Origin of the sequence: Vibrio harveyi, assembly GCF_030060435.1 — a bacterium.
In the GTDB taxonomy this organism is placed as follows: Bacteria; Pseudomonadota; Gammaproteobacteria; order Enterobacterales; family Vibrionaceae; genus Vibrio; species Vibrio harveyi.
In genome coordinates this window covers 57,672-113,783 of sequence record NZ_CP125877.1, presented here as the reverse complement: position 1 = coordinate 113,783, position 56,112 = coordinate 57,672, and the positions used below count along the sequence as shown (strand labels likewise).

The 56,112-nt window shown below is 42.9% G+C and carries 65 protein-coding genes (2 of these 65 running past the window's edge); 11 read left to right on the top strand and 54 right to left on the bottom strand.

The genetic code is table 11. The features are described from left to right. The 14 genes from QMY49_RS27015 to QMY49_RS26950 all read right to left on the bottom strand — a co-directional run. On the bottom strand, positions 1 to 213 hold the start of the coding sequence (locus QMY49_RS27015; protein WP_140259107.1) for a ParB/RepB/Spo0J family partition protein. 978 nt of this gene lie to the left of the window's left edge; 213 of the gene's 1,191 nt are visible here — the first part of the coding sequence; it begins with the start codon at positions 211 to 213; the stop codon falls past the left edge of the window. 1 nt (position 214) lies between these two features. After that, positions 215 to 997, bottom strand: a complete 783-nt coding sequence (locus QMY49_RS27010) for a ParA family protein (RefSeq protein ID WP_283316927.1) — start codon at positions 995 to 997, stop codon at positions 215 to 217. Positions 998 to 1,211: 214 nt separating this feature from the next. Continuing rightward, a complete protein-coding gene (locus tag QMY49_RS27005) occupies positions 1,212 to 1,829 on the bottom strand; it encodes a hypothetical protein (protein WP_053309140.1) in 618 nt (205 codons plus the stop codon). Positions 1,830 to 1,842: 13 nt separating this feature from the next. Beyond that, positions 1,843 to 2,007, bottom strand: a complete 165-nt coding sequence (locus tag QMY49_RS27000) for a ribosome modulation factor (protein WP_164496845.1) — start codon at positions 2,005 to 2,007, stop codon at positions 1,843 to 1,845. A gap of 25 nt (positions 2,008 to 2,032) precedes the next feature. Continuing rightward, a complete protein-coding gene (locus QMY49_RS26995; protein ID WP_053309139.1) occupies positions 2,033 to 2,404 on the bottom strand; it encodes a hypothetical protein in 372 nt (123 codons plus the stop codon). 17 nt (positions 2,405 to 2,421) lie between these two features. Next, positions 2,422 to 3,045, bottom strand: a complete 624-nt coding sequence (locus QMY49_RS26990; protein ID WP_053309138.1) for a hypothetical protein — start codon at positions 3,043 to 3,045, stop codon at positions 2,422 to 2,424. Beyond that, positions 3,042 to 3,365 (bottom strand): hypothetical protein, encoded by a 324-nt coding sequence (locus QMY49_RS26985; RefSeq protein WP_283316920.1) that lies wholly within the window; start codon positions 3,363 to 3,365, stop codon positions 3,042 to 3,044. Before QMY49_RS26985 ends, QMY49_RS26990 begins: the two co-directional genes overlap by 4 nt. Before the next feature lie 10 nt (positions 3,366 to 3,375). Next, entirely contained in the window at positions 3,376 to 4,620 is a 1,245-nt protein-coding gene (locus QMY49_RS26980; RefSeq protein ID WP_283316917.1) for a hypothetical protein, read from the bottom strand. Beyond that, complete coding sequence (locus tag QMY49_RS26975; RefSeq protein ID WP_053309135.1) at positions 4,614 to 4,814, bottom strand: hypothetical protein; 201 nt, start codon at positions 4,812 to 4,814, stop codon at positions 4,614 to 4,616. The genes QMY49_RS26980 and QMY49_RS26975 overlap by 7 nt, the downstream gene beginning before the upstream one ends. Further along, complete coding sequence (locus QMY49_RS26970) at positions 4,814 to 5,218, bottom strand: hypothetical protein (protein ID WP_140259102.1); 405 nt, start codon at positions 5,216 to 5,218, stop codon at positions 4,814 to 4,816. The genes QMY49_RS26975 and QMY49_RS26970 overlap by 1 nt, the downstream gene beginning before the upstream one ends. Before the next feature lie 13 nt (positions 5,219 to 5,231). Beyond that, the gene (locus tag QMY49_RS26965) at positions 5,232 to 5,681 is read right to left on the bottom strand and encodes a hypothetical protein (RefSeq protein ID WP_140259101.1); all 450 of its coding nucleotides are present in this window, start codon (positions 5,679 to 5,681) and stop codon (positions 5,232 to 5,234) included. A 2-nt stretch (positions 5,682 to 5,683) separates the two neighbouring features. Continuing rightward, positions 5,684 to 7,138: an AAA family ATPase gene (locus QMY49_RS26960; protein WP_283316907.1), complete on the bottom strand. Its 1,455-nt coding sequence runs from the start codon at positions 7,136 to 7,138 to the stop codon at positions 5,684 to 5,686. Then, on the bottom strand, positions 7,138 to 7,299 hold the full coding sequence (locus QMY49_RS26955; protein WP_283316904.1) for a hypothetical protein: 162 nt from the start codon (positions 7,297 to 7,299) through the stop codon (positions 7,138 to 7,140). The genes QMY49_RS26960 and QMY49_RS26955 overlap by 1 nt, the downstream gene beginning before the upstream one ends. Before the next feature lie 21 nt (positions 7,300 to 7,320). After that, positions 7,321 to 8,199, bottom strand: coding sequence for a hypothetical protein (locus QMY49_RS26950; RefSeq protein ID WP_283316901.1), 879 nt, complete (start codon positions 8,197 to 8,199; stop codon positions 7,321 to 7,323). Between the two features lie 271 nt (positions 8,200 to 8,470). Between QMY49_RS26950 and QMY49_RS26945 the strand changes: the two genes are divergently transcribed. After that, positions 8,471 to 9,706: a GIY-YIG nuclease family protein gene (locus QMY49_RS26945; RefSeq protein WP_283316899.1), complete on the top strand. Its 1,236-nt coding sequence runs from the start codon at positions 8,471 to 8,473 to the stop codon at positions 9,704 to 9,706. Between the two features lie 25 nt (positions 9,707 to 9,731). Here QMY49_RS26945 and QMY49_RS26940 read toward each other — a convergent pair whose 3' ends face one another. The 4 genes from QMY49_RS26940 to QMY49_RS26925 form a co-directional block, all read right to left on the bottom strand. Beyond that, positions 9,732 to 10,292 carry a hypothetical protein gene (locus QMY49_RS26940; protein ID WP_017086539.1) on the bottom strand — a complete coding sequence of 187 codons (561 nt, stop codon included), beginning with the start codon at positions 10,290 to 10,292 and terminating at the stop codon, positions 9,732 to 9,734. 17 nt (positions 10,293 to 10,309) lie between these two features. Further along, on the bottom strand, positions 10,310 to 11,029 hold the full coding sequence (locus QMY49_RS26935; RefSeq protein WP_283316896.1) for a hypothetical protein: 720 nt from the start codon (positions 11,027 to 11,029) through the stop codon (positions 10,310 to 10,312). Between the two features lie 145 nt (positions 11,030 to 11,174). After that, positions 11,175 to 11,435 (bottom strand): hypothetical protein, encoded by a 261-nt coding sequence (locus tag QMY49_RS26930; protein WP_014386658.1) that lies wholly within the window; start codon positions 11,433 to 11,435, stop codon positions 11,175 to 11,177. A 19-nt stretch (positions 11,436 to 11,454) separates the two neighbouring features. Next, positions 11,455 to 11,700, bottom strand: coding sequence for a hypothetical protein (locus QMY49_RS26925; RefSeq protein ID WP_046224236.1), 246 nt, complete (start codon positions 11,698 to 11,700; stop codon positions 11,455 to 11,457). A 231-nt stretch (positions 11,701 to 11,931) separates the two neighbouring features. Here QMY49_RS26925 and QMY49_RS26920 point away from each other — a divergent pair, with 231 nt between their 5' ends. Then, positions 11,932 to 13,026, top strand: coding sequence for an ATP-binding protein (locus QMY49_RS26920; RefSeq protein ID WP_046224237.1), 1,095 nt, complete (start codon positions 11,932 to 11,934; stop codon positions 13,024 to 13,026). A 36-nt stretch (positions 13,027 to 13,062) separates the two neighbouring features. On the opposite strand, the gene QMY49_RS26915 is transcribed toward QMY49_RS26920, so the two are convergent. The 8 genes from QMY49_RS26915 to QMY49_RS26880 all read right to left on the bottom strand — a co-directional run bounded on the left by QMY49_RS26915 (position 13,063) and on the right by QMY49_RS26880 (position 22,489). After that, positions 13,063 to 13,338, bottom strand: a complete 276-nt coding sequence (locus QMY49_RS26915; RefSeq protein ID WP_014386655.1) for a hypothetical protein — start codon at positions 13,336 to 13,338, stop codon at positions 13,063 to 13,065. 204 nt (positions 13,339 to 13,542) lie between these two features. Continuing rightward, positions 13,543 to 13,989 carry a hypothetical protein gene (locus QMY49_RS26910; RefSeq protein WP_096443389.1) on the bottom strand — a complete coding sequence of 149 codons (447 nt, stop codon included), beginning with the start codon at positions 13,987 to 13,989 and terminating at the stop codon, positions 13,543 to 13,545. 83 nt (positions 13,990 to 14,072) lie between these two features. Further along, positions 14,073 to 14,501: a hypothetical protein gene (locus QMY49_RS26905; RefSeq protein ID WP_053309129.1), complete on the bottom strand. Its 429-nt coding sequence runs from the start codon at positions 14,499 to 14,501 to the stop codon at positions 14,073 to 14,075. 1 nt (position 14,502) lies between these two features. Beyond that, positions 14,503 to 14,940: a hypothetical protein gene (locus QMY49_RS26900; RefSeq protein ID WP_096443387.1), complete on the bottom strand. Its 438-nt coding sequence runs from the start codon at positions 14,938 to 14,940 to the stop codon at positions 14,503 to 14,505. Between the two features lie 206 nt (positions 14,941 to 15,146). Further along, positions 15,147 to 15,578, bottom strand: a complete 432-nt coding sequence (locus QMY49_RS26895; RefSeq protein ID WP_258520763.1) for a hypothetical protein — start codon at positions 15,576 to 15,578, stop codon at positions 15,147 to 15,149. Beyond that, entirely contained in the window at positions 15,556 to 19,767 is a 4,212-nt protein-coding gene (locus QMY49_RS26890; RefSeq protein WP_283316885.1) for an RHS repeat-associated core domain-containing protein, read from the bottom strand. The genes QMY49_RS26895 and QMY49_RS26890 overlap by 23 nt, the downstream gene beginning before the upstream one ends. Positions 19,768 to 20,303: 536 nt before the next feature. Next, complete coding sequence (locus QMY49_RS26885) at positions 20,304 to 21,383, bottom strand: AAA family ATPase (protein ID WP_096443379.1); 1,080 nt, start codon at positions 21,381 to 21,383, stop codon at positions 20,304 to 20,306. After that, on the bottom strand, positions 21,380 to 22,489 hold the full coding sequence (locus tag QMY49_RS26880) for a hypothetical protein (protein WP_096443377.1): 1,110 nt from the start codon (positions 22,487 to 22,489) through the stop codon (positions 21,380 to 21,382). Before QMY49_RS26880 ends, QMY49_RS26885 begins: the two co-directional genes overlap by 4 nt. Positions 22,490 to 22,838: 349 nt before the next feature. On the opposite strand from QMY49_RS26880, the gene QMY49_RS26875 reads away from it, so the two are divergent. After that, a complete protein-coding gene (locus QMY49_RS26875; RefSeq protein ID WP_053309124.1) occupies positions 22,839 to 23,213 on the top strand; it encodes a hypothetical protein in 375 nt (124 codons plus the stop codon). A gap of 209 nt (positions 23,214 to 23,422) precedes the next feature. On the opposite strand, the gene QMY49_RS26870 is transcribed toward QMY49_RS26875, so the two are convergent. The 3 genes from QMY49_RS26870 to QMY49_RS26860 all read right to left on the bottom strand — a co-directional run bounded on the left by QMY49_RS26870 (position 23,423) and on the right by QMY49_RS26860 (position 25,599). Then, positions 23,423 to 23,866, bottom strand: coding sequence for a hypothetical protein (locus QMY49_RS26870; RefSeq protein WP_014386862.1), 444 nt, complete (start codon positions 23,864 to 23,866; stop codon positions 23,423 to 23,425). 211 nt (positions 23,867 to 24,077) lie between these two features. Next, positions 24,078 to 24,320: a hypothetical protein gene (locus tag QMY49_RS26865; protein WP_283316878.1), complete on the bottom strand. Its 243-nt coding sequence runs from the start codon at positions 24,318 to 24,320 to the stop codon at positions 24,078 to 24,080. A gap of 25 nt (positions 24,321 to 24,345) precedes the next feature. Continuing rightward, positions 24,346 to 25,599 carry a DNA-methyltransferase gene (locus QMY49_RS26860; RefSeq protein WP_079877060.1) on the bottom strand — a complete coding sequence of 418 codons (1,254 nt, stop codon included), beginning with the start codon at positions 25,597 to 25,599 and terminating at the stop codon, positions 24,346 to 24,348. Positions 25,600 to 25,978: 379 nt separating this feature from the next. On the opposite strand from QMY49_RS26860, the gene QMY49_RS26855 reads away from it, so the two are divergent. Next, positions 25,979 to 26,254 (top strand): hypothetical protein, encoded by a 276-nt coding sequence (locus QMY49_RS26855; protein ID WP_014386858.1) that lies wholly within the window; start codon positions 25,979 to 25,981, stop codon positions 26,252 to 26,254. Positions 26,255 to 26,258: 4 nt separating this feature from the next. Here QMY49_RS26855 and QMY49_RS26850 read toward each other — a convergent pair whose 3' ends face one another. From QMY49_RS26850 to QMY49_RS26795, 12 genes are all read right to left on the bottom strand, one after another. Then, the gene (locus tag QMY49_RS26850) at positions 26,259 to 26,774 is read right to left on the bottom strand and encodes a hypothetical protein (protein WP_283316869.1); all 516 of its coding nucleotides are present in this window, start codon (positions 26,772 to 26,774) and stop codon (positions 26,259 to 26,261) included. After that, positions 26,771 to 27,280, bottom strand: coding sequence for a thermonuclease family protein (locus QMY49_RS26845; RefSeq protein WP_041154785.1), 510 nt, complete (start codon positions 27,278 to 27,280; stop codon positions 26,771 to 26,773). The genes QMY49_RS26850 and QMY49_RS26845 overlap by 4 nt, the downstream gene beginning before the upstream one ends. Before the next feature lie 10 nt (positions 27,281 to 27,290). Beyond that, positions 27,291 to 27,713: a hypothetical protein gene (locus QMY49_RS26840; protein ID WP_017086025.1), complete on the bottom strand. Its 423-nt coding sequence runs from the start codon at positions 27,711 to 27,713 to the stop codon at positions 27,291 to 27,293. Between the two features lie 185 nt (positions 27,714 to 27,898). Next, entirely contained in the window at positions 27,899 to 29,473 is a 1,575-nt protein-coding gene (locus QMY49_RS26835) for a hypothetical protein (protein WP_273979404.1), read from the bottom strand. Between the two features lie 18 nt (positions 29,474 to 29,491). Then, a complete protein-coding gene (locus QMY49_RS26830; protein WP_032073044.1) occupies positions 29,492 to 30,367 on the bottom strand; it encodes a DsbA family protein in 876 nt (291 codons plus the stop codon). A 12-nt stretch (positions 30,368 to 30,379) separates the two neighbouring features. Continuing rightward, positions 30,380 to 31,342 carry a signal peptide peptidase SppA gene (gene sppA, locus QMY49_RS26825; protein WP_014386852.1) on the bottom strand — a complete coding sequence of 321 codons (963 nt, stop codon included), beginning with the start codon at positions 31,340 to 31,342 and terminating at the stop codon, positions 30,380 to 30,382. A gap of 2 nt (positions 31,343 to 31,344) precedes the next feature. Further along, a complete protein-coding gene (locus QMY49_RS26820; RefSeq protein WP_014386851.1) occupies positions 31,345 to 32,475 on the bottom strand; it encodes a hypothetical protein in 1,131 nt (376 codons plus the stop codon). A 5-nt stretch (positions 32,476 to 32,480) separates the two neighbouring features. Next, positions 32,481 to 32,774, bottom strand: a complete 294-nt coding sequence (locus QMY49_RS26815; protein WP_014386850.1) for a hypothetical protein — start codon at positions 32,772 to 32,774, stop codon at positions 32,481 to 32,483. 10 nt (positions 32,775 to 32,784) lie between these two features. Continuing rightward, positions 32,785 to 33,258, bottom strand: coding sequence for a hypothetical protein (locus QMY49_RS26810; protein WP_014386849.1), 474 nt, complete (start codon positions 33,256 to 33,258; stop codon positions 32,785 to 32,787). A 776-nt stretch (positions 33,259 to 34,034) separates the two neighbouring features. Then, the gene (locus QMY49_RS26805; protein ID WP_014386847.1) at positions 34,035 to 34,439 is read right to left on the bottom strand and encodes a hypothetical protein; all 405 of its coding nucleotides are present in this window, start codon (positions 34,437 to 34,439) and stop codon (positions 34,035 to 34,037) included. Continuing rightward, positions 34,429 to 34,818 carry a hypothetical protein gene (locus QMY49_RS26800; RefSeq protein WP_053309118.1) on the bottom strand — a complete coding sequence of 130 codons (390 nt, stop codon included), beginning with the start codon at positions 34,816 to 34,818 and terminating at the stop codon, positions 34,429 to 34,431. The genes QMY49_RS26805 and QMY49_RS26800 overlap by 11 nt, the downstream gene beginning before the upstream one ends. 54 nt (positions 34,819 to 34,872) lie before the next feature. After that, positions 34,873 to 35,724 carry a hypothetical protein gene (locus QMY49_RS26795; RefSeq protein WP_041154789.1) on the bottom strand — a complete coding sequence of 284 codons (852 nt, stop codon included), beginning with the start codon at positions 35,722 to 35,724 and terminating at the stop codon, positions 34,873 to 34,875. Between the two features lie 361 nt (positions 35,725 to 36,085). Between QMY49_RS26795 and QMY49_RS26790 the strand changes: the two genes are divergently transcribed. Further along, positions 36,086 to 36,547 (top strand): hypothetical protein, encoded by a 462-nt coding sequence (locus QMY49_RS26790; RefSeq protein WP_181388111.1) that lies wholly within the window; start codon positions 36,086 to 36,088, stop codon positions 36,545 to 36,547. A gap of 857 nt (positions 36,548 to 37,404) precedes the next feature. Here the strand turns inward: QMY49_RS26790 and QMY49_RS26785 are convergent. Continuing rightward, the gene (locus QMY49_RS26785; RefSeq protein ID WP_283317035.1) at positions 37,405 to 37,695 is read right to left on the bottom strand and encodes a hypothetical protein; all 291 of its coding nucleotides are present in this window, start codon (positions 37,693 to 37,695) and stop codon (positions 37,405 to 37,407) included. A gap of 24 nt (positions 37,696 to 37,719) precedes the next feature. Continuing rightward, entirely contained in the window at positions 37,720 to 38,274 is a 555-nt protein-coding gene (mobI, locus tag QMY49_RS26780; protein ID WP_046224254.1) for a conjugative transfer protein MobI(A/C), read from the bottom strand. A gap of 471 nt (positions 38,275 to 38,745) precedes the next feature. Here mobI and QMY49_RS26775 point away from each other — a divergent pair, with 471 nt between their 5' ends. Then, positions 38,746 to 39,723, top strand: a complete 978-nt coding sequence (locus QMY49_RS26775; RefSeq protein WP_017086038.1) for a ParM/StbA family protein — start codon at positions 38,746 to 38,748, stop codon at positions 39,721 to 39,723. A gap of 13 nt (positions 39,724 to 39,736) precedes the next feature. Continuing rightward, positions 39,737 to 40,012 carry a hypothetical protein gene (locus QMY49_RS26770; protein WP_041154791.1) on the top strand — a complete coding sequence of 92 codons (276 nt, stop codon included), beginning with the start codon at positions 39,737 to 39,739 and terminating at the stop codon, positions 40,010 to 40,012. Positions 40,013 to 40,087: 75 nt separating this feature from the next. On the opposite strand, the gene QMY49_RS26765 is transcribed toward QMY49_RS26770, so the two are convergent. The 4 genes from QMY49_RS26765 to QMY49_RS26750 form a co-directional block, all read right to left on the bottom strand. Continuing rightward, a complete protein-coding gene (locus tag QMY49_RS26765) occupies positions 40,088 to 40,663 on the bottom strand; it encodes a FlhC family transcriptional regulator (protein WP_014386839.1) in 576 nt (191 codons plus the stop codon). After that, on the bottom strand, positions 40,653 to 41,258 hold the full coding sequence (locus QMY49_RS26760; protein WP_283317031.1) for a hypothetical protein: 606 nt from the start codon (positions 41,256 to 41,258) through the stop codon (positions 40,653 to 40,655). The genes QMY49_RS26765 and QMY49_RS26760 overlap by 11 nt, the downstream gene beginning before the upstream one ends. Before the next feature lies 1 nt (position 41,259). Then, complete coding sequence (locus QMY49_RS26755; RefSeq protein WP_234352464.1) at positions 41,260 to 41,760, bottom strand: transglycosylase SLT domain-containing protein; 501 nt, start codon at positions 41,758 to 41,760, stop codon at positions 41,260 to 41,262. An 87-nt stretch (positions 41,761 to 41,847) separates the two neighbouring features. Continuing rightward, on the bottom strand, positions 41,848 to 42,105 hold the full coding sequence (locus QMY49_RS26750; protein ID WP_032073043.1) for a helix-turn-helix domain-containing protein: 258 nt from the start codon (positions 42,103 to 42,105) through the stop codon (positions 41,848 to 41,850). Between the two features lie 702 nt (positions 42,106 to 42,807). Here QMY49_RS26750 and QMY49_RS26745 point away from each other — a divergent pair. Then, positions 42,808 to 43,194, top strand: a complete 387-nt coding sequence (locus tag QMY49_RS26745) for a hypothetical protein (protein WP_130268185.1) — start codon at positions 42,808 to 42,810, stop codon at positions 43,192 to 43,194. Between the two features lie 50 nt (positions 43,195 to 43,244). Here the strand turns inward: QMY49_RS26745 and QMY49_RS26740 are convergent, their stop codons facing one another. From QMY49_RS26740 to QMY49_RS26710, 7 genes are all read right to left on the bottom strand, one after another. Then, entirely contained in the window at positions 43,245 to 46,886 is a 3,642-nt protein-coding gene (locus tag QMY49_RS26740; protein WP_283317030.1) for a conjugal transfer protein TraG N-terminal domain-containing protein, read from the bottom strand. Positions 46,887 to 46,892: 6 nt separating this feature from the next. Next, a complete protein-coding gene (locus tag QMY49_RS26735; protein ID WP_014386833.1) occupies positions 46,893 to 48,332 on the bottom strand; it encodes a conjugal transfer protein TraH in 1,440 nt (479 codons plus the stop codon). 1 nt (position 48,333) lies between these two features. Further along, positions 48,334 to 49,338, bottom strand: a complete 1,005-nt coding sequence (gene traF / locus QMY49_RS26730; RefSeq protein WP_220769851.1) for a conjugal transfer protein TraF — start codon at positions 49,336 to 49,338, stop codon at positions 48,334 to 48,336. A gap of 119 nt (positions 49,339 to 49,457) precedes the next feature. Further along, the gene (locus tag QMY49_RS26725; protein ID WP_283317029.1) at positions 49,458 to 50,972 is read right to left on the bottom strand and encodes a UvrD-helicase domain-containing protein; all 1,515 of its coding nucleotides are present in this window, start codon (positions 50,970 to 50,972) and stop codon (positions 49,458 to 49,460) included. Positions 50,973 to 51,028: 56 nt separating this feature from the next. Further along, positions 51,029 to 51,580, bottom strand: a complete 552-nt coding sequence (locus tag QMY49_RS26720) for an Lcl C-terminal domain-containing protein (RefSeq protein WP_053309112.1) — start codon at positions 51,578 to 51,580, stop codon at positions 51,029 to 51,031. Further along, positions 51,580 to 53,217 carry an Lcl C-terminal domain-containing protein gene (locus tag QMY49_RS26715; protein ID WP_053309111.1) on the bottom strand — a complete coding sequence of 546 codons (1,638 nt, stop codon included), beginning with the start codon at positions 53,215 to 53,217 and terminating at the stop codon, positions 51,580 to 51,582. Before QMY49_RS26715 ends, QMY49_RS26720 begins: the two co-directional genes overlap by 1 nt. Positions 53,218 to 53,339: 122 nt before the next feature. Further along, a complete protein-coding gene (locus tag QMY49_RS26710) occupies positions 53,340 to 54,209 on the bottom strand; it encodes a DNA replication terminus site-binding protein (RefSeq protein WP_257884090.1) in 870 nt (289 codons plus the stop codon). 339 nt (positions 54,210 to 54,548) lie between these two features. On the opposite strand from QMY49_RS26710, the gene QMY49_RS26705 reads away from it, so the two are divergent. The 3 genes from QMY49_RS26705 to QMY49_RS26695 all read left to right on the top strand — a co-directional run. Further along, entirely contained in the window at positions 54,549 to 55,196 is a 648-nt protein-coding gene (locus QMY49_RS26705) for a restriction endonuclease subunit M (RefSeq protein ID WP_283317028.1), read from the top strand. 119 nt (positions 55,197 to 55,315) lie between these two features. Further along, positions 55,316 to 55,978, top strand: a complete 663-nt coding sequence (locus QMY49_RS26700; RefSeq protein WP_283317027.1) for a hypothetical protein — start codon at positions 55,316 to 55,318, stop codon at positions 55,976 to 55,978. Between the two features lie 25 nt (positions 55,979 to 56,003). Further along, on the top strand, positions 56,004 to 56,112 hold the start of the coding sequence (locus QMY49_RS26695; protein WP_130268191.1) for a nuclease-related domain-containing protein. 572 nt of this gene lie beyond the right edge of the window; the window shows 109 of its 681 coding nt (coding positions 1-109); its start codon is at positions 56,004 to 56,006; its stop codon lies beyond the right edge, outside the window.

The window sequence follows — 56,112 nt, the reverse complement described above, 5'->3', positions numbered from 1 at the left end:
GTCTTCATTTTTCGGGTAGACCACAATCGCGGATTGCTGGCCTTCTTCCAAAATTGAATCACCCAGTTCCTCGATATTACGGAACCGTTTACGAACCTGTTCTTTTGAAATAACTTCATCAACAGGAACCGTCAGAATCACCTTACCATCTGGCTGCTTTTTTTGGGCGGCTTGAGCTAACTGGTTGAGGTTTTTTAGGTTATTTAGTTTCATCTTAACCTACCTTCTCTACAATCTCGTCCAGCACCGCTCGCACTTCTTTTGCTGCTACATGACCATAGCGAAGAGACCATACTGGAACTCCATCTGTAGTTGCAGAATCAAGCGGTGGACGGTGTTGAATTATGTTACTAAAGATCAACTCTGGGATAGCTTTTTTCAGCTCAGTAAACGATTTGTTGTGGTTCACTGAACGATCCATATCATTGATGACAATGCCCAGGATTTCTAAGTTTTGATTGTGCTGTTGCTGAACACCGATAATGGTCGTCAGCAAGCCCTCTACACCATCAACCGCAAAGCCAGATAGTTTTACAGGACATACAACATGCGTCGCAATCATCAGTGCAGCAACCAGCTTACGGCCAAGACTCGGTGGGCAATCAATCAACACGTAATCATAGTCTTTGATTAGTTCTTTTAAGTGTCGAGCTGGGTTCATTGCTTGTTCCAATGGCACTGCCTCCATCTCAAACAAATCCGGATCGTTTTTGGGCGTGTAAATCAAATCAACACCACATGGACACTCCGTTACTTGAATGCTTGAGCAGTTATCAAGGAACAATTCAGCTACTTTAGTACCGCTATATGCTGGCTCGTAGCTGCCATCTTCCAACTCCACACGAGGAGCCAAACGTGAAGATGTATTACCCTGACCATCGAAATCCAGTACCAGGACTTTTTTCTTTTTTTCTGCCAAATCGAAGGCTTGCTGGATACAGATAGTACTTTTACCCACGCCTCCCTTCTGATTGGCATAGGCGATAGCTTTTGCCATGTTTACCTCGCTCTCCGATTGCAAATGAGATTCCTAGTGACGAAACATCGCCACTTTCACATGTGAAAGATTCTAACACTCACTTTATGATACTGCAATGTCATATCGTGGTACTAACATAACAATTACAGATAAAAAAACGGCCTCAAAGGGCCGCGAGAAAAATCATCAATGTTTAGGTGAGCTGTATCGACAGAACAATGTGCATCCTGTCTCAATCCAATATTACCTTGCGCTTGTTTTTTTCGGTTAGCAAGTCTTCTTTATTTTCTTGGTTCTGGATTGGATTATTGTCAGCCAAATCCTCAATAGCTACTGGGCTCTGTGGAATTACTGGGCGTCTAGACCTGACGTAATACTCCCTTGCTAGTTCAATATCAGCGACAGGATGCTCAAGGGCGACGAAATCCGCATCTACTGAACGGATGTTTGCTCCGTGACGGGCCGCGATCCTTTTCAAGCTAAGCTCCAGATATCTTAACTTCTTGGGACGAGCAATACAGACTTCTGAGCACGTTTCAGCTAATGCCTGAAAGTCTTTGTAGAACTGTTCGGGCAAGCCTTTTACGTACAACTTACTCGTTTGCCCTGCAAGTCCTGGTTGAGGTATGGGATGTGGTAGCTCATGGTACTCACGAGCGAACTTTCTTTTTATGAAAATATGCCCCACATAACCTACCGACACAAAAGCAAGAGGGTATCCAAGCCATGAACCAACAAGCAGCGTTCCACATATCAGCAATAGGGATTGCATCGGAAACCCTAACACCGAAGGGGATAAACTTATATGCCGATATTGATTTGCTGCTAATGAAATTGGCTGGTAGTTCATACTATTTTTCTCGTTAGTCTGAGTTATTACTTCGCTGTTCTGTATCCTCTTTCGCATCCTCGAAGCCATCACTCCAGAATTCGGCATCTATGCCTCTATATGGGTTGGACAGTTCCTCTTCTCCGCTCAGAAAGGCGTTATAGCCCTCTTGGTAAACAATTTCCTGCTCTTCACTCATCGTGCTACTCCCTATTTAATGTGAATTATTCCAAAACGGGAATTAAGCCATTGTCTCTTAGTCGGTCTAGAGCTTCGCAAAGGGCTTCCACATGGTGCGGATAACCATTGTCTCTGGCATTGGAAATCATTTCTTCAAGCGCAGCCTGAACAGTGTCATTGCTTCCTGATGCCACTCTTTCAATGGATGCCCAAGTCTCAGCGTAATTCGGCCAATCGCTCTCAACAACAACACACTCCAGAGGAGCTTTACCTGTAGCTTCTCTGTGAGCCGCAACTTTGCCAAGAAGTCTATCGAGCTCCCCCTTCTCTTTGTCACTCAAGGCCGAGTCAACATCACTTAGTTTAGCCACCCAATACTTTGTCTTTTTTTCAAAACTAATTTCATCATTATTCATGATCTTCACCTTACGTATTACTGAATTTCTTTGCTGATAGCATCCGCTACTATCTCTTTTTTGAGTATTTCAATCTCACGTTCTTCGTCTTGTGTATCAAGAAAAAGCGACCTTCTTAGCGTTAACCGACGAATCGCGTTAAGTAAATTTTCATAAAGTTCAGATGTAGCATTCTCCCCAGTCAAACAATCAAGGTCCATATCACCATTTGGTAGGGTACAGGCTTGCTTTGTGATGTAACTAGATAGCAGTTCATACCCTTTACTCGAAGCTTGCTCCTGTAGCTCAACATGGTGTGTTGGGGCTAGTGATTTTTTGACAGCCCACATACTGGCTAAGTCTTCCTTTAGCTCTACGTGAGATGTCATGGCCTTGTCTAAAACTAATAAATGCTCAGCTGCTAACTCACACTTTAGAGAAGCAATTCTGTGGCTACACAGCATCAAATATTCCTGATGCTGCTTCATTGCCGTATGAACCGCAGACTCGTCATAAAGGTTTACTGATTGACCAATGTAATTATGCTCAAGACTTTCAATATGATGATTCATCAAGTCTTTTTTGGTAGGAACGGCAACTGACTCGGCGCTCGATGTGGACGCAAACAGCAAAATGGAGAGCAAAACAAGGTAGTTTTTCATCGCATTAATTTCCCTTGTTCGTAAATTTTGTCCTTTTCGAAATTAATAGCGTCTATGCGCTTTTGGAATGGACCAAACTCTTCTCCATCAATCACAACCTTCCAGTTGCAACGCCAAACTCTCGTCCATCCAGCAAGCTTCGAGTTGTCAGAACAAACAAGACGAAGAGCGTAAAAGGCCAACATTAAAAAGAAATTAGTTGGTACGATTTTTGACACTCGTTTCTTGTCATAACTCTCAAGTGTGAGACCTTCAAAGGAAACTTCATCGGCGAACCCGATCACTTCCCCTTGCTTAATTACAATCCGCTTCTTCGTCATACTCTAGGCCCTAATCCAAAATAACTTTACGTTTGTTTTTAGTGATTTCGATTTCTGGTTCAACTGGCTGCACTTTAGGAGCAGCTGTAGACTGATTTAAAACCACTGGCTCTGTTTGTTCTTGCGTTTGCTCTCTTAATTCGTTCAAATTAGGTAAGTCACTATCTCCCGCACTACGCTGCGCATTTCCATTGGCCCCGGCTAGTGACATCAACATTTCCAGTTCTTGTCTTTCTCTATGCTTCTTATAGAAAAACCAAATTGAAAATATGAGCACCATTGGCAAAAGTGCTAGTGCAATAGAAGAGAATCCAATATCGTCTTGAGTATCGACTGTAGTTGTCGCTGGAACTAAAATGGTCTGCATAATACTGGGAGCATTCAAGATCATCATGCCAGCCGCAACGTTTATAAATAATGCGCTAATACTCTGACGCACAATCCCCTGAACCAAACCAATAAAAATCGCTATTGCAGCCATACCTTTTACTAGCGCAGAATCCGTTAAATCGGAGAGCAGTTGCAGCGCATCACCAGACGGGTCAAATGGATTAGTTTTACCAACTGAATTTGTGATTTGTTCTGTTGGGGCATCGTCATCCTTTTTTGCATCTTGATTAAGTTCTTGACGCACTGCATCAGCCGTCATAACACCTTCATCTAGAGAGGCCAGTCCCGCCTCCAAACCACTTTTTGCTGCCTCTGCTATTTCTGGCCCATTATTAATCAAAACAGAACTGGTAGGATTTTGACCCGCTCCACCAACTGGATATAAGCCAAATTTCACTTTCAGGTAATTTTTGGTTAGCTCAACCGTTTGAACATCGACACTCTTACCTGTTGTAATGGCTAAGTATTCATCCAACGGCAGTTCCTGATGATCTTTCATACCACCAAGAAAGCCATTCACACCAATATCAGGGATGCGACATCGTTTGTTTCCAAGGTAAGTCCGGTATTCACTGTCTTTTCCTGGACAGATGAAAAAACCACCTTGCGAACCACCTAATTGACGCCATTTCTCTGGAGGAAACGTCTCTATACGAGTTTCAAGAGGCTTTTCTCCATTAGACCGATAATCGAATATCTGTGACTTTTGAGGAAGAATAGCCTCCGTTCTAGTGCTGTTGTTAGAGCTATTCATAACAGCAACGGCTGCTGCTGCGGCACCGCCATTAGCGAGTACCGCAGGAGCAAAGAGCAACCACCCAGAAAGCATCATTAAAGATACAATCTTACGAGTGTTTACTACCATGTGTTGGTCTCCGTATTCGTTTGAGACTGAGTTTGAGTATCGAAGTGGTACTCATCCTTTAGGTGTTTTTCTTCAATTTCCAACTCTTCTGGTCGGATTTTGTTTTCCAACTGTTCGCAGCTTTTGCCTTGGAAACCGCTAAAGTCAGCGCTCACCTTCCCACCTTTGATACGAATATTCACTTTTTTAGTCATTACCAAACCGCCTCTTCTGCTACTAATTCCAATGTTCCGTCATTGTGTTCTTGAACAGTTACGTTAAATCCTTCTTCTGTAAGCTGTTGCTCGTAATGAAACGCTAAATAGCGGTCCGAAACTTTGGATGAAACCTCTCGTGTCCAAGAGCCCATTTCTCCCCAGTTTTCTTGATACTGGTTGAACACCCCATTTTCATTACGATATCCAATGCGAAATTTTGGGTTGCTTTTGTTTACTAACACGAGGTCATAGCTACCTGCTGCTTTTGAGTAACTGCCGCCACCTAGCGCGACATACAGCCTTTCGTTTTCAACGACAATGCCAAGTGTTTCAAGTGCTTTGCGTAGTAGCGTTTCGTCTTTGTAGGCGACTGTCACCTTACCTTTTACGATGTGACTCATTCTGCCATTCCTTCTAATCTTTAACCTTTTTGTAAAACACGATAAGTGCATTACCTTTCAAACCAACTGAAACTGGCTTAGTGAGCCCCTCACCAATTTCTTTATCAAGATGCTGCTGTAGAGTAAGCCCAGCACCAATATGCTCGTAAGTGTAAGAAACACCTTTGAGTGAATACCACGGCGGAACAACTCTGATTTTTACTGAGCAACCTCCACCAATAGCAACCACTTTACCCTTGTCGGAACTGACACCATCACACACGAAAAAATCAGCGCCTGAACGGTAATACTGCCTAGAGAAGATGAAGCCATCACTAGGTAGCCCAGGCACAATAACCTCATCCTCTGCTTTATGTTTTAATCTATCATGCTGCATTATCAGCATAATTCCGCCAGTGCCATTGGCATTGACAGAGAATGCTGTCCACAGCAATGCGATAATTGACACCTGAGTAAAACGCATACCTACACCGACACCTTACGCCCTGAACCAGCTTGATTTTCTTCTTCAAAATTATTTGCTGGATAGAACCCTTGATCACGAAGGCGGCGAATCTGGTCGATATCTTCTTTACGTGTTTCGCTGGTGGGAGTAATACGACCGACGGCATCTAGCAAATTTTCGTTATTGAGTTCTTTGCCTTCTGCGTTAGCAAGGTAAAGAGCATCAATAACCGCTTGTTCTATTTCTGCGCCTGTATAGCCAGATGTTGCTGCCACCAGCCTATTCAGATCAAATTCAGCCAAATTGGCTTTTTGTTTTGCAATATGGATTTCGAAGATTTTATGGCGCTCTGCGTTTGTTGGCAGGTCAATAAAAAATGCGCGGTCCCATCGCCCAGCTCGCATTAGTTCAGGTGGTAAGCTCTGAACACGGTTAGCTGTAGCTACGATAAATATCTTCTTCTTGCGTTCCTGCAACCAGTATAAAAAACTGCCTAAAAGGCGCTTCGACACTTCGTGCTCACCATCAGCGTTACCAAAGAATTTTTCAATTTCATCAATCAGTACAACGGTGGGGCTGATCTCTTCAATGGTTTGTAGTGCTCGATTGAACAGGCGCTCTGTCTCACCAAGATATTTACTATAAAAGCGGCCCATATCCAGGCGAACTAACGACGTCCCCAGAACACCAGCAGCAGCTTTAGCTGTCAGTGATTTACCACCACCAGGTACACCAGCTAGCAAAACGCCCTTAACGGGTAGGTTGCGGTCCCATCCAGCTTTGCGAACGTTAAGAAACTCTTTTAAGTTTTCCAGACCACCAACATTCTCGATGTCCGTTGGTTCCAACACATCGAGACCGACGTCGCGTAAAATATGTGCTTTCTCTTTACGGATCTCACCTAAGTACTCTTCGTTTTTGAACTTGAGATACGCGGAGTAAGTAAAGACGTTTTTCATTTGAGTGTGAGATAGGCCACGAGCATAGTTAGCAATGACAGAACGTTCACTATCATCAAATACACCACTTTCCTGAATTGACTGTTCGCAAGTTTTTAAGAGCTCAATGATCTCTTCATCATCCATAGCGGGTAAGTCGATATGGTAAACAAACTCATCACTCATCTGTTCCTTACCAGCAATGATGTAATTTATGCCTTCGTTCTCAAGATAAAAAAGCGATGATTTGAGAGCAGGCATAGTTTCATGGTTAGCCTTCATTCGTTCGTGAAAGAACGTGTCGAACACGACTACGCCATTCTTGTTGTCCTTTGTCGCTTCTGCTACGAATGCTTTTAACGTATTTGGGTCTGGTAGTTTCTTAAAAGGCATCTTCACAAATGCCTTCCCTACATTTTTTGCAACCAGTTCAAAGACTGTCTCTGCGCGGCCAAGCTCAAACGTGCTGACGTTAATCACCGGGAAAGAAAGCTTAATTGGCACAGCTAACTGGTCCATATACTTTTGATTATTCATTACACGCCCTTAACTTCCTTCGTCTGCTCTCCAGAAAAAACCACACGGAATTGGCAATTAGCCAATAGCACTTGCCCCGCCGTTTGAGATATTTTTTCTAAATCACGGACATCTGATTTTACAAACTTGTGTTTCACACCATTCATATTGCTTTTAGTCACTAGCCACTCCTTATTGAATGATTAATCGCAACAGCTTGAGTCCGATGAACTGGAACTGCTGCCACTACTTGAATCAGAACTACTTGAATCACTGCTGGTTGAAGAAGACATCATTGAACCCACAACCACTCCTGTCATGAAGTCATCACTGTGGTTTGTACGAGAACCAGTTCCGCCTCTTCTTGAGCCTGAGGTTCTATGGTTTCTTGCTGGAGAGGAGTGTCTCGATGTGCGACTACTACCATTTGCTGTGCGAGATGATGAATATGCCGAATTAGAGGACTGTTCGCTTCTATGGATGCCAAAACCTATGACAGCTGTAACAACAAAAGCAAATCCAGCACCAACACCCCATGAAAAATCGAAATCAAAACCCGATTTCGCCTCACTCATCGCTGAGAATTGTTTGTCTAGAACAGATTGAAACTTCACTAGATCAATGTCATCTCCGACTTGGTAAGTAACCTTGAGTTGTGGCCTTTTCGCGTCAATGACCTCACTCATGGTGATGTGAGCTTTTTTACCTGTGTTATAAGCCAGGTAGTCATCTAGCCAGACTTCTGGATAATCTTCCAATCCACCTAAGAAGCCATTAAAGCCACCAGCTGGTGTCCGGCACTTTTTTCTATCTCCATACGTGCGATAGAAGTTGTCGTCACCTGGACATGCTAAAAACTTTCCGGAGCTTGGATCTAACCGCCATTTATCCCAGTCAATTAGCTCAGTACGCTCTTCTAAACCGCCTTCGTTATATCTGATAGTGATGCGGGACTGAGGCGCTTCTTCTTGGGCCTTATCATCACTCGCCATCATTCCAACCGCGACTCCAGTAACAAAGTCACTAGCTTGAACTGATGCACAGCTTCCCGCCAACATAAGAGCAGCTATTGTATTTCGCAAACTCCATCTCCTTATCGTCTTCATCATGACCTACTCACTTTCCGTTATGACTTTTTATTCTTTCATCTTACAAAGACCAAAGACACACGTTGCGAGTCCTTATATGGACAGTTTCAACTGATTTACCCCATTTTAATATCATTAAATGATTCTGTAAACATTGCTCCCCACTTTCACATGTGAAAGTCAAAGCCGCTTCAAATATTTTTGACCGTATCATGATACAGAGTATAAGCTTACCAATTATGTATCATGATACGCGGAGCTACTGATGTTTCTTACTTTTGGGGTAAATCAAAAAGGAAAATGGATAGGGATAGATGAAGTAGATAGTGGAAAAACAGCCTTGTACTGTCCTTACTGTAAGCAGCAGCTGATTGCTAAAAAAGGAACACTAAAGGAACATCATTTTGCCCATGATGGTAAAACTTGCCGCATATCTGAACAAGCCGCCAAATATACAGAACTACCAACCTTTGATCATTTCGAGCTTCTTGATGCTAATGAGCTAAAGTACCTGGAGCGCAGGCAGCGGTATAAACACAAAGAGATTTATGGCTGGGTTGGAATGCGGGAGGCAATCCAACGGCTAGAGGCCATGCAAATATTGTCTGTTAATTATGACGGAGAGCGCCACTCTAATGATGTGGTGAAAGCGACTGAGCGCTTGATCGCGCTGCGGAAATCGCTAATCAATGATGAAGGTGAGCCGTCATCATTTTTGATAGATATATTGAATGCGCTACAACCTCTTACTGGTCACAACCTCATTGATAAATGGTCTGATTCAAGAACGATCGTTTCAACGTCGATAAATAGAAAATATCATATGAACAAGCTTTCAAAGCTAGATAAGTTCAGTCAGTATGAATCTGCTCAACGTTATTGGTTTGATGCTTACTATCGTAAAGTTGCACTACTCTGTCCTGATTTCTTACCAATGTTAAACGCCAAATATCACAGCTTGAATAATCAAAAGCTATATGTGTTTAGATTCTCAGCTGCAATCTCAGGGTGCCCAGAGAGCTTCATAAAGATAGGTATGACAACGAGACCAACCGAAGAACGATTACGCGAAGTTCACTCAATGCTGTCCTCTTATGGAAAAGTCTTCACCTCTGAGGTCCTCTGTGAAATTAGCCACGGAGGGAGATTAGAACGACTTATCCATCACCATTTTGCTCAGCACTTATTATCATTGGGCAGTCATCGAGAGTTCTTTCATATCCCAGGTACAGTACTTGAGCAGCTGGTGGACGATATGACTACATATGGGCAGATCGCACCCTATTACCCACCTGAACTGGACTTATCCATAAGTAGATGCCCAGCCTCAGCAGGTAGAAAAAAGAAATCAGATTCTGAGATACTGGCAGAGTATCCCAAAATCATAGAGTGTTTAGAGAAAGGGATGGGTATAAGGCCCACCAGCAGAGAGACTGGATATAGCGTAAATACGATTCAAAAAGTAAAACAAGCTATGGCTCACCAAGCAGGTCGAATCTAATGCTCAGCTCTGTGCGGTTTTGCTTTTACCATTGGTGTTTATTGGGATTTTTGAGTGCCTCATGAAACATACGAACTTTCTCTGGCACTTCATGGTAAGGGTATAACTCAAATCGCCAAACGCCGCGTTTTACTTCTGGCACGTTTAACTTTCCAAAAAACGAGCGATAGTGTTCAATTTTGGAGGAATGGTTCTCTCGAAACTCAATTGCTATCGCATTGTGTGACTTCAAAAACCTGGCTATTGCACCAAATAACGCGGTCCCTAAACCCATACCGGTGATTTTTTCATTCAAAGCAAAATGCTGAACGATTGCGATGCCCCCACCATACATAGAAATCCCTTCAACCCAACCAAGGGTATACCGTTCTTTCTTCACTTTATAATCGCAACTAATGTTTGGCATAAAGATCATACCGTGACTGTCCGTGAGACCGAACATCACTGCATTACCAATAACACGGGAGCCCCACTCCAAAGGTTGCTCATTGAATCCGGTAAAGTGACTTTCCGGCTTCTTTTTCCAATCGAGAATGTTTCGTTCTAGTTCTGGTGTGACTCTTTTTTTAAGTACTTCAATATCCAATTTTATTCCTTCCAAGGTTATTGTTCGCGCTCAAAAACAGTTACTAAGGTGCGACGTCCATTATCGTTAACAATAAGGTATGTGAATTTGGAAGTTGGATGCCCCCAAGCTTCTACATTGTCGGCAGTACCGTATTTTTTCGCTTTATGGACCAAAACATTTGCAGGCAAATTTCGAATTCTCAACTCAGGATGTTTAAGTCGATTTACTAAACTCGCCCAGGGTTTTTTGGGATCTCCAGTGCTCAATCGCTCTTTATACTGATCAACAGCGTGAGCGGTAACATAAACGGTCCCCATTGCTGGTGTTTCAACGGCATCATGCGTATTTGCATATTCCTGGCGATTTGCATCTAAGAGCACTGGTACACATGATTTTGGGTCGGCCATGAACTCACGACTTTGTGATACCTCTATTTGCACTCCAGCCATTCGGTTTTGAAGAAATGCTGCAAACTTTTGTGCATGTTTTTTCGTAGATTTACCACGGGCAAGCTTTTTGATTGCTCCCTTTGACACAACGAGTTTGTAGCCAGAACCAGAACCCGGCTCTCGACCCATTACTTTTTCTTCAAAGAGTAGGTATTGAATGGCTGATAATTCTGAAATCAAATCAGAATCTTCATGGGAAAAGTCGATTTTCACATCAAGAATTCCACTGCGTTTAGTGCCCACACGCCAGAATACTCGGCTCGTTTGGTCATCTAGTTTTTCAGAAAGAGTGGTTAGAATCATCATAGTCTTATCTCCGGTATTTAAGATCCCTTCCGGCATCGCCGTAAGGACCTCATTTAGTTAATATTCATACTTACTTTATCATGCTTTTTGAAAACGCAACCCCTCCCCTCCACTTTCACATGTGAAAGTCTAAGTAGAAGTCCAGCTAGTACGCCCAACTGTCAAAATCTGTATGGGTGAGAATTTCACCGTCTTTGGCCGGACGAACATAAACACTTCCATAACCCCCTTCTGTTCCAATCGCGTAACACGCAATAGAAAATGCAATTTGAGGGTTAGGTACAGTGGCAACTATTTCTTCATTGATTGTTACGACAGAACAATGACCCGTGTACGAATCTGGCAACTCAGAAATTGCGGTTGCTGCATCGAGCGTTTCACTTCCATCCGATATCAGAATGCTCATATTTAGCTACCAAACTGTACTAAAATCCAAAGAAACTACCACCACCAGCAAGTCCTGCTGAATCGCCAACAACAGCAGCATAAATGGCAGCAGCTATTGCCGCAACGATGACAAACTTAACGATGGCAAAGCCAAAAGAGAACAGCCTCCATATTAAAAAGAACCCAATCACAGCAGCAATCCAGCGCCAATCAAAGGGTATATCACCTAAAGAACTATCAAGGGCTCTCTGAACTTCATATAGCCAGCCGTTTATCATATCCATAAGATCAATCTCCAGAGCATCATGCTCTTAGTGTACCGACATGACATTTTTTTAAGAGATGAGAACTTGCCCTTTTTTGGGCAAATTGAGGGACATGACAAAGAGCTACTTAGTAAAAGAGTGATCTGCTTTAGGATGGCAATCCTATTTGTGGTTGATTGTGTTAAATAATCTACCACAATTCTATTTTGTGGTATCATTGATAGCACAATTTACCAAAGGAGCACGACAATGGATATCTGGCATTATCCTCGTACACAGCTTGCTACGTTTATCCTTAACGGGATGGACAAAGGTCTTCTTCAACGTGTTTCAATCTTCGCTCCACGTAAGCGAGGAAAAACTCAATTCATTCAAAAAGATATCATTCCTATGGCTCGTGAACTTGGTGTCTTACCTATCTATGTAGATTTTTGGATGCAAAAAGACGACCCAGAAGGCATCTTCATTAAATCCGTCATTGATGCTTGTGAAAGGAATGAAGGATTTCTACATAAGCTTGGCAAAGCTCTCAACTTCAAAAAGTTAGGTTTTAGTGCAGCTGGTGGCAAAGTTGAAGTAGAGCGTTCTCAGGGAGAATTGAGAGCTGATTTGTTCGCTGTATTTCAACGCTTAAACGAGCTGGATATGCCTGTTTTGCTGTTACTTGACGAAGTTCAGCATTTGGCTACTCGCAAAGAATTTGACTCGTTTACGGCAGCTCTACGCAGTTTTGTAGTGAACAGAGAGGATAACAACGTCAAATGCATCTTCACAGGTTCCAGTAGAGAGGGGTTAAGTCGCTTATTCAAAGACAACAAGGCTCCATTCTACAACTCCAGCCAGACCCAGATATTTGAAGAGCTGGATATGGATTTCGTTGAATTCGAGTTGGCCGCATTCAAAAATGTCACTGGTGGTGTCGAACTCGACAAACACAAAGCCCTAGAAATCTTAATCAAACAAAATCGCGCTCCCGCTCGGTTTGTTGAAATGTTAAAGAATATGGCCCTGAACATGGTTCATGACCTAGATATTGGTGTCCATCGTTATGACGTTGATCGTATCGAGTCAGAGGACCACTTTTCAAAAACATACGAACAACTGAAACCTATCGAAGTGGCGATCCTAAAGCTTGTTGCTGCCAATGAGTCAAAAGGTCTTTATACCAAAGCAGGACTAGACAAAGTGAAAGCTTTCACTGGCGACCCAGAAACAGACGTTACAAAATGGTCGGTGAAAAATGCAGTCACACGATTGAAGTCGCTTGAGCTAATTTACAGCCCAGAGCGTGGGAAGTTGGAAATTGAGAACCACGATTTTCGTGATTATATTCTTGAAAAATAAGTGCCTTTCGGCATGTTAATACTATCAGCCCATGCTTCATGCGTGGGTTTTGTTTATGAGTTGTACTTCTATATTCTCAAACCCCATGTCTCTAACCTGATTTACCAGGATATCAAGCCTCCACACTCTCAAGTCACTGGTTCTTCCATGTCTAATTGCATACGCGATTCCTTTACCACTATCAATCCCAACCAAATGAAACTTATTAGGATGCAGTTTAGATTCCTGCGCAATTAGTTTGGTCATTGTTCGAGTCTCCGCGAGACGGCGGAACTCACCTTCTTTTACTTGATGGAAAACGACTCCAGACATACATATCACCATTATGTTGACTACATATGCTCATTATGTCGATTTAAAGGGGGGGAATCAAAGAGGTTTTATTGCTGGGGCACGATAAGTAATAAGCTGAGGTTCGAAGCAGAAACGCCATCAGCCAGGTCAGTGATGTAATTTTGCACAAACTTTAACTAATTGTCCAAAGTCTCAAACACATCCCCCAGCAATATAGCACAATTAGTTCAACTGACTTTCAGTAACAACTTGATCCCAAGTGTGCAGTACCTTCGACAAATGCTGATGCTTTTTGTTGAACTCAACATCACTCAGTACCGCTTTATACGGGGCACTTAGGTCGGAACAATCAATATTAGCCCCTACCAGTTGAAGCGTGTCAGTGAGGGAACCACCACTAGCATCAAGCCCTAAGCGGTCAACGGTTTCACTACTAACAAGCGCTTGTACAACATTGGCAAAGTCGCGTGAGCTTAATTGTTCAATATTAAGCTTTGTCTTACAGCTACTTTCCACTGCGGCCTTGTATTGAATGGTGTATTTCGCGTTAACTGGGGCCATAGAGTGCATCGCCATTAGATACGCATCAACTTCTGTTTTAGGGAAAACATCCGCTTGAGCTGAAAATGCAGTTAACGTCGCTAGCAGTAGTCCAATTTTCTTCATCATTCTTGTTCCTGTTACATTGTTCAAAGTGGCATTATTTACTCGACTGATTTTCAAGCTAAATATTACATTCAGTCAAGCACTTATCACTTTTCGAACATGGGTAGTAATTCCTGAACGCTTTTTTCACAAGCGGCTTGTCTACGGCCACTTTCGTAAAAGTAAGCCCATAGACTTTGTGGCATCCCCTCAAGAAACTCGATAGGAAAAGGATTAGGTGTTTTAGCCCAACAGTTTTGCTTCTGGTCAGAATAACCTTGTCGTTGCGCATCTTGCTGAAATAACGTGTACAACGCTTTTAGTTCATCATCATTATAGAAACAATGATAATTACCACCAACTAGTTGGTTAGTCCCTAGTTCTATCCATAGAGGATACCGGGAAGAACTACCGAAACAAATTAACTGATACTGTGGCTTCGATTGTCTTACCTCATCTTCACAAAGCTCTACTTTGCTGGTGGTAAATGTGTCTTTCCCTATTAAAAATGGATTGTATTGATACTGACTAGCCATTTTATCTCCTTGAGATAGTTTCAGCGAACTCTGATACCTCTCTAAAACCTTTATCATTGGGGTTCATCAAAGAAACAATCCGATGCGCTTTTAAGAATCCAGCTTTCCACGATTCCTGATGAGCAACCGAATCAAATTTAGTTTCAATATGGAGTTCAAGATAATCGTTAAAACCCGACGTTTCACCTTTATCTTGTAGTGGAGTACACCAAAAATCTAAGACGTTCAGAGCCTTCAAGCAATCTTGCTTATCTCCCGTCATATTGGGAAATTTTTGCTCAATTCTTGTTCTCAATATGCCTATGGCGTTCATTATTTGCTCAGGGTTCTGGCATTTATCTGTTAGCCAAACGTCCGTACTTTCCCATTTGTCGTGTTTACTATTCAACTCTGGAATTGAGCCATCTATGATTTCTTTTGCTGTTACAAAACTATCCATTCCTTTACTCCAACTTTACTACTACACAGTGCCAGCCACCAGCTGGCCGTCAAGCCAGACATATTCGCGCTGGGTTTGCCCGGTTCCGGCATCCACCTCGGCCAATAACTCGCCATCGAGGCCGTAAACATAAAGCACATCCACGCCACCAGCAGGCTTAACCCGCTGGTGGGCCAGTCAGCTAAAGAGAAATCCGACATTCATTATCAATTGTATATCCCAACTCTACAAATAAGATCCTCAAACGATTTCGCCTCATATAAATGCTGAAAGACTTCACTTTCTGACTCATATGATGATTTCATCCATTTGTTTTTTTTGATTTTCGCCACCACCTCATTCTTAAAATCATCAAGATCTGTTTTTTTTGCATCGCTTAGCTCAATGTCAACCTTAACAATCCTGTACAACGGAAATATATTTAACAACCTAAATACCCGTTCTCTTTTCGAGATATGAGCACTGATCACTTTAAATTTATTGCCATCAGAATCGACAATGTAGCAATCGTTAAAACATCCTTTTCTAAGGTTCTGCTCGCCAACCGTCAACAACTGTCCTTCATTAAGAATTGACCCCATAATGAATTTTGGGGTTATCTGCATTACAGGAAACTTAATTACCGCATTTACAATCATCTGATAGTCCTTTTGTTAATCCCGCTCCCGCTGAAACCTGTGCAGCCTTGGCCCATTCTGGCGTACCATGCCACCATGCACTTACCGGATCGTACTTAGGTAAAACAGGATGATTGCCATGAATACGCTTGTGGACTGACTCTGGTATTGATTTCAGGTTCCAAGGGTGATTTTTAATACTGTCCGGAACTCTTTTACCGATCTTACTGTTCCTTTCGATAGCCCAATGGTGAACCTCATGTGGATTACCACTTTTCTTCCCAGGGACATTGTGTAGTCTTCTGTAACGCCTACCAGCGTTACTCCATTTCATGGAGCCTTTTGTCAACTTGAATGCACCACTCGCAAATCCCCCACCGATTGCTCCAAAGGCACCTGCCGCACCGACTTGGCTCCAGCTGACACAAGACCAGTTCCCATCATTCAGTACTAATTGAAAGGCTAGATCTAAAGAGACTCCCAAGACAGCACCTACTACACCAAACTGCCCGGTGGGATCACTCCATACCAAAGGATTTCCATGCACATACCCATAGGTATCCACCCCATCGAACAGGCCAAGGCGGTCTGATTGTAAGTAACGGCCAAGTGCTGGGTCATAGTAGCGATGCCAGTTGTAGTGAAGCCCAGTATCAGCGTCGTAATACTGGCCGGGGAAACGTAAGTTGAATTTGATTTGTTCTGTCGTGACAGTCGCTTTGCCGAACGGAGAGTAACTGGCTTTCCATACCGTGGCTCCGCTTTCATCGGTCAATGCTTGCGGCGTACCCAAATGTTCGTTATGGACGTGATAAACAGTGCCATCTACCAGGTAAGCCACCAGCTGGCCGTCAAGCCAAACATATTCGCGCTGGGTTTGCCCGGTTCCGGCATCCACCTCGGCCAATAACTCGCCATCGAGGCCGTAAACATAAAGCACATCCACGCCACCAGCTGACTTCCTCACTCGTTGATGAGCACTGTTATAGTGATAGATTGATGTTTCGCCATTGACCGTAGCCTCAGTCAATCTATTGAAAGCATCATAGACAAAGACATCCGTTCCTCGGCCAATCGTGTTTCCGTTTGCATCATAGCTGTAGGTGATCGAGCCAATACTTGTTTTGGTTAGGCGATTGCTGTTGAACACAATGCTATACGAATCTTTCACACCGTCGCGGTAGATAGCCGTCCGGTTGCCGTTGTAGTTGTAGGTGTACTCTCGGGTCCCGTAACCACCAGTAGCATCAATCAAGCGACTCAGCTTGTCGTAATAGAAAGTTTGGCTATAGCCACTATCCATTAAGTCTGTAATTGAATCGACATTGCTATTGGCCGTATAGAGATAACTGCGGTGCATTGCACCAGCAACCTGTACAGACTCCAATTGATAGTTCATATCGTACTGGCGCTCTTCCCAAAGCCCATTTCCATGAGTCAGATCAGTTACAGGCCCAAAAGGTTTCCGTACCAAGTCAGAGACTAATGTTCTGCTGTTAACACCATTATTCAATGTAATGCCAATGACCTCACCAGCTACATTTCGCTGATATACCGCTTTGCGGCCACTCGGGTACTCGATACTCGCCAACTGCCCTGCACCATCATAGGTGTAATTGGTTAACAAGGTGCGGCCATCCACAATTAGTTCTTGGCTGGCTATCTCACCACTGGCTGTGTAACTGTATTTTGATACGCCAGAAGCGTCTGTAATGGAAGTAAGCTGCCCTACCCCATACAGCGCTTCTGGTTCATCGTAGCGGAATGTCACACTAGCATTAGGTTGACCATCCACAGTGATTGAAGACAGGCGATTAAGCGCGTCGTAGTGATAAGTGAAAACCTGACCCTTGGCATCTGTTTTACCGCTCAGGTTTCCAGCCTTGTCATAAGTGTAATGAGCCGTGCCTGTGTCTGGGCTTTGTACTGAGAGAACATCGCCATATCCGTTGTATGAATAGTAAGTTCTCCGCCCTCTTGGATCAGTGACTCTCGTTACTAAGGCATTATCGTTATACTGCATTGCAGTGGCGCGGTTAACAGGGTCAATTGATTGGAGCAGGTTGCTGAAACCATCATAACGGTAGGCATAAGCATTTCCAGAAGGGTCAACTTTGCCCGTCAGGTTGGCTGTCTTGTCATAGGAATAAGTATAAACATTTCCCGTTCCATTTGTTGTTGATGAAAGCCAACCATTCAAAGTGTAACTATGCAGCTGCTTCCAGTGAGCAATACCACTGTTATCTTTCAGCTCAACTTGCTCAATATTTCCTAGTGAATCTCGATTGATACTTTGTCGATTTCCATTTGCATCAATCACGGCCATCAGCTGCTGAGCAGCATCGTACTCATAAGTGAAAGTGCTATTGGTTGGTAAGGTGATAGATACCAAGAGTCCTGATTCATCGTAAGAGTACAATGTAGTTCCATCTGGACCAGTAGACGAAATCAATTGACCTAACGTGTTGTAGTTAAGCGAGTAGCTTACTCCATTGGCATCTGTGAGGCTCTGAGCCCTTCCATGAGCATCGTAATTGTCAAATGACACTACGTGCCCAAGAGAGTTGATAACACGGCTTAGGTTGGCTTGAGCGTCGTATTCAAAGCGCGTTACATCATCAACATCCACCCGTGGACCATCCACTGATTTCAGTTGTCCAGGAACACCAAGAGAGTCTGGATAATATTCAAATGCCCACTGCCTGACATCTGAGTTGGTTCGGTCAATCAATTTAAGCGTTAACAGCCGCTGGCGGTCGTCATAGGTAAATTCTTGGACCAAGTATGACGATGTAATTTTGGTTGGTTTTGGGAACTCTGAATGCCATTGTGTTGTGATCGTATCACCAGTCGAGCTTGTCCTCGAAATTTCAAGTCCTCTTTGGTCATATTGGTAAGAGAATGATTGGCCTTCTTCATTGATAATTGACTTCAACTCACCGTTGGCATCGTAGCCAAACGACTTCGTACCACCAGCAAAACCAGTACATGCAGCACCCTGTATACTGTCAGGCTTTAGTTTTCCGTTATAACGACTAAACAGATAATGTTGTTCGTGACCTAGAGCATTCGTTACCGTAACCGAGCCATCAGGGTTGTATGTAACACTTGTCCTATCAACACCACTGCTATGTTCGCTAAGAACAGCGCGACCCGAAGGATCATAAGACCACGTAGCAAATCTGCTTCCCTTTTCATCCGTAAGGCCAGTCAAAAGGCTTGGGTTTAAACTGTCTTCATAGTGGTAACGTCGCTGATTGGTATCCGGTTTATGCACTGCAACTAACAATTCATTCGAATAATCGTAAGAGAAGGTTTGTCCAGCAGGGTCGATCATCTTTATGATCTTCCCTTGATCGTAACTAAACCTTAAAGTCCGGCCAAAACTGTCAGAAACAGAGTCTAACTTACCGTTGGTATAATTCAGATCCAGCTCATTTCCCGATGGATGAACAATACGTATCAACTGACCATTACTATCATATAGTTCGACAACACCATCAGCTCTCTGATATCTCCAACCAGAATCTTTGTATAACCGATCATCACTTTTCCATGTTGGCATCCAAACCGCATTTGTCCGGTAGAATGCTAACTCTTTCCCATCTGGCCGATGCAAGACAACCATATTCTCTCCGTGACTTTCTTTGTCAAAAATCACTTTGTTTGAATAGTTGTGGCTCCATCCAATACCAACATCGCTTTGTTTACCACTCAAAGCTAACTGGCTGTTGTAATGTCTTGTGAATACAAGAGGCTCCATACCAGCGCTTACATAATCGGTTTCTTGCTGATATTTATTACCAGTAGCTAGGTTGATAGGGTTTCCAACGCACAGTTCTGTTTCTGGTTTACCAAGATCTCTATTGAGAAGTGGTGAATCAGTCATCTCCCCAGGAATTATGAATTTTGTCAGTGTAGTTCCAGAGAGAGCTCCAAAGTAACAAGTGTCAGGATCATAACTACCAGGAGCATCACTACGATGCATACATAGCCATGAGATTAGTCTTCCATCACTATACGTTTCACTCGGGTATAGCTTTTCACTCACATAGCTGTGAGTGCTTGCGAGCTCGTTAATTCTATAGTCCCTTAAAAATTCATGCGCTTGTTCTGGGAGATCAAATCTCATTTCATCAATTTCTGAACTACCACTGGCATTGATACGCCACTGAGCAGAAACAGCACTAGGAACTATAAGTGCTAACAAACAAGCTCTTGCGATTAAGTTAGTATGAAAATGATCCACTGGTTTCTAAAGTCCATTAATTACTTTCTACACGGACTCTATTATCAACTTAATCAAAGAGATTAACTTCATGCTTAACTGCCCTATACGGGCGCATACAGACATGAAACAATGGCTAATATGGAAGCGGGTTTTAATTGAATCGCTCGACTTTGTTTTACTGCTCATAGCAGTGAAACGAAGTTGAGTGATCAGCGAAGCCGCATCAGCGGTGAACGCTACTGATCATATATAGATCCATAGGATCATAAGATCATGCAGCGTGTTAGGTAGCTTAATATCAGGAAATTTCCCAAATTTAAGCTTTGTTTCTGTAAGCTAAAGCTTAAATTTAGGAAATTAAGGCTTAATATTAGGAAGTTACTCTCTATTACATAGCTTAATTTTAGGAAATATGTCTATATTTAAGCTTAATTTTAGGAAACGCCTTAAACCGTGTGTATAGCTTAATTTTAGGAAAAAGGCGTTAAAGCAATAGCTTAATTTAAGGAATTGGATTACTTGGAAGGTTTAATTGTACGAAGTTCGGAGAGCTCAGATGCCATGCCGCCGCCAAATGGGCCGTGAGTGGTTTGTTGGGCCAAGCGCTTTGATTCCTCAGATAAAAGAGAGTCATCTCGCTGTATCAACCCCGGCTCTTCTGAAAGGCGCGATAACCGTCTTTTAATTGGCTTATCGACTTCAACTTTTTTCTCACCGTCACCGTCAAGTTGATCGTTTCTTAGTTGATGAACCACTTCTTGATCAACATGTAATAGTGAATTGTTACTCCAGTGCAGCCTTATCGGTTTTCTCCACTGTTGGTCAAAAGGCACATAGTTAGCTTTGATATGACGCAAGCGGGTCTCTTGTACCGTTCCATCTTTCTTGTCTATCAACTGATCTAAATACAGATGAAGTTTTGACTTTGAGAGAGTGGAAGATAAACCAGAGCCAGAGACGCTGTTGATTATCTCCTTTCCTCTGCTCACATCTTTTGTCGGATGGTGAACAACAAGAACCGCGACATTCGCTTCATTGGCAAGCCTCTCCAAAGCAATTCTGATGTAATAGTCATCATCTACCACGTCAGCTGAGCCAATTGCATCACGCAATGTATCTATAACTACCAAGTCGTACCCTTTGGCCGTGGCAATAAGTTTTTCCAGTGCTCTGGATGCTTCTTCCCACTCTTTAGTATGTTTAGATGAGCCTGAACTACAAATTGGATCAGAATGCTTGTATATCCCAATGCTCGATTTTAATCGGTCTTTGATGCTGGTGGAGAACTCAGTCAAATGTGCTTTGATACGCGGAAGTGTTCCGGGCAAGGAATCTTCGATCGGCCATATCAAAGTTCTAAGCACTTTGTTTTCCCCATCCCGTACACCAATTAATGGGTACTCTGGCAAAGCCATCTCATAAGCTATTGATAAAGACAAATAGCTCTTACCAGAATCAGGTGGAGCGATCAGAAATCCGACACTGCCTCGAAACAAACCTTTCAAAATCTGTTCTTTGTTGGAATTGGCTAAACTTTCATTAATGTCTTCTTCGCTTAGAGCGATAACATCCTCATTGTGGAGTGTTGTTGTCATGTCGTTACCTCTTCTTTCTCTTCATCGCCCAGGTACAACAACATAATATCTTGCTTACCATCGTCACGTACTTTCTCTTGGAGTAGCAATCGGAAATCCCGCAATAACACATCCTTTTTCAAAATGACTTCGGCCATAGTGTTATTGATATGGCGACTCAGATGCTGTTTAGACACTCTAACCTTGTTGGCATAGTAATCTTTAATAAGGTGACTCAGATACTTACCATGTACATATTCACGCTTATGAGCATCAATATATTTACAGAAGTCAGTAATAGCATGTTTGCCCGTTAGCTGCGGGTAGACTTTTAAAAAACGTTTCCGGCTAATAGCTCCCTCTTGTCGCAAAGACGCAGTGAAAGTCTTATGCACTCCAACTATGAAGTGAGTGATCGTATCTGCCCTGATAGATCCTTTATTTTTAATCCCATCCAGAACCAGCAATGGAATGTAGTTGCTGTCCACCAGCTTCATTCGCGTGTGGTAGTGAGGTAGCGTTTCACCATCCTTCTCGTAATCCAAGACCAGTAACATTTGTGATAGCCTTTGAAGTCTTGTCATTACTGTGTTCTTGTTGGCCTTTTGATTTTTCAGGTTCAAGAACTCAAACAGTGTTGTGAAGTCACAAAGGAAGTAGTCGTATACCCCACTAAACATTTTTGTATCGAGAAGGTTGTGGTATTGGTGTGACAACTTATCCAGTTCGACATTAATCTGCGCGAGCTCAATAGCCTGGCGAAGCGTTAAGCCTGATAGGTCTACGTACATCCCCCCTACACTAACGATCCCTTCCAGTAGATGTCTGTCATCGGCCAAGCAGACAGCACTGTATACGTCGATTCTAACGGCATCGAATTCACGTTTATTAGTCCCCTTCTTCCAGTATGGCTTTGACAAGCTGGTGGAAAGAAGAGGCTTTTGTGCAAGTAGCTGTTGCTCAAGTTCAGCCTTGTTACCACTGATCCTTGCTACCAAATCTCGTGGAACTCTTCCTGGCAAGAAAATGCAGTCCATTAGCGTTGTGGTAGATGGCCTACTACCAAACGCTTCATTGACTATTTCAGCCGGAAAATACCCCTCCAAGTTTTCTGTAGTGTCACTCATATTTTAATACCGTGATGTTTTTTCGAAGCATACCATATAGCTTAAAAAGAGGAAAACAACCTCTGGCTATGTGATTTATACCTTAAAAAAGGACAATAGAACGCTTTACATTTCACGTTATAGCTTAATTTTAGGAAATGTTCGACCATACCTTAATTTTAGGAAAAGCTAGATCACGCTCTTAGGCATTGCTACATAAGACTTTCACATGTGAAAGTGGGCTGATCGTGATTTTTGGTCACGGTTGCATTTTTTAATTCCATGATATTATAGAAGTGTAAGTTGAATTGAATGAGGGCTTGACGGTGATGCCGAGATAGCTTTCCAGGTTGAATTAAGGAGAAGAAAAATGAGACACGTACTTAACCTAGTTGCTTTAGCAGTGATTCTTCTTGGCGTTGCTATGATTGAAACAAACGGTAATCAATGGGGTTTAGCTGTAATCAGCGTAGCGGTTGTTTTCTGGTTGATGCCTCTGCTTAGGCTTGTTCATAAAAATGCAGTAGTAGCGGTAGTCTTTTGGTCTGGCGTAGCTTACTTTTCATGGCAGGTTGCCGTAGTTGCTCTTTTGGCGTTTGTTGTTTTTTCGGCCACAGCTTCAATCAAGCGCGTTCCAAATACTCCTGCTATTAAAAAGCAACGGTTTATAGTTAATCCTTCTTCTGGTCTGGTGATGAAGAACAAACACTTTGATATCGCTGGCAATGGATTTGCCATTCTCTAGGAGCCATCCTTGCCTCCTAGAGCCCTTAGCATTCAACTTCCACTGAGCCGAGATTGGCAATCTCGATTCTCGTATGACTTTTCCCGTTTGCACTAACAGCTGATATGAGTATATGAGCTGACAATTCAGCTGACTCGTCCATAGTTAAGCCTTGCTCAATACAACTCTGAATGAACATTTCCGCAAGCTCTTTCTTTTTAGGGTCCATTCTATTTGTTCTCCGTGATAGTAATTGCCATAGTTAGATGCTGATTTTCGCTCTTTGGCGCACCTTCTTTAAAAGGAATGATATAGCCGGACTCTGGAAAACCTTCGGCTACCGTGTAAACAGTATCGCCCCCCTCTTCTGTTGGCTTTTGGGCAAATAAAGCTAAAGCTTGCTCTTGATGCTCTTCGTTTAGTAGCCAGAAGGATTGGTTTTCATGTGTGTGTAGCTCTCCATTTGGATGACGAACAAGATATTGTTCAGAGCCATATGCGCCACGCTTCTCTCGTACTTGAACGATATAACCAACAGCATGGTCGAAATCATAAGGCGCACCCATAGCAGCCCCTCTGATTACTATCTGTCCGTATTCAGGGTAACAGTTTCCCAGAAACTTCTTGTCTGAGTTCTTAATAAGTTCGAACAGTTGTTCTTTATGGTTTTGCACTATTTCGCTCCTTGTGGTTCGATTTGCGTGTAGAACTTGAAAGACCCTCTATTAGACTTTCTACACTCACTACACATATATACGACAGGCCCTTTGAACTCGTTCGTACCAAATACACCAGCAGCCTGGCTACGTAGCTGAACCTGTCGAACATCCTGGTTATTGCACCAACGGCTTAGTCCTGCTTTATCGCATTGACCTGGCATTCTTGCTATCCCAGATTTTTTTGATGTTGCAGAGTATTGAAACGCAACTTGCTTTTAACCAAGCAAAATGTGGCACCTAAGATGGTACTTGCGGCTAAATAAGCAACGGTGATAAGCGTGATGCGATCCCAATCTAAAGGTGAAGTAGAACCAGTCAAATGGGTTACAGCAGCAAACTCTAGAGCCAGGACTAAAATACAAAGCATGGATACAACCAGTGTGCTTGGTGTATTTGAAGGTTTGTTCATAATGTACTCTCCAGTAATCACGAGTTTATTTAACACTTCGACCGACACAGGCCAAAGCAGGATTCATCCAAAAGCCAGCAAACGAGCTAAACAACTCAGCTTGTGTTCGCACGTACTCTAAAATTAAGTCACATGCAACCCAACGTCGCCCCGCTCTCTCCGCTGCCAGTCCGGTTTTATTGCTACCAGAAAAGAGATCAACCACCAGCTCATCTTCATTGGTTAGGAATTCAATAGCGAATGATGGAATGTCTGTAGGAAACATTGCAGGGTGTGGTGGTAAACCCAATTCCTTGGCTATCTTCCTTACGGCTGATGTATCAGCACAGCGATGACCTCGTTGGATTATGTTTTTAGGGATCTTGCCTTGCGTTTTATTGGAAAAGGCATTCCCTCTTAATCGGTAAGCACCATCACCGTAAGTAGCGATACGACTATCGCCCCCTTGTTCGAGTAATTTCTTATGTTGCTCAGTGTGCTCTACCAAAACTCTTCGGTTATCAGAGCGAACTCGGTCTGGATCGTTCGTAAACCAGTAAACAGGTTCCCACGCGGAACAAAGCTGCATACGGTTAACGCAAGCCCATTGGGTTGGAGCTGGTGGCTTGGATGTGTTTATCCAGGGCCAACGGTCCATTAATGAAAGCCCTAATCGATCATTTAGAGCTAAGACCATACGTTCAAGGTAAGTTGAACGCGAAGGGCGTTTACTTTCAAAAATGTCGTTACTCACGTTGAGTACCACAGAACCCCCTGGCACCAAGTTTTCTACAATTGGTTCCAAAGACTCGGTGATAAAGTCCACCCATGCCTGTTCACTAACATTCCCATACCCACGCTCGATTTTTAAAGGATACGGAGGGGATGTCACACAAAGGTGGATTGGTTCTCCAAGCTCTGTGAATACCTTTTTGCTATTTCCCCAAATAGCGATGCCTAGATTTGTTGAATATGCGACAAGCTTGACTTCGCCCATTGCTTCATGAAGCCCTTTTTTATTTTTGTTTGCCAGCTTCCATACGCCACGCTCACCGTCCACTTTTTGGATGATATTCATGGACTTTAATGTTTGCTGAAACCAACGGATTTTTCTTTTGATAGGGCTGTGTTGTGCCTTGGCTTTGCCGATTTCGGCTTTACTATTGATTTCAGCCTCTGATAGCCCGGCTATACTCGCTACCTTCGCATATAGCTCTGCATTGGTCATTGGACCATCAGCTTGTGCATAAGCTTCTTCCACATGGAAAAGCTCCAGCTGCCCCTGCATGTTTGGTTTCATTTATGCTCCAGACCAATATTAATAATTCATAGAATCATTTTATAGTTCTTTAAATAAAATGGCAACATCTAAATCCTGTAGAGATGTTGGTATATCTCTTCGATGGAATTGAACTAATTGGATAATGGGAGCTCTTTAAAGTGATTCATTGTTGAGTTTATGGCGACTTAGCTAGGGTAACGTTTTGTAAAATATGAGATTCCTGCCAACTTATGCCACAGACTTTCACATGTGAAAGTGCGAGTTGGATCTTCTTTATCTATAATGAGATCCTTGCGATGTTCTGACAGAACATTTTATGTTCATTGATAAGATCTACTATATTAACTATTACTTATCGTGAACCTTTGAAAGCAACTTATTTATTGGGTAAATATTAGTGTTTAAATTAAATACACTGCACGAAGCTGTGCCTGGCGTGGATCTAGATAGCCTGCCAGACATTAAAGCAGTAATAGGCCAAGCAGAACCGCTTGAAGCAAGTATGATGACGGTAATTGCATATCGTGAAATGCATAACGCCAACATTTTGATCCTTAGTGAGCGAGAGCGATTTTTTTTGAGTATGTCTTTGATGAAATGCTTTGTGGAGAAAGGGCTTCTATCGTCAGGTGATATGATGAAGTACCGACTTTCACATGTGAAAGTCGGCTGAGGATTTAGTGGATTTGTGTCGGTTGCTGGCACATTGGACAAACGTTACCGCGATAGTTAGGCAATACCAAAACTCTACTTGCCACGTTAACTAAGATTTTGTAGAGCAATATTCTCGCCGTTACCAAACCAACTGCAAAACACCCACCGTAACCAACAACTCTATTTTGAGCAGCTTTTAAGTACTCTTGCCCTATGAGTTCTTCTGCGTTCTCGTAGTTTGTAAGTTCGGTCATAGTTGTTAGATAGACACCTCTAATCTCTTGGGCAAGGAATGCCGCAACACAAAAGATAATGATGGTACACAGTATTCTTACATGGGTTAAGCGGGATATCCCCGCTTTAAACTCATAGTAGATATTGAATACAAGGGAGAACATAAGAGCAAAAAGTAGTGGCTCTGGAAGCGTCAGCTGGTGGAGGTATATCCGGATCAGGCTGATATAGACAAAAATACCAAATACATTCAAAGCCAATGTGCTTACATCCCTACCCAGTTGGTTGTTAATGGATAGTTTCACTTTTTACGTCTCCATTCCCAAGGTGGCATTCTTTCTGCCTCCGGCAATGCCCATAAGCCTACCCCATTCTGTTTTGCCTCTTGCTCGTAAGAAAACAGTTCAGTGCTTTTTGCATACCGCCTGTATACCCATGCGTTACCCGTTTTTACCAGTTGTCCGTTTACCCACAAATCATCGACGTAGATATGACCAACAATGCGGCCATAACGATCAACGTCGGTTTGTTCTACACGAACGACTTTCCCACCCACTATAGAAAGAAGGGCTTGTTTTGCTTTCTTTCCCCAGGGTTGTTTCGACTCGGGTGTGTCGATTTCTGCAAGTCTAATACGGTGTTCTTTTTTACCATCGGTACACTGATAGGTGCCAGTGCATGAGGCATCTGTGAGGACTTTTATAGTGTCACCATCGCTGACTCGTACCACCTTCCCATAAAAGGTTTCAGCCATAATTGGTGCATTAAAAACGAAGTAGAGAAGGGTGGTAGTTAGAATTTTTTTAAGCATGATTAATTCCTTACTGTTGTCCTGATAGAGCATTCCACATTTGTTTGTGTAATGCCGAAATAGCGGTATAGGCCCCTTTCATTTCTGGTCGCTCCAGTTCCTTCAAGAACCAAAGAGACCCTAAGAGAATCGCTAAACATCCACCAGCCAGCATTAGATCATTGAACGTCATGAATAGGCTGTACCCAGACAAGCAGACATTGCACAGCATCCAAATTTTAGTGAAGAGCAATCCAGTTGAGTGATAGGTTACAAGCAAGTACGAAATGAAAGATGCGCATACTAGAACTAAAATTGGACCTCCCAACCACGTCGTCCATGTTTGAGTACCAAGAGGCGAGGGTAGTTCTAGTAACCATACTCCAGCACTCCAAATTACAGCTGATGCCATCATGTAGGCTGCTGCCATTTTTATCATCATTTGTGGTTTCATTTTCACTCCTTACCTATTCCACTTTCACATGTGAAAGTTGTTTTTAGGTTGTTTTTTCATTTAATTCCGATCCATAGCTGTGACGGATACTGTCATCGTTGAACCAGAAGCCCTTTTTGGATGGGGACTTAGTAGTCTCCAATCAAAAAGGCCCCAATTGCTGGGGCCGCTTTCACATGTGAAAGTCAATTTGTGCTGATAGAGATAAATACTGACTTTGTGCCATTTACATCTTTCAGCCATGACATTGCACCATAATCTCCATCGACCATCGCGCTGTACCGTTCCCGCACACCTAGACCACACAAGAGGTCATCAATCGCTGTTGTTGGGTCACAGGATGGACGATATGTTTCTTGCCAATGGATATCTCCAGATTCGATGTATGCCTCTTTGATATGGAAGTACTCGCCATTCCAAGTTGTATATAACTTGTCGTCATTTCCAGAAAACAAACGTGGATATATAGCACCGTTTGAATTGAGCTCTGTGACGTTACTTGCTATGGATTGTTCTAATGTGGCAAACATTAGCTTCTCTGTTCTGATGGTATTGCCAACAACATTGTCGCGTTGACGCCACACAGCATGAACATCTCCATTGGTACTGGTTAAGCTAGCTTGCCCTGCATCGGCACTTATATTGGGAATGCCTGAGATAGGAGAGTAACCATTATTGTCATTACGCCATGTTACGCCGATTAGGTCAGAAGAACCTGACCCTCGGCTTTCAGACCATAGCGCATAGCTAGTAAGGTTAGTGTTGATAGATGCTAAACCACTCTTGACTCCATCATCATCAATAACGCTGCGTTCCACTACAGGCGTATTGAAGGGACCAAGTTTGACGGTATGTTTGGCTAGGACATCATTTTCATCATCAGCGCCCTTTTCGATACTTAGGATTTCAAGTACGCCAGGAGAAGTTTCTACTGAATGTATCGAGATAGCACTTTTAACTTCACCGTCACTGTTTGTTTTTATATTTCTCGAAAGTTCTGTCGTTGCAATGATATTGGCTTTTGTGCCGTCGTTGCTTAACCAGGCTATTTCCAATGCATTTGTATCGGAGCCAAAAATCGGAGTTTGCCAGATAACGATGCTTTGTCCTGACGGGTCAGTGAAGAGGGTGTTGTCGGTGATTTTTACTCGACTTTCCTCATTCGTAGCTGCCGCGTCAGTCATAAGTACATGATCAACTTCTAATGGTGGGGACCATTCTTGTGTTGTTGCGTCGTAATAGGAAACGTTCAGTTTCTGGTTGTTACTATTGTCTCTCTGTACCCATGTAATATAGGCATTACCATGATTTGAAAGGCTCATTTGAACAGAGCTCTTGTAGTGGTTTTCATCGACAATGAATGGTTGCCAGTCTGATCTTAGTATTTCACCAATATCGGCACTTATCTTGACTTTGTTAGGTACATTGCCATTCGCATAGTCTTCGATAGGGGCTACAGAAGCATATAGCTCATCCGGTTTGCCATTGTTGGCTTCTTCGACCCAGGCACTGTATAGAACAGCCGAACCATTTTCGTTTTGTAGCTGGATGACAGGAAGTGTTGCATCTCTTGTTGGAGAACTCAGTAACACTTCTTTTTGCCATTCTCGCTTAGCGACCGTTGTTGTTTCTGTTGAGTTGTCTTGGTTATTGCTTTCACTACCATTGCCATTGGAAGTAGTTCCAGTGCCTCCACTGGAACCACCACATCCTGCCAACACTGATAGTAGAGCAGCTGCTAAAGCTGTTCTTCTTAACATCAATTACATCCTCTGTTGTTAGTTGTTTTCGGATTCAATCATCATTTTTCGAATGATGGCCGCGATAGCTTGTGATGGCTGTGCCCCACGAATAAGCTGAGTTTTCCCAGTTTGGTTATCTACGATGAAAGTCGCTGGTGTACCTGAAATGCCATTTTCAGTAGCTTGCTTCACATCTGCTGCTATTTTCAGGTCGTAACGGCCAGAAGCTAAACACTCTCGAACTAGGGAAGCATCGGCACCAACACTCTCAATAACTTCTGCCAAATTAGGCACTCCACCACCATTGCCTTGTGATTTGGCAAATACTTCGTCTAAGAACACCCAGAATCCACGGTTGCCTTTTTGTTCAGCAACACATTCCGCTGCTAACGCTTCTTTTTCTGCCGCTGGGTTATGAAAACTCAATGGCAGATGTTTCCATTGCCAGTTGATATTCCCGTTACTTGCATCCACCACTTCTTTTGGTGTGTCGTGGAATTTTTTGCAGAACGGACACTCCAGGTCAGAAAATTCCACCAGCGTGAATCGAGCGTTCAGGTTTCCATATATGCGTTTATCGTCAGGCACTTGTTCGGGAGCTGATTCGTATTTTGCGTATTTAGCCTGAATATCCTGTTCGCGTTTCTGTTGAACGAAATGTTCCAGTGCTTTTTGAACTGCATTGTTAAAGCGCTCTTCTGATTTAAAGCGATAGTCACTTTCTAGTTGAGTAATCTTCGACTGGAGAGAATCGCGCTCTTGAATGAGCAACTCTTTGGTCTGGTAAATTTGATATCCCACTGTAGCGACAGACGCTCCCAAAATTAGGGTCATAGCAGCACCAACGGCCAGTAGCTTTTTCTGCATTGGACTGAATGATTTTTGTTGTTGTGGTGTGGTTTGTTCTGACATTACATTTTGCCCTTAGTAAACTTTTACAGTTGCCAATTCATGAATCAGGGTTGAAGCTTCCATTTTTGCGCGTTGTGTTAAGCGCTTAACGATGTCTTCACTTGGTGAGTAATCAACGAGGTTTGTTTCTTCTATAACATTGCGAGAAATAGAGTGTAGGCTTCCTAAACCATCAATTAACCCAATCTCAAGTGCTTGCTCTCCATTCCAGATCAATCCAGAGAACACTTTTGGATCGGCTTTGAGTCGTTCACCACGGCTCTCTTTTACTCGCTCGATGAACTGCTGGTGGGTTTTCGATAGCACTTCCTTCCAGAAGCTAGTTATCTCTTCTGAAAGAGGGGAGAATGGGTCTAACAAAGCTTTGTTTTCACCAGATGTTATAGCTCGTCTTTCAATACCCAATTTTTCCATGAGCCCGGTAAATCCGAAGCCAGAACTGATGACACCAATAGAGCCAACCATACTTGCTTTGTCCGCATAAATTTTGTCTGCGGCCACGGCGATGTAATAGCCACCAGATGCACCGATATCATCAATTACAGCGATAACTTGTTTTTCTGGGTATTCTGCTTTTTGAGCTTGAATCTCTTCGTATATTCGACCTGCTTGCACAGGGCTTCCACCAGGACTGTTTATTCGTAGAACGACAGCTTTTGCATGGGGATTTTTGAAAGCAGCCTGAATGGAAGGTATTAGATGATCTTCATCTGCAAGTGAACCCGCAGCGATTTCTCCTTTGATATTAATGAATGCAACATGTGGAGTGTCAGCTTTGGATGTCTGCCAAGGTAGTCCTCCTGGATTTGAAGCTACGGTTAGAAATGCAACTATCATAAGGACAAAGCCAAGGGAGCGAATCAACTGAATCCCTCTTCGCCATCTTCTGTCTTTTACCTGTTCCTTATGGAGGGTAAAGACCAGATCTTTAATCATGTCTTTTTCCCATGCTTCTGGTTTATTGTTTTCACTCATGTTTATTCCTTAGTTGTGGTTTGTTTTCGACCTGGGTGAGGTGGAACCAGAAACAGCTCCCATTCTTCCTCGGTTAATTTGTTCTCTTTCGCTAATTCAAGTTTGTCGGCTTGTTTTAACCTCTCTGATAACGTGGATTCCGCTAACCCGAAATTAGTAGCGACTGCCGCAACGGAAGGGTATCCCTTGCCATTTATCACAATTTCAACATCGGCTTTTCGATTAGGGGGAATAGCGTTGAGTACCTTTTCCCAGTCCATATCTGAAAGCTCGTTACATCGTGCCTTTTCCAATAATTCTCGATGTCGAAGTCTCTGGTAGAGAGCCGAGTACGTTAAGTTAGCGGCTTCGGCCAGATGGTTTAACGTGGGGTAGGAATCACCTTTATAGGTGATAGGTTTGTTGGCCGCCTTTGGGCCCTTGTTTGGAGCTGGTGGTTCAGATAAGACTGAGTTCCAGTTCTCATCTGTCATAGTGTTGGTTTGGTAGGCTTTTAACAGCCCTTTATCCCTAATCCTTGAATAGAGAGTCCTTTCTGCTTTACCAGTTTGTTGGGCCAGTTCGGTTAAACTAGCGTAGGGCTTTCCTTTGACGTAAATAGGTGAACTCTTTCTTCGCCTTGCTTTACGTTTTTTAGTCTTTTTTTCTGGGCAAAATGTGCCAGCTTCTCTTTGTTCTATGAAGACAGAGCTAGTTTCTGCGTTGAAGAACTCATCCGCTATTCTATTTTTAAGCTCCGTTGCCCTGGCTATGACGACATCAAGCATTCGATCAACAGCCACAGCATTTGCTGCACTATACGGAACCAGCTTTCCTTCGCGGTTGCGTTTAAGGCTAAGTGCTTCTGCTTCTCGGCAAAGCTCTGTACATTGAATAGCGAAATGTCCGGTATCTTTCATTAGGTATGATGAAATGATGCCGCTCATTTTCCTCGTGAATCTTGAAGTCATATATTGAACATGCCCATCCATCAACTCCTGGCTTTCTATACCAAGCTTTCTGGACAGCTCTTCAATATCTTTTTGTTTATAACGGAAAGCCGAGTGTTTTAAGCTTTGTGCATTACGAATAAGCTCTTGACTCGCGCCATGTCTCTCCAAGTCGGATATTAGGAATGGGGCCAATAGATCCATGCGCACTACACTCCAACTCCAATGACCTTCAAGACAAATAGGCATAGCATTGAATAGAAGGGGGTTAGCAGTAGGGATGCCATGACCATACCGAATACTCGTGCTGGCATTTTTTTAGCGTACATAACCATCCAAGGCATCATTGCACATAAGGCAGCGATCATTGCTCCACCAGCGCCAAGCTCAGGGAAAAGCACTGATTGGATAAGGATAAACAGGCATTGAGCATAGCCAGCTTGATTCAATGGCTTGTTACTAAGGTTTTCTTCACTTTTTTCTGGTGTTTGAGTTCTTTCCACATTTCGCTCCTTACGCCAACTCTGGTTCACCGAAGTATTGACGGTATAAGTCGTGATCATTCGCTAACAGACGCTTGACTGTGCTTTCATCAATCTCATTAATTGCCATGATTAGGATTTGGTCTTTCCCAATCACACTCATATCTACAGTGAACCAAGTGCCTCTGACCGATTTAGCAAGAATTTGTAGGTTCCAAGGCACTTTTATCTCGTTGGCCGCAGTGATGTTTGAAACCTTAACAACCGTTGCATCCTTCCCGAGCCAGCGTTTGTTATCAATGACAAGATCCATATTGTCGAACGCTGATTTGGCTGCTTTTTTGCGGATTTCTATGATGGAGTTTGAGCCTCCATTCTTGGCCGCAAGCCAAAGAACTACCCCTAATGCTGTACAGGCGACGATAGGTTTACCTGCAAGACCAGCAATTACTCCGCCGATAGATATCAGCAACATCATTGCTTTATTGATTCTTGTTAATGGCATAAGCCCTCCTTTGCCATGAGAGTAACGGATAAACAGCAAAAGCTTCTCACGGCAACATGCCCAATAAGGGCAACTGAGAACTCAATGAAACAATCCCTCACACGAACAGGACGTCTTTATTAGTCCTTGCCTAATAGCCTGATATTTGTAGTAGAGAGAGACGACTTTTTTTTCATTCAGTAACTTTGTTCTGATGTAACGAACCTTGTTCTTTCCGTCGGGCTGTGGGACAACCGTTCTAACGTACCCGTAATCGGATACCTCTAAGTTGTATTGATTTTTAAGAATCACTCGGTATACAGATAGCTGGATTACATCCGATTCAAAGATCCTGTTATCTTTCCTTAACTTGGTATCCAGAGGGATAAGGACTTTCTTTTTTGATAAAAAAACCTGATCAACTCTTCCATGCAGAGGTACAGGTAGTGTTGTTGCCACATCTTCTTCACAAAGAAACAGAGTTGCGTTTCTTAACTCTTTTGGCATGTTTTCTTCACTCCACCAGCTGAGCACCTCATGCAAATGCTTTTTCCGCCATAGGTCTACTTTGGCAATTAGAAATGGAGCGACAATCAGTGAAACTAACAACAAGACTATATTCATAAGATACTCTCGATTACTTTATAGTATCATTATATAGTTCTTTAAATATTTGTCACGTAGCCACTTAGAAAGTACTAAGCATTTAGGTTCGGTATGAGGGAAGGGGTAGCGTGAAGGACTTTTAGGGCAGGGAAGAGCCCCGTGTAGAAGGGGCTATTGCAGCTGGTGGAGCACTAGTGAAGCAAAGAGGGGACTTTCACATGTGAAAGTCTACCGTCAGACATCATATCTAAGGTGTCTACATCCAAATTTGAGTCTCTTAGCCCTTTTCCTTCGTAGACGATATCTGGTGTGCAGCTTGATTTAAATACGCCGTGGGGAATATGATCGAAATCCCCAAGCCACATTCTAAGTCTGAGATCAACGATGTAGTCTCCTGGCAATGTAATCCAGCAATGAGGGGTTACTACGTCTCCTGACGACTTTTCTGTTACATAGCCGAACATGCAACAGTGTTCAACGTTGGCTTGTTTCAGAAGATGGCTTACTAGATAAGTCATTCCATCACAGTCAACCTGACAGTCCTCCAACACAAATAGAACTGTTTCTAACTCAGAAAACCATTCCTCATTGATCATTTGAAATTTCCTTTTTATTTATCTCATTCTCAAAAGGGTACGGCTTTCTTCTTTCCGCCAATTCAATGTCTGCTCCGCACTGTTTACATAACCCCTGTTCCTTTGCACAGCTGTCGCAGACTGCATCAGTAGCAGTTGAGCCGAACTGCATTGTTTCTTCGCAAACACCACAAGGTTTTGATGTTATCGCAGCTCCTCCTATTCGTTGAGAACGAGCGTAATAGCAACATAAACACAAATGCATGGACTCTCGTTTTTCCTTTTCGACGTCAGAGGTAATCCTTTCGGCAAGTTGGAGTATGTGCTGGATTTGTTCTTTGGCTCTTTTGTTTCTATATGAAATTGTTGAGCGTGTAATTTGTTCTTTCTGCTGCTGCATGTCTACCTCCTGAAAAAGGCAATCTCCCTAAGCAAAATGCTTGGGGAGAGCTAATTAGTTCTCTGGGTGTATGAACAATAGAGGTTCGCCATTGTCGAGTATATAAGGCGTTTTAACTTTAGATTCACCTACCTGTATGTTCCCAGATGCTACGTAAACATAAGCCCAAGAGGGAAGTTTTCCGCTTACAAGTGAATATATTTTGTCGCTTGGGACATGGCTACCTTTACCTGGAGTAACTCGGAATCGGTTGTAGTAAACACTGTGGTTTGATTCAAAAGCATACGAATCAATTTCATCGACTCCGACAAAGCTAGGGGCCTTTGCTTCGCGGGGCTCAAAGACTTCGGTTGCTATGTAGCAGAGATCTACATTTGTCATGCCTGGTTTGTATATGGGGCAACCGTATTCTTCACTGTGAAAGTAGAACTCTACTTTGCGTTCGGAATTGCCATTTGTTGCTTCATACTCTAATCCCATTTCTTCTAGCGTTGACTCAATGGCCGTTTTCATTTCAAACAAAAGTTTTTCTTGAGCATTTTTGGTGGATGACGCTTCGGACTTTGGCATCCATGCAATTACGCTGTTTCTGGATGCTGTGTCGGGCTGCTCTAAAAGAGAGGTGACAAGCCCCAATCCTAACCCTGATGTTAAATCTAGGTTCGCGCCGAAGGAGGAGGTAAACAAAAGAGAGTTTGTCGCAGCGCTGCCTGCAAATTGCAAAGACTCGTAATTCTCTCTTGGGACGTATTTGTCACTTACATCGTACAATCCACCAGCCTGCGCGATGTTATATGCACGACTGTGTGATTCATCGTATGACACTGGTTGGGAGGTTGACGCACAACCAGTCATTATTACTGACATTATTGACACGCCTAAACCTATTAGTTTTCCATTTATCATTACCTAACTCCTAAGTTGTTTTTAGGTTGCTTTTGTGTTCCTTTAGTGAACAATGCAACTTTACCTTATCTATCAAAACACTACCTTAAAGGCACTTTGCTTTTCTTGACGGCATTCAATCTATTTTTATGCATACCCATCATTCAATCTAAATGTTGTCTTTGGGTTGCTTTTCGATATCTCACGTTGAAAAGCCAAGTCCGTTTTCGGGTTGCCTTTTAAGCTCATTATATGACCTTATAAAGATGATGCAATACACTAATTCACGGCTGGTTAAAGTAAATGTCAGTACGGTCGATTAAAGAAAATCAGTGTCCTATGCTTTTTATTGGACGCTCAGAATTGGCTTGGAGAGCCTTGTATGGAATTTGTCGTTATTACTTTCTTTGGATTAGCTATATCCACGCTGGTGGTGCAATACACTTCTCGGCGTACTAACGGAACAACGCTAAGTTATTCCCAGTCTTTTAAGGTCGTCTTAATTCGCAGTGGAGTGGCTGTGGGGGCTGGTTTTTTGATTGGCAGATTGTTCTCAGTAGCGATTTCAAAAGGCTTTCTGAATAAGGATGTTTTGATAGAACAACCTCTGGTTGTTGCAGGTATAGTTGCGTTTTGCGGCCTAGCTTCGTTCCTGGCATTTCAGTGGGGTTACTCAAAGATTTCCGGCAAACAGGTCTCTCTGTCGTCAGCTCTCAAGTTCGCAGTCAAAGAGATAGGGTACTTTATGTTACTGCTTGCTGGAGTGTTTGTTCTTTCGTTAGCTCTGTTTGGTATTGTGGAGGTTATGGCGAGTAATGGTTCTGAGTTGTCTATCCGGTCTTGATTCGATGCGTGATGTTATTTCGGTGCTCGGAAACATCACCAAACCGGGTTCTAATTCATTGATTAGCCTCTAGTGCTATTTATCTTCTTTGCTTTCACCAAAGCAGTTCCTATGGACCGAAGGAAACACAACTAGGTAGTACCAAGCATTACATAAAGCCTTCGGTATCTTCAAGACATTCATATCTGCATGATTTTTTATGACGTTCATCGTATGGCGATAGTGAGCTGGATACCACGTTTGCAAAGGTAATAAAGCTCGCAATGCTTGAGAATCGGACTTCTGAACTGGCCGCAAGGCAAGTGTACACATTGATTTTCTGGATTAACGCAAGACCAGCAAGTAGTTTCGTTTATTCTAGGACCTGCACTGTTGGAGTATTTAGGTTGCTAATTGGTAGAGCTCCCTAATTTGGTTTTGGGGTAGGTTTGATACTGATTCATAGACATAAGGTGTGATCGGTTAACTGATCGGGTTTGTATGTTAATTGGATTGGTGTGTTCTGGTGCGTCATTTGCGTTTTATCACGCTATGTTCTGGTGCGTCATTATTAAGGCTCTCGTTCGAATTTTACCTGGCAATCATGTTTGGTATCCGATTGGTGATTTGTAGAGGGCAGCGTTGTGTTTGGTGGTGATCACCTAATGGAGGCAAGCTGATAGGCTATAAGTCATTATTTCGACTCTGACATTAAAGCCTTTGCTGTGTCTCAATGCGGCTCTTAACAACGTGCAAATTCTGTGTATCAGTAAGGTTTGTTGTGAGGTGACAAATGATGTTTTTATCCACAGAAAAAGTGGATAAGTTTTGTACGAACGCCAATTGCTCTGTGTCTTGTGAGTGCAAATTATCCTTGCTTAACTTGCGTATAAAGCTACTAGTGATAGCAATCCCATAGCGAACGCACCGCTTAAACATAGTTGCAGCACACGACGGCATTTAACTTGTTTGTCTGTCATAAAGCGCTGTGTGGCGCTCTCATAGGAGAAGTGAGCAAATTCACCTCGCAATGTATCACTGGTTCCGTTAAAAGCGGTAGAGAGCTTTCTAGGCGCTCTCTCGTTGATCCTTTTACTCACTCGTGATCGTTTGATCATTTTTTCACATTTGCCTAATTTTGCCATTTCAGTAGCTGATACAGAATTCATGTTGGTCTCCTTGGTTCATTGTTCTTATAGTTCAACCTTTCGCTTATCAATAAGTTTTTCGTAGTCATTCAGAAGCCTACGGATCTTCATTAGTACATTTGAGCGTTGTCTTAGCACTGCGTAGTATTCTTCGGTCATTTTTATGGACTTGAACTCATCGTCAGTAGCTTTTTTGAATGCTGACAAGTCGTATTGATTGCCTGTCCCTTTCTTGAGGTATGTTGAATACACTTGGGATTTACCCCCCTTTGGATCTGGCTTGAAACGGTTTAAAAACCATTCGGCAGATAGGCTTCTTCCATTCATTCTTGCCCTCGTTCCGAATCGCCATTGATTATTTTCGTCCTCTTCTTCTCTGGCTATTCTGTTTGATGCCCAATGTACGTCTGCTCTTTTCTTTGCTTCAACGATAAGAACTTTCATCTCTTGCTCTAGTGCGGTTTGTATCTCTAGAACAAAGTCTCTTGATATTGCTTCAATGTCATCAAGGTACAGTTCAGATCTTTCATCCTCATTTTTGGGATCTAACAAAAGATCCCAGTCTATATTTGCCTTCTTACTGATTTTATCCGTACTCATTTCTTAGGCTCCTGAGCTGGCTTTAGCGTGGCTAATAGCAAAATTCCTAACCAATTCCTATCCAAATACCTATCTATCTGGAGGATTTAACTCTTTTATCCAGACAGATAAGTACTCTCTTACGATAGCTCGTGAATTAATTTTGTCAACGCTCTATCTATCTGGATAATTGGCTATCAATATCCTAGATATTGCACTCTTTATGATTATGTGTCTGTTTTATCCAGATAGATATAGGATTTCTACTCATAAATATTTCACTATTCACCAGCGAAGTTATTAAAGAGTCTTGAGCAAATGCTTCGACTGTTGCTTTTTTTTCGTTTTTTAATCGAAAAGCAATCTAAACGCCCCTTTTGGGCAATTGTGGAGGCGGTCTTGGTAAATGTAGTGATGTAAATTGTCTCTCATCGGCTGAATTGCATCTAAAAGCCATCTTGTGATTACTTTTTGATTTAATAGGAGTGGGGCATGTTTGTTCTTGGTCTAGATATTGGATACTCAAACTTAAAACTTGCATACGGAGAGAAGGGTGAAGAGCCTAAGGTTGAAGTTCTGCCTGTAGGCGCTGGGCCAGCAGAGCTTATGCCTCAGCAGTTAATGGGAGGCGCGTCTAATTGTATCCTGGTGGACATAGACGGAGAAAAATGGGTCGCTGGGGTAGAGCCAGATCGATTGCAGGGATGGGAAAGAGAGTTACATGGTGATTATCCCTCAACCAAATCGTATAAGGCTTTATTTTTAGCTGGCTTACTTTTGAGCGGACGTTCAGAGATTGATGTTCTTGTAACTGGTCTTCCTGTTGATCAGTTTATGGATAAGTCTAAGAGAGATGCACTTGTTGAACGTCTCACTGGTGAGCATCAAATTTCACCTAAAAGAAAGGTGCTGGTGAAATCAGTTGTAGTGGTGCCTCAGCCTGCCGGAGCGTATATGGATGTGGTTAGTTCTTGCGATGATGAGGAACTGTTAGAAATCATAAATGAAGGTCGGACAGTTGTTATTGACCCTGGGTTTTTTAGTGTTGATTGGGTCGCTCTCGAAGAGGGGGAAGTGCGTTATCAATCTTCTGGTACGTCTCTGAAAGCTATGTCTATGCTTCTACAGGAACTAAATAGACTAATACAAGAGGACTATGGTACGGGACCTGGATTAGAAAAAATCGAAAAAGCTATCCGCTCGAATAAGAAAGAATTGCTTCTACACGGTTCGAAAGTTCCTCTTGGTGAGTACTTCGATAAGGCTGCGTCCAAGGTTGCTCCAAATGCATTAACGCCTATGAAGAAGTCTATGCGTGAAGAAGGTATGGCTGCTGATGCTGTGTTGCTTGCTGGTGGAGGAGCTTCGGCTTACAAAGAAGCTGCAAAAGAACTGTTCCCTCATTCAAAGGTTGTGGTTCCTTCCAACGCAGTGGCATCGAATGCTCGTGGTTTTTGGTTCTGCGGCTAGTTAAGGGGGACGTATGGCTAGTAGTGATTGGGATGGGAAAATTAGTAATTTCAAAGTCTCAGAGCAGGCATTTCCCGAGCTTTATCAAGAGCTATCTCAAATGCATCATAAGGAACGTTGTGACCGTCTTAGATGTTTAGCTATGTTAGGTATGTATGCTCTTAGAGGTGGGGCAATGACTACAGTCCAACACTCTAGCCCTCCACTTGAAGAGCAGGTTGAAGAGAAAAATAATAAGTTAGACAAAGCTAGGAATGGGTTGAAAGGTAAATTGCTGCAAAGTGTATGACGCAGATTGTAAATAGAGCGTTGTTCCAATAGAAAAGGGGTGAGAAATCACCCCTTTTTTTAATCAATGAGCAAATCAAGCATAAGAATAGTTGCTTTCATGGGTGAGCGATTCTTCTTCATTTTTTCCGCTACATGCTTGGTTTTTACAGAAAGGGCAATCCACACTTGTTCTTTGATTAACTGATGTGAAGTAGTTGCACTTGCAGCTATGACAAGTTTCTATCATAGCTTCACCAGAACGCAGCTCTTGGGCTAAACACCACGCATCGGTGATGTCGAGCATCTGCCAACGAGTTCCTTTCATTCCAGGCGTCTCATTTCTAATAGCGCAATACATTTGGTAAGCCACATGGAGTGCATCAATGTTTATTGAACGAAGGGCCGCTTCGCCAGCTATATTGTAATAAAGCTGCATCAATAGAGACGCTTCAATCTTTGATGTATGGCTATGAATCAAAGTTGCACCTCCACGCGCAGTTCTACTCTTCCTGCAAATTTCAAGACCTTCATCTTCTAGCTCTTTGTACATTCTACGTACTTGCTTGTAGGTAAGCCCTGTTTCTACCATGATGATCTTGGTAATGTATCCAGCCAAAGCCATGTTCCTAGCCGATATCCATCGGGCCAAAGAGTTTGAATTACAACTCATTGCCGCCTCCCGTTGTAGTTATAGATTGTTGATGCTTCTTTAAAATAAGGTGTGTAACCCTTTGTTCGTCACTGTCCAGAATTTCTCTCACCAGCTCAGGTGAAAACCTGATCGAAAATGGCATGTCCTGACTACATGCTAAGTTTCTTAGTTGATTATCGGAGGCTTGAGATACGATTTTTGTAAGGTTGACTGAGACCCCGAAAGTTTGCGCTGCAATATTAATGTCTTGCTGTGACACTTTTCCCATAAGCAGCCAATATGCAGCCCCAAATCCAGAGTCAGAAGAAGGCGTCAAACAAATTTGATCGAAGGATTGCTCCAAGTGTGAGATATAAGTTTTTTCTGGCGAGGAAAGCTTAAAAGAAAGGATCACACCTGATGATAAGAGCTCTAATTGATGCTTTGTAGCATCCGCAAGTGCTTCCACTGTTTCCAGTGGAAGAGAAAATTGCTCCGAGACTTCTTGTGGGTGGATTTCTGCTAGGTGCTTCAACAATGTCCATAAAGACAGATCAAATTCGTAAACATTTCTATCAGCCTGGGATTCACTAAGAGAGGCAATATTCATATTGTAAGAACATGAGTAGTCCATCCTAAATGCCCTCAGTATCCAAGTTTCTATAAATGGCAAGGATTCGACTGCCGTAATTTCTTGCTCTAGCTTCATCAGACCAGGTGTAGTAACGACCGATGCCTAGCTCCAAATCTCCAGGAGCGGACGAAATGCACTGGGCTAAGTAACCAGCTCCGACGTCAACGTTTTTAGCAGGGTCCAAGAGCTCATCTGGAGAACTTACTTTATCTCCATGCCAACGTAGATTGATTTGCATCATACCTACGTCAACATTTCTTCCGTGCTGAGCGAGAAGTGCATCGAGTTTTAACTTGGCTGATTCGAGAGAGGTCTCGTAATGAGGACCACCTTTGAGTGTCCTTAATGCCCAAGGCCAAGGGCTAATGTTTCCATCACCTCGACCTGTAGCTGACTCAGCCAACGCAACAGAGTACAAAAGCTTCGCTTCTACACCGTGTTTTATTGCTGCCTTTTCGAATACTGTACCAGTTAAGTCAATCGCGTTTGCTACGCTAGACATCCCGAGCAACGTAATTGCTATAAACTTCTTGACCCTTGCCATATATGAAAACCCTTATTTTCCTAGCCAGTCCTTCGGGGTGATCCCTTAAACTTTCAATTTTTCTTTTGGTAATCCGTCTTCGTATCTTTCCGGCCATATCTCAGTAGGCTTTTTGTTTAACGCTTGTGCGATAACGTACTCCCAGCGCGGGGACGGTTCGTACAAAGTGTTAGAAAGTACTTGTCGAGATGTTTTGTGCTCCCTTGCCAGGGATGCCAGGGATTTCCCTTGTATCTTTAACTGATACTTTATCCAACTGCGTTTCTGTTCTTCGTTTTGGGGAATTTCGCTATTCAAATACATCCTTTGTCTCTCTATTACCAAACTCTTTTTAAAGTTGCTTTCTTGTCGTTTGTTGACATTTCTTGACGTATTATGACCTTATTTATAGGATCATAAAGTGAGCCTGTCAACAGAAAAAAACTTTAAAAATAGTTTTATCTTGCGTGGTAGCGTTTTTTGCAGTAAGCGAATTGAAATTTGAAGTTTAATTTTTATGCAGGTGCTTTTGACCTGCTAGAATTTTATGCCCAGTTGGGTTGGAGTCATGGGCTATAGGCGTACCATTCGGGGGAGTGGTACGAAGAGGCAGAGTACCAAAAAGGAATGTACTCTACGTGTGTGTAGTAAGCTAAATAAGGTTTAGGAACCGAGCGGGCGCTGGTTTCTAATAAATTCACAACTAACCCTAAGGGTGATTCTTATTAATACTCTGACTTGCAGATGGGATCAGATGCAATTGCAACCATTACATTTGACCGAATAGGGTGCATTTTAACCACTAATAAAATTCTAATCAACTGATTTCACAAATGGTTCTTTATTATATTTAGCGTATTCATCACATTTTTGCTGAGTGAAAGTCACATTTTTCATATTTTTCTATATGAAGATGGCGTTATAGGCACTTTCACATGTGAAAGTGAGTAGTAGAAGACGGATTCATGGTTGCATTATTTGATTCTGTGTTATATTGGTATTATGAAATTCGTTGAGGGTAAGAGCATGAAGCATGTCATTAATATTATCGGTTTGTTTCTGTTGCTGCTGGGGTTTGTTATGGCAGCGGATACTGCTTGGGGATGGGCTTTGATGTCTGTTCCTGTAATGTACTGGACGTTGGGGTTTGTGTTATTGGTTCATAAAAGTCCATTTGCAGCGATTGTTTTCTGGTCTGCTGTCGCATACATACAGTGGCAAGTAGCATTGGTAGCAATGATGGCTTTTATTCTTTTCGTTGGGATGCGCGCTGTTTATTCTGGTGGTGTTAATAAAATAGGAGCTGGGAGATGCGCAAAGAAAAAACGACACAATCCCGCTACAGGTTTGCCAATGATGGGCCACAAAGGTATGGATGTAGATTCAAATGGTAATCCTTTTAATACCTTCTAAATAAAAAGGAGCACTTGGTGCTCCTTTTGGATTCGGGTGAAAGGGAAGAATTAATCGAATTGCTGATTTGTAATGTTGTAGCCACGAACGGCAGTAAGATAACTTCCTGATCTATCTCCAGCGTCACCTGCATTTTGTAAAACATTCACAAGTTGGTCTGTAAACTCTTGGTTTTGTTGAGATAAAACAGGGCTACCATCTTCATTCATCATTACTGAACCATTAGCATCAGTTTCAGCATACTGCATTTTTAAGTTGTTAACAGCTTGACTCATTCTATCTTGGTTAGTATCAAAAGATTCAGCATAAACAGCCGCTTGTTCGTTTGTTAAACCGTATCTCGATGTCCCGAGCTCAGCCATAGTTTGCTTGAATTCATCTCCATATTGTTCCATGAAATTAGCTGCTGCACTACCGCCAGCTTCCGCTGCCGACGCTGCCGCTGCTGCGTAGAATGCCCCTCGTTGTTCTAAGCTCATTCCTTTCGCTGCTTCTGAGAGATCCGACTCTCCCGTTAACCACTCTTTGGCTGCGTTGTAACCGCTAGCTGCTGCGCCAATAACATTACGACCTAATTTTGCCGCTGCAACTGCCATTTCTCCGCCAAAGCCGTACTCTTCGGATATATAGTCGTCACCACGTTGAGTTGCTTCGATAAACTGGTCCCTTTGTTCTGGTGTCATGGTTCGCAACTGATCCATTGCATTTGAAAAATCGCTCGCTGTCGCCTGTCCACCAGCTACAGCTGCACCACCAACTTGCTCAGCTCTTCGAGCCAACCAGTCTCCAGTATTGTCTACTGCCCCCCAAGTGGAAGCGCTCCATGACATATCTGGCAAAGCATTGAGCATATTATTTCTTGCTTTTTGCTCTTCTGGGCTAGAAACAGCTCGGTTGGTCTGATTTGCAAGATTGCCTAATTGTTGGAGGTTTGCATCATGTTCGCCAGTTACCGGAGTAACAGGAGGTGTTGGTGGCGTTTCTGTTACCGGAGCTGTGCCAGACGTACTGATTGTGTTCTCCCTAAAATTGGAAGGTAAAACAGGACCGCTTCCAACGTTGCTGCCAACTGTCTGCCCTAAATTCTCTGGTACAGTTGGAGGAGTGAGGCCGCTGTACTGTAGAGGGTCGCTTTCAAATCCGCTATTTCTCCCGGTAGCTAAGTTGATGGCACTAACAGCAGCTTGGAAGCCTCCAACTTGTTGCCCTGGCTGATAGTTGTTGGTATTTGTCATAGCTGTAAGTCTAGCTGCCGCTTTAGCTACGCCTGGGTCCATGCCATAACCACGATATCTTTGTTCAAGATTTGCCGCTTCTTTTCGAACTGAGTCCGGTGCATTTTGAAAATGTTGGTTGAGGTAATCCATTGCTTCTGGCGAGCGAGCGACTTCGCCACCCAATGTTTTAAAGTCGCTATTTGTCATCGAGCCCATAGAGTTTTGCAATTGATCCATTGTTGTATATGCATTAGTGGCAGAAACAAGCTCTTGTGCAGACTTAGATAGATTTTGAGATAAATTATCACCCCATGACTGTTTAAAGGATTCGCCACCTTGTCTATTTATGCCATGAGCTAATTGATTGGTAAGTGCCTGAGAATCAGTCTTCCCCCATGAAACATTTTTCATGAATTGCGATACATCACTGGCAGACCATGTTGACGTATCTGTTGCAGACGATTCTGTTTTTCCCTGGGCTTGAGCAGTTAGACCAACGATATCACCACCACCGCCTTTGGCTCCATCCTCTTGAGAAGGTATAGTTGCCAAACCAGTTCCTTTGGAGGGACCTTTAACTGCATTTTTTACTGCTGCACGAGCGGTGCCCATCAGTGGCATTACCATTGCCGCAGCTTCTTTTACATCTAAAGAGCCTGTAGCCTGCATTGCGAACGCGCCTTTTACAGCATCGGCATGTTGATCATCAACTTGAAACTTATCCATGAAGCTTTTAGCTTGTTGATTAACCAACTGGCTTTGTTGAGTGTTTTGTGAACCGATTGTTCGGCCTATGCTAGAAAGACGGGAGTATGCTTGGTCTTGTGATACGCCATGAGAAAAACCTCGGCCAAGGGTGTCTGAGAATGCTTCTGACTTCTGGCTTTGTACTGCCCTTGCTGAGCTAACCCCGCTTCCAATAGATGAGCCAAGAGAAAATGAACTGATCATGCTTTCCGCTCCTGTTGCCATCGTCCCACTAAATTGGTTGTGGTTATATGCAGGTTGACTGTTCATTACTGGGCCTTGATTCAAAGCGTCAGGCGACTGAATTTTCTCATTGACATGATCAGAACCGTTAACTCTGTTAGCAAGACTGGTAAATGCGTATGTTGATCCTGTCACTATGAACAGTGAAATAATAGGAGTGGCTGCTGCTAACATTCCCCCCGTAGCGATCCAGTTCTGTAGAATGTCTCCTGTTGAGGATAATGCATACATTGAGTTTAAGCCTGGTGTAGATAGACTTGCCATTTCATTAGTCGCTGCTGTGTGAATGAATAGGTTTGTTATAGATAGAACTGGCATCCATAGCTGTATCCAGAGAACCGTTTGGAAGTATTTTCCTGCCAACGTCATTCCCATTGAACCCATAACGATGATAAAGCCCATTATAGGAGTTATCGCGTAAACAAAACCTTCAAAGAACGTTAACATCGGTCTGACGACTGACATGAACATAGATTGCTCTGCTGCCCATTGAGTGTTTCGCTGTTGAATCGCTTGGTTAATCATCAATGCAGAACCATAGTCTTGAAGGTCCTGGTATCGTCCGGCAGCTGCTTCATAATACAAAGGCTCTAGTAGAGCGACTTTTGTATATTCTACTGCTGAGGTGGAAATTGCTCCTACTGCTTGTAATGAGTCAGCTATCTTTGTTAGAGCATTTACACCTGTATAGGTAGGATCTACACCAAGTAGATTGTTTAAAGCGTTATTTACATTGGACCCACTTAGGTTATTTAATGCCCCAACAATACCAACCCCCTCAGCTGTAGACCATGCTTCACTACAAGTAAAATCACCACCATCGGGATTCGATGCGTTTAGATATACACGAGTTCCGTATAGTGAAGAATTGAATTGTAAGGCTTGATCTAAAGGGAGTGTTAGAAGCTCATCTAAGCTCATCAGGTTGAGATCTACTTTTGTTAGCGTACATTCTCTAATGTAATTAGAAACTGAGCGACGAACATCAACATAGCCACCACCTTGCTCTTGGTTTAGGGCTGTAAAAATAGCGCTATCGTACACACCGCGTCTTACATCATTCAGTAGCTTGAGTGTTTCAGAAAAGTGAGTTTCAGTAACATTGGGTACGATAATGCCGTAACCAGTCTCAAATAATTTTGTTAGGGTGTAGCCAACATTCGATATAACACCTCCGGCAAAGCCTATGCCAATCGGCACGTTTGCCACAGGACGAACTTGCCCGGTGTAAGCATCTTCAATCTTGACTAATGAAGTCGGTACGAAGAAGCAGGCGTATAGTAGCCACCCCATAAAAATTTGCTGAATATTGATCTGTTTTGCCCCTTGGAAAACAGATTGAACGGTTATCATCACTACACCAATAAGCAACCCAACACTGACCATCTTGGTGAAGTCATTGGTCCCCGTGATCATGGCTACAGCAATTAATATCTGCTCAAGAAATGCTGAGTCGCCAATGGAGTAAATAGTAAATTCAGGCATGAAGTTTTACTCCTTTGTTCTTGGTGCTTTAGTTAGCGTCGATAACATATATTTTTGCTTTCGAACGTTATTTAGGAGGTTGTTGTACTTTTCGATTTGAGAAGAGAGATCTCCATATTGAGCTGTAAGAATTGAGTATTCGGCTCTCATGTTGGCTTGAGATTCACGTAATACTTCCAACGCTTGCTGTTTATAAGGACTATCACTGTTTGATATAGCAATAAATGCAGCTCTGAAAAGCTCATTGGTAAATGAATACATCATTGCTAGAGAAATCGCTCCAGACGACTCTGAGGCAAATAGCATTGCAGAGTCTTTAGATAGAACAGAAAGATTTCGGATGATTGCACCTATACCAACAGGTAAGCTAGCTAAAAAGTTTTGCTCGCTAGTTGATAGTGTTCCAGCATTACTAGCAAACTTGAAAATAATACCTGTAGATGTACTTGAACCAATAAGCATATCTTCAATTTGGCTCTTTATGCCTGTGATGTTGACGGTTTTAACACCGCCACCAGTTGCCCCAGCGCTTAGGCAATTTTCAGTATCTGAACCACATGAGTATATTTCAACGTTACTACCAGTGATTAGATCTGAAATTTGGATTTTATTGCCAGGTAAAGTGGTGATTGGTGTCGTTTTTTCCGTAATACTTGCGTGTGAATCATTAACAATATCACCGATTATTACTGTTCCCGTCACAGACATTATGGCTTCTAGTAATGTGTTGTCTCCGTATGTGAACCATGCGTTTGCATTATTTTTCTTCAATTGCTTCCAGATGATATTACCAATCATTTTCTTGTACTCATCTGGGTTGTTTGATTTCAATTGTTCGAGTGGTGTAGAACCGCCTTGCTCTTGCTTAGATGAGAATACATCGTCAAACAGACCCGTTGTGGTAGCTGTAATGGAAGCGTCAGTTTTGTGTTTAACATCGAATGAAGAGGTAGCGTCATTTACGATACCTTGTGCTAGTTGACAAGAATTACCCAAATATTGGTTTAATTGTTGTATTTTCTTTTGGAAGTTTTCTATCCATTTTGCACCATCAGGAAAGACGTTATCCAATGCTAATTGGAATGCATATCCCTTTGCATTTGCAGCTACCGAACGCAGCAAAGTGACGATTTGTTCTGCGTTAACAAAGCTCAATGAGCCCCCAAATAGGTCAACACCACCACAACCAGCTTTCCATGATGGAGGTGTGAATGACACTAGGTTTTCATTAAATATGCGTGTTTTCGTGGTGTATCGACCACCAGCCAGAACCCCTCGACGCTGTGTTTCAAATACACCTGGTTGAGTGACATTGCTCATTTCATTGAAAAGGGCGTCCATTTCAGACTTTAAGCCGTTAGCTGTAGATATACTCGGTACTGTCCACAGAACGGATGCTACGCAAATAGCGAGAGCTTTCTTCCGCAGCTTGTTCTTTCTGAACATCTTATTTCTCCTTAATTTTTTCGCGGATGAAGTCCATCAATTGTTCCGGCGGGATATAGTTCCCTTTATCATCCGTCATGATTTCTTCTAAGGAAGCCTCACCTGTTTTATCGGTAAGAATTTCCGCAATGTTGTTGTCGGTATTAACCAGTGCTCTTGTTTTGTTGAATTCGTCATCACTGATCCAACCTGCTCGGCGAGCAGTAACTAGAATTCGATTGGCTGTATCTGGAAGTGACATTACCCCTTGCCCAACAGGAGCAAAACTCCCATCTGGTGAAGCTAAGAATAAAGCTGGGTAGGTGACGACACCTAGCTGTTCGGCATGGCCGTTATCTACTTTGAACTCGGGGAAAATGTTTCCTGGGAAAGGGGTGCCGTCAGAAGATACTGCCACGACAGTAAATCCATATCCTTGCTCAAGCATTTTGACTATTGGAGCCTGTATTTCGCACATTTCGCAGTTTGGCTGGTAGAAGAAAAATAGACCCACACGACTTGCTACAGTCCCAAGTAATGTCTGCCTTTCCTTCCCAGCCTTACTATCTACTTGCTGAGATGCGAATGTGGCATAAGGTCTTCTGGACACTTCATCAAGATAAGGATCACCTAAAATAGCCAGTTCATATGCATCTTGCGCTTGTTCTGAACGATCCATTGCGAACCGCTGCATGTAAGCAAAAGCTTTAGCGTTCTCAATGGTTGGGTTATCCCACCAAGCATCTTTGTATTTAGGTAAGTTCTCTCTAAACCACGCAGCAGAAAAATATTCAGGTCCTTCACTCTGGGCCATCTGTTCTTGCTCAGGAGGAGGTGGGGGAGGTTGTACTGCTACTGGCTTAGGTTTAGGTACTTCTTTTTCTTCTGGCTCGACTTCATAGAAAAACCATCCTTCCGCCTTTCTATCGTAAAAGCCGGGCCTACTGTCTTCTGCTACGGAGATATTTGGCATTGAGGCTATCAATGCCAGCGCTAAAGTAGCTTTCTTTAAAGTCTTGTTGTTCATGTCACCACACATATTTTCCCATTCAGGCATATGGTAACGGGGGGGAGGATTAAGGAATGCATCTGAAACCTCCCATTTAGGGCAATTAGGGGAGGTTTTATTGTTGTATTTTTGGTCGATTAGGCTGTTTTTATGTGTTCTGACTGATTGTTAGTTGCTTCTTCCTGCTGAATCTTTTCAAGTTGACGCTTATGGGTGATGTACCTGATCACCATTTCCACTGAAGCGTTAAGCGCAAGTGCTCGCATGGCTCTCGTGCTTGCAACGTACAGTAGGTTGATCTCATCATCCCGTGCCTCAGGTTCTAGCTCGGGGTCCAAAACGTCAGGGAAGTCATCAAATAGTTGAACATAATCCCACTCCAGTCCCTTTGCTCTATGGCTGGTAGACACAGTGACATTTGCAACCAATTCGTCTTTTACGGTGTTAAGGCGTAATATCGCAAGATGTTCAGGAAGATCTTCGTAGGCTTCGATAATTGCCATCGCTCTAAACATCTCGTTGTCTTGAGTCGCACGAGCTATCTCGGTGAACTCTTGATAGTCCTCATAATCATTAAGTATCTGCTTGTTTTTGACACGTTCTCTTTCTTCTCGTGAGAACCAAAAGATATCTTCCAGATAGTCGATTTGGTAAGAATCTATACCACCAGCCCAAAAAACTTTATGTCCCGCGCCTGTGTAGCCCAAAGCAGTTTGAATAACTCCCATTACCGTGCGGTGTAACACAGCATGATGTCCGATATTTTGAGGTAGCATCATAAGAACCTGATCTTTAGCTCCGCGCCCAATTACCGGCTTGGTCTCTCCTTTAAGTTCGAGAAGGGCATTGGCAACCATCGCTACATTAGGTCCAAATCGGAAACTATGTGTGAGGTAGAGTTGATCTGCGTTCGAGAAGCGGGGGTTATTCATCGCATCATTTGCACCTCTGAAACGATAGATTTGCTGGTGGACGTCTCCAACAAGAATAGTCCTTGAGCGCTGCCTAATTACAATGTCACTAGTTACTGGGTTTGCGTCCTGTGCTTCATCAAAGAGGATTACCTGGTATCTCAATGATAGATTGGGGTGAGATAATTGGTACAGCTTTAAGTATCCATCATGAACCATAGGGAAAGGATCTTGAGGCTCACACATTCTCTTCCAAATATCTTCTGCACTTTGAACGACTTCTATTACGTATCTCTCTTGCTTTGTTGTTAGTAGTAAGCCAGTATCAGCTCTTTCGAAATGGTCATATAGAATATGGTCATCTGCGCTGCACATAAATGCATTTAGCGTATCCAGGCAGTCTCTTGCAAGAGTCCAATTTTTAGTGTTTAACGCTTGTGCTATATCGGTAAGGCGAATGTTCCCCACTAATTTGTGCGCAAACATACGTCCAACAGATGCGAATGCTAGTTGATGAGAGGTTTTGCACGTAACATTTCGGGGAAACTTTTCCGCTGCTTCATCTCTTATCGCTCGGTTGTACGCGATATACAGCATTCTTAGCCGAGGGTTAGCAAGAGCATATTTGATGAGGGTTGTTGTCTTTCCCGTGCCAGCATAGGCCCTAACTATCAGTTGGTTTCCTTGATAGTTGGTGATTCGGGCTTGCTCTGGGGTATCAGGTGGTAATGTTTTGTTCATCGCGTGTACTTCACTATGGGAACGCCCCGGAATAAAATCCGGGGCTTACGATGGAATTAGTTGGACGTTTCTTTAAGGTCACGAACTAGCCGCAGATATATATTAGATTGTGCTAACGATGCGAACTCAGTTCCTTCATTGAAATCAATAACTCGCGCTTTCAACTGAGGGTTAACCTTGCTGTCAGGAGTGTTTGACCAATAAAGTACTTTTGGAGTGCTTTTGAATACCTCCAATCTGATCGCAGGAGCTGAGCATGACCTTTCGACAATGGAACCAAGCTCTTTAATGTTGGGTAGTCTCCAGTCAGAGTACCCTAGTAAATTGCTGCTGTTAGCGTCGTCCACAGCTAGTAACGCATCAGACCAAGTAGGAAATGATTTAAGAGTTCCAATGCAGTTATCGGCACTATATCTTTGCCCCATAGTGCAAGTGGTCCACATCAAGCCTGTTGCGGCGTCAGTAACTGTGCCGTCTTTATGTACTGTAAATTGCTCTATATTGGTGGTGGGAGCGATAATATCTGGCTTACAAGTCTGTGCGTAAGTTTGAGTTGATATCCCTACAAGACAAAGAATGCTTGCCGCAACGGTTAGTTTGGACTTCATCACTGTTTCCCTCCTCTTGCTAAACGAATGCTCGCCGAGTTGCTTTGTTTATGACACAACTTAGCTTGTCCATTGCTTGAGTCCATACACCATGCTGTACCTTCACCATTTGAACTCGGGGTTCCAGACCAAATCGGTGCGCCACCTTCGTAGTTATAGAAATAGTCGGTATCTAGCAGTGTTTGACTGTTTTCATAATTGGCAATAGAACGTAGCTCTTCAATGGAAGGTAATCGCCAATCTTTATAGCCACAAACGGCTAGCTCGTTGGCCGCACGAATGTAGTCATCGGTACTACATGATGTGACTTTTACATAGCCAGCGTTATCTGTCGTAGGGAACGCGCATTGTGCCTTATTGTGAACAGGAGCATTACGGTTTTGGAATTCTAGTGAAGCGCCACCAGCACTGCCACCGTCATTAGTTCTATCTTTGCTGTACCAGGTGTATAGGTAGTTTTTAGCTTGCCAGTTTTGATGCCAGTGATAGTAAGGGTAAGGAACATAATCCTTTGAGCTTGGGTTTCTGCTGGCACTCCAAGCATCATTTACTAGGGCTTTGAATTCAGCTTCCGAAAGTGAAGATGGAATATCAGTAATTGCATCACCTTTGTTTTCCCAGACGATCCCTGTTCGGTTATCCAAGACACATGACCATGCCGTTGCTGTATGAGGAAGGTGGTTTCCGGAAACGTCTAATTTTGTAAAAGAGAAACCTGCATAACCATCTAAGTAGTTTGGTGAGTCAGTATCAGCGCCAAATTCAGCATCTTGCCCCGGAAGATCATTAGGTGCGCCTTGGGCATCGAAGTCATTCCCATTTACATATCTGGTGACGCCAGTATCGTTTAACACTAAGTCTCCAAGGATAATAACACTGGTCTCAAACTGTTTGCTGAGTGTGGCATTGTTAGCCTCGGTAAGTTTAATTTTTATTGTTTCACCGCCTTCGGGAACGTCATCTTGAACAATATCTAACTCAAGAAACTGCTCAGTAGTTCCAGCAGGGAAAACAATAGTGCTGTCACTGATGACACTATAATCTTGGCCGTTAATAGCTAATCCACTGAGTTCGTAACTAACGCTTACATCTTTTCCTGATGAAGTGTTTAGTTGTAGCGGAATTTTAACGCGACCACTTCCTTCTGATGTGGTTCTGATTTCTGAGGTAAATGATATTTCTGGAGAGGAGTCATCATTGGTGATTGTTACGGTAGCAGTATCTCTCTCTATGCTGGAGGCACCAGAAACATCGAAAATCTGAACGGAGAAAGTTTCATCATCTTCATCCTTTACATCACCAATGATAGGGATGACCAAATCAATCCGAGCAACGCCATCTTGAAGCTCAAATTCTCCAACTGTTTCCAGGTAATCTTGATCTGATAATGCAGTTCCAGGGGTAGTTCGGAATTTACCTTTAATTACACCATCTTTACCACCGCTACGAGTAACACGCACTTTGGCATCACTGTTACCTGAATTTCCTTCTTTTATCGAGATGTTATCAATTTTAATAGAGCCAGATTTTGCTCCTGAGTTGGTGTTTGTATTGGAACTACTTCCCCCATCTTCCCCACCGGAACCACATCCGCTTAATGCTGCAATCAAAGCAATTGCCAATGCTGAACGTTTCATTAATGTATTGCCCTCTTTCATTAGACCTATTTGAGGTTTCCAGTCTAATCGGGCTTGTGCATAGATTATGACTCTGCACAAGCCCAATTTGGGCAAATACATCCAGTTTCTACGGCATAGAATTAGCTATTCTTTTTCTCAATTTGTAGGCCAGAAAATGTTCCTAAAATTGTGGAGCTTTGTTTGTCCGAACGCTGTTTTCTTTCCACTGCGGCCACGAAAGAAGCTATCTGCCTAGTATTGAACGGTTCATCTTGCACGATGATGATAGGTAACGGAGCTGTCATGGTTTTCAGTCCAGTGTTTTTTACAACGTTGGCCGTGGGCTGCACTTTCACATCCCGACGAATTCTCAGCGCTACATCAGGAGTGCTTGCGACCTTCTTAATGAGCTGGGTGAGAGGTAGTTCATTCTCCGAATTAGCTCGTTCCAACTCTTCACTCATTTTGGTAAGCAGATCTGCTTTGTCTGGTTGGTGCAGAGCATCCTTTCGCTGCCAACTAAACTTCACTGATTTTACGTCAGCATCGACTAGGCAATGGATTTGCCTGTAGAGATGTTTTGTCATGACGCCGGGGCAATTGTCATGGATTGCTTTGAACCGTGCTTGCCGGGTTTTGTTTTCGGTGATCACCAGCTCCTCGATGTCGGCCTTGCTTTGGTTGATGCTATGTACCAACTGAACAATCTCAGCGCTGTTGGGATTAGAGGGCAGCAGGTGGATCACGCCAACATAACGTCTGGCAGATTTCTGTGAGTAGGGATGTTTGATGTGCAGATCCACGTAGCCTTCACCCGCCAGCTTCATAGCGGCCATGCCGGAATGGTGCTCGGGCATGATGAGTTTTATTACCTCATGCTCATTGCCTTTATGTACTGGAGGTATCCGGCTCACTATCGCCATGCTTGGCATAGTGCTCGTTAGTAGTTTGTTCAGACGAGACAGATTAAATGTCACGTCGTCAAAGAGCGTTTTTATCTGGCTCATCATTTATTCCTTGCGTTGTTCTGACGGATCATTGATTACATTTTAGCCGCTTTTAGACCATCATGCAAAGTGGGGTATAAGCCTCGGTCGTCGCTAACGCTCCTCCTTCGGCTTTGTTGAGCCGGGGCTCGCCCCCGAATTTAGAAAGAGAGAGATAAATAGAGAAAAAGAGAGAAAAAAAGAGAGGTCTAGCAAGGTGGTTAGGGGGAAAGGTGTACTATCAGTTTTCTCGGTGGTGGAGGGGATTGGAGCTGTATCCTATGTTGCATGATGGTCTAAATTGCTATGTTTATGGGGTTATATTATGATACTGTGAGTTGATTTAAACAGAGGGGATAATGAATGTCGCAAGTGCATAGCGAAATCCGCAAGGCAGTTCAGGTAATAGAGGCGGCTAGATATCGTATGGGTGTTACCGAGTTTGTTTATACATTTATCGACCACTGGGCATATCAGCAGACCGGGCTGTACCCTCCATCATCAAAAATGCCAAAGGAACTGGAACCTACGGCTATCGAATTATCACATATCTTGAGTGCGGCCATGAGAAGCTATCCTGGTATTGACGTTCTCGGCATGTTTTTCTCCGAGTGTGGTTACTACAAACAAGGACAAAACTTCTTTCCTACTCCACCAGAGCTGGGGCGTTTACTTGCAGCACTCGTAGGATGGCCCAGTAACCATCACAATCAAGAACTTTCTTTCTATGAGCCATGCTCCGGCACTGGAGCGATTGCGATGAAGTGGATAATGGAGAAGATTCATAACGACGGTAAAGAAACGTTGGAGCAAAGCGTTTTAGTGCTTGAAGACGTTGATCGTACTATGTGTAAGGCAGCGTTGATTCAGATTATTAATCTTCTAAGTAACCTTGAGGTGAAGGTTAGAAAGTTGAGTATTAATGCTGTTGATGTACTAAGCCGTGCGCCCAAAGGCTTAGTGTATATCCTTGAACCTCAACCTTTAACCTATCTAGATAAAGTAGGTTAAGCATGTCTGGCCTTCATTCATCCCGAAACTTGCCCTTTATGGGCATTTTGGAATACCGAACCGCCACGATAGCCTGTGTAAAATCGAATTCTTATCATAACGCAGTGGAGAAGTATCATATGCCCTCATTATCTATAACTTATTCTATGGAATGCACATCCCAACTTGAAGATACTGGCGAATTTGCCTCTGTCTACAAAGGGGAGGTGTTCAGTTTTGACCACAATTCTGATGAAGAAGTAAAAGTTGGGTGCGTCCAATTGACACTAATTAACGTTTATCATGCTATAGATGAATGGGGAGACATTCATGAAGCTTTAGACCTTGAGGCTCGTCTCTACAATTACTCTTGTTTATTCTCAGATCATAACGAATTTTCTGATTGTATTGCAGATGCAGGCATGGATCTGGAAGAACTACAGGTCTTAATCGTTGATCACATTTGTTTAAAAGAAGAATTCCGTGGCCTTGGAGTGACACAACAAATCATTTCAGATGCTGAACGACGTTTTGCTCATAATAGAGGCTTGACCGTTCTTATGTGTGTTCCTTTACAGTTTACTAACTTTACTGATGATCCTTATATTGCTGAACAGGTTTCTTCTTTCAATGAAAACTTCGAAACAAGCCAATATAAATTAGAGTGTTTCTACAGAACTATCGGGTTTAGACCGATAGTTCCTGACCCAGAAGATAGTAATATTGCGCATTTTATGGCTCGTCCATCAGGCGTTGACTATTACAAAGTTTTATCTGACGACACGGAAAATAAGAACTTATAAAAATCTCATCATTATAGGACCTATCATGCAGAGCGACTTTTTTTCTAATCTATTTATTGGCGCTTTTGGAGAGCTTCTAAATCAACCGACAACGTGGATGTTGATTTTGGCTGTAACACTATTATTTGTTGCCA

Bases quoted from the DNA above. Each gene is read 5' to 3' on its own strand.
- QMY49_RS26975 (WP_053309135.1), bottom strand. From the start codon at position 4,814: ATGACTAAAAAAGTGAATATTCGTATCAAAGGTGGGAAGGTGAGCGCT.
- QMY49_RS26910 (WP_096443389.1), bottom strand. From the start codon at position 13,989: ATGATGAAGAAAATTGGACTACTGCTAGCGACGTTAACTGCATTTTCA.
- QMY49_RS26885 (WP_096443379.1), bottom strand. From the start codon at position 21,383: ATGACAACAACACTCCACAATGAGGATGTTATCGCTCTAAGCGAAGAA.
- QMY49_RS26895 (WP_258520763.1), bottom strand. From the start codon at position 15,578: ATGATTGTAAATGCGGTAATTAAGTTTCCTGTAATGCAGATAACCCCA.
- mobI (WP_046224254.1), bottom strand. From the start codon at position 38,274: ATGAGTACGGATAAAATCAGTAAGAAGGCAAATATAGACTGGGATCTT.
- QMY49_RS26970 (WP_140259102.1), bottom strand. From the start codon at position 5,218: ATGAGTCACATCGTAAAAGGTAAGGTGACAGTCGCCTACAAAGACGAA.
- QMY49_RS27005 (WP_053309140.1), bottom strand. From the start codon at position 1,829: ATGAACTACCAGCCAATTTCATTAGCAGCAAATCAATATCGGCATATA.
- QMY49_RS26760 (WP_283317031.1), bottom strand. From the start codon at position 41,258: ATGGACTACTCATGTTCTTACAATATGAATATTGCCTCTCTTAGTGAA.
- QMY49_RS26700 (WP_283317027.1), top strand. From the start codon at position 55,316: ATGCCCTCATTATCTATAACTTATTCTATGGAATGCACATCCCAACTT.
- QMY49_RS26725 (WP_283317029.1), bottom strand. From the start codon at position 50,972: ATGAACAAAACATTACCACCTGATACCCCAGAGCAAGCCCGAATCACC.
- QMY49_RS26735 (WP_014386833.1), bottom strand. From the start codon at position 48,332: ATGTTCAGAAAGAACAAGCTGCGGAAGAAAGCTCTCGCTATTTGCGTA.
- QMY49_RS26805 (WP_014386847.1), bottom strand. From the start codon at position 34,439: ATGATCAATGAGGAATGGTTTTCTGAGTTAGAAACAGTTCTATTTGTG.
- QMY49_RS26930 (WP_014386658.1), bottom strand. From the start codon at position 11,435: ATGAGCATTCTGATATCGGATGGAAGTGAAACGCTCGATGCAGCAACC.
- QMY49_RS27010 (WP_283316927.1), bottom strand. From the start codon at position 997: ATGGCAAAAGCTATCGCCTATGCCAATCAGAAGGGAGGCGTGGGTAAA.
- QMY49_RS26785 (WP_283317035.1), bottom strand. From the start codon at position 37,695: ATGAATTCTGTATCAGCTACTGAAATGGCAAAATTAGGCAAATGTGAA.
- QMY49_RS26965 (WP_140259101.1), bottom strand. From the start codon at position 5,681: ATGCGTTTTACTCAGGTGTCAATTATCGCATTGCTGTGGACAGCATTC.
- QMY49_RS26740 (WP_283317030.1), bottom strand. From the start codon at position 46,886: ATGCCTGAATTTACTATTTACTCCATTGGCGACTCAGCATTTCTTGAG.
- QMY49_RS26790 (WP_181388111.1), top strand. From the start codon at position 36,086: ATGGAATTTGTCGTTATTACTTTCTTTGGATTAGCTATATCCACGCTG.
- QMY49_RS26860 (WP_079877060.1), bottom strand. From the start codon at position 25,599: ATGAAACCAAACATGCAGGGGCAGCTGGAGCTTTTCCATGTGGAAGAA.
- traF (WP_220769851.1), bottom strand. From the start codon at position 49,338: ATGAACAACAAGACTTTAAAGAAAGCTACTTTAGCGCTGGCATTGATA.
- QMY49_RS26920 (WP_046224237.1), top strand. From the start codon at position 11,932: ATGGATATCTGGCATTATCCTCGTACACAGCTTGCTACGTTTATCCTT.
- QMY49_RS26900 (WP_096443387.1), bottom strand. From the start codon at position 14,940: ATGGATAGTTTTGTAACAGCAAAAGAAATCATAGATGGCTCAATTCCA.
- QMY49_RS26935 (WP_283316896.1), bottom strand. From the start codon at position 11,029: ATGATGATTCTAACCACTCTTTCTGAAAAACTAGATGACCAAACGAGC.
- QMY49_RS26830 (WP_032073044.1), bottom strand. From the start codon at position 30,367: ATGTCAGAACAAACCACACCACAACAACAAAAATCATTCAGTCCAATG.
- QMY49_RS26800 (WP_053309118.1), bottom strand. From the start codon at position 34,818: ATGCAGCAGCAGAAAGAACAAATTACACGCTCAACAATTTCATATAGA.
- QMY49_RS26880 (WP_096443377.1), bottom strand. From the start codon at position 22,489: ATGAGTGACACTACAGAAAACTTGGAGGGGTATTTTCCGGCTGAAATA.
- QMY49_RS26905 (WP_053309129.1), bottom strand. From the start codon at position 14,501: ATGGCTAGTCAGTATCAATACAATCCATTTTTAATAGGGAAAGACACA.
- QMY49_RS26960 (WP_283316907.1), bottom strand. From the start codon at position 7,138: ATGAATAATCAAAAGTATATGGACCAGTTAGCTGTGCCAATTAAGCTT.
- QMY49_RS26840 (WP_017086025.1), bottom strand. From the start codon at position 27,713: ATGAAACCACAAATGATGATAAAAATGGCAGCAGCCTACATGATGGCA.
- QMY49_RS26775 (WP_017086038.1), top strand. From the start codon at position 38,746: ATGTTTGTTCTTGGTCTAGATATTGGATACTCAAACTTAAAACTTGCA.
- QMY49_RS26925 (WP_046224236.1), bottom strand. From the start codon at position 11,700: ATGGATATGATAAACGGCTGGCTATATGAAGTTCAGAGAGCCCTTGAT.
- QMY49_RS26810 (WP_014386849.1), bottom strand. From the start codon at position 33,258: ATGCCATTAACAAGAATCAATAAAGCAATGATGTTGCTGATATCTATC.
- QMY49_RS26990 (WP_053309138.1), bottom strand. From the start codon at position 3,045: ATGAAAAACTACCTTGTTTTGCTCTCCATTTTGCTGTTTGCGTCCACA.
- QMY49_RS26835 (WP_273979404.1), bottom strand. From the start codon at position 29,473: ATGTTAAGAAGAACAGCTTTAGCAGCTGCTCTACTATCAGTGTTGGCA.
- QMY49_RS26745 (WP_130268185.1), top strand. From the start codon at position 42,808: ATGAAGCATGTCATTAATATTATCGGTTTGTTTCTGTTGCTGCTGGGG.
- QMY49_RS26875 (WP_053309124.1), top strand. From the start codon at position 22,839: ATGAGACACGTACTTAACCTAGTTGCTTTAGCAGTGATTCTTCTTGGC.
- QMY49_RS26770 (WP_041154791.1), top strand. From the start codon at position 39,737: ATGGCTAGTAGTGATTGGGATGGGAAAATTAGTAATTTCAAAGTCTCA.
- QMY49_RS26820 (WP_014386851.1), bottom strand. From the start codon at position 32,475: ATGGATCTATTGGCCCCATTCCTAATATCCGACTTGGAGAGACATGGC.
- QMY49_RS26985 (WP_283316920.1), bottom strand. From the start codon at position 3,365: ATGACGAAGAAGCGGATTGTAATTAAGCAAGGGGAAGTGATCGGGTTC.
- QMY49_RS26995 (WP_053309139.1), bottom strand. From the start codon at position 2,404: ATGAATAATGATGAAATTAGTTTTGAAAAAAAGACAAAGTATTGGGTG.
- QMY49_RS26720 (WP_053309112.1), bottom strand. From the start codon at position 51,580: ATGAAGTCCAAACTAACCGTTGCGGCAAGCATTCTTTGTCTTGTAGGG.
- QMY49_RS26710 (WP_257884090.1), bottom strand. From the start codon at position 54,209: ATGATGAGCCAGATAAAAACGCTCTTTGACGACGTGACATTTAATCTG.
- QMY49_RS26795 (WP_041154789.1), bottom strand. From the start codon at position 35,724: ATGATAAATGGAAAACTAATAGGTTTAGGCGTGTCAATAATGTCAGTA.
- QMY49_RS26915 (WP_014386655.1), bottom strand. From the start codon at position 13,338: ATGTCTGGAGTCGTTTTCCATCAAGTAAAAGAAGGTGAGTTCCGCCGT.
- QMY49_RS26715 (WP_053309111.1), bottom strand. From the start codon at position 53,217: ATGAAACGTTCAGCATTGGCAATTGCTTTGATTGCAGCATTAAGCGGA.
- QMY49_RS26845 (WP_041154785.1), bottom strand. From the start codon at position 27,280: ATGCTTAAAAAAATTCTAACTACCACCCTTCTCTACTTCGTTTTTAAT.
- QMY49_RS26750 (WP_032073043.1), bottom strand. From the start codon at position 42,105: ATGTATTTGAATAGCGAAATTCCCCAAAACGAAGAACAGAAACGCAGT.
- QMY49_RS26980 (WP_283316917.1), bottom strand. From the start codon at position 4,620: ATGGTAGTAAACACTCGTAAGATTGTATCTTTAATGATGCTTTCTGGG.
- QMY49_RS26755 (WP_234352464.1), bottom strand. From the start codon at position 41,760: ATGTCTAGCGTAGCAAACGCGATTGACTTAACTGGTACAGTATTCGAA.
- QMY49_RS27000 (WP_164496845.1), bottom strand. From the start codon at position 2,007: ATGAGTGAAGAGCAGGAAATTGTTTACCAAGAGGGCTATAACGCCTTT.
- QMY49_RS26945 (WP_283316899.1), top strand. From the start codon at position 8,471: ATGTTTCTTACTTTTGGGGTAAATCAAAAAGGAAAATGGATAGGGATA.
- QMY49_RS26705 (WP_283317028.1), top strand. From the start codon at position 54,549: ATGTCGCAAGTGCATAGCGAAATCCGCAAGGCAGTTCAGGTAATAGAG.
- QMY49_RS26765 (WP_014386839.1), bottom strand. From the start codon at position 40,663: ATGAGTTGTAATTCAAACTCTTTGGCCCGATGGATATCGGCTAGGAAC.
- QMY49_RS26865 (WP_283316878.1), bottom strand. From the start codon at position 24,320: ATGAACAAACCTTCAAATACACCAAGCACACTGGTTGTATCCATGCTT.
- sppA (WP_014386852.1), bottom strand. From the start codon at position 31,342: ATGAGTGAAAACAATAAACCAGAAGCATGGGAAAAAGACATGATTAAA.